Origin of the sequence: Spongiactinospora sp. TRM90649 (assembly GCF_029382225.1) — a bacterium.
GTDB lineage: Bacteria > Actinomycetota > Actinomycetes > Streptosporangiales > Streptosporangiaceae > Spongiactinospora.
This window is the reverse complement of sequence record NZ_JARLTC010000014.1, coordinates 1-56,037: the sequence shown is the minus strand read 5'-3', so window position 1 is coordinate 56,037 and position 56,037 is coordinate 1. Positions and strand designations below refer to the sequence as shown.

General features: G+C 71.4%; 55 protein-coding genes (1 of these 55 only partly in view). 27 read left to right on the top strand and 28 right to left on the bottom strand.

All coding sequences use genetic code 11. The features are described 5' to 3' along the window. The 5 genes from P3X83_RS19000 to P3X83_RS18980 all read left to right on the top strand — a co-directional run. Window positions 1-1,053 carry the final stretch of a type IV secretion system protein gene (locus tag P3X83_RS19000; RefSeq protein WP_277306459.1) on the top strand. 1,449 nt of this gene lie to the left of the window's left edge, so 1,053 of the gene's 2,502 nt are visible here — the last part of the coding sequence; its start codon lies off the left edge, out of view; the stop codon is at window positions 1,051-1,053. Window positions 1,054-1,055: 2 nt separating this feature from the next. Next, complete coding sequence (locus tag P3X83_RS18995) at window positions 1,056-1,715, top strand: hypothetical protein (RefSeq protein WP_277306458.1); 660 nt, start codon at window positions 1,056-1,058, stop codon at window positions 1,713-1,715. Continuing rightward, entirely contained in the window at window positions 1,712-2,800 is a 1,089-nt protein-coding gene (locus P3X83_RS18990) for a bifunctional lytic transglycosylase/C40 family peptidase (RefSeq protein WP_277306457.1), read from the top strand. The genes P3X83_RS18995 and P3X83_RS18990 overlap by 4 nt, the downstream gene beginning before the upstream one ends. A 14-nt stretch (window positions 2,801-2,814) precedes the next feature. Beyond that, entirely contained in the window at window positions 2,815-3,207 is a 393-nt protein-coding gene (locus tag P3X83_RS18985; RefSeq protein ID WP_277306456.1) for a (deoxy)nucleoside triphosphate pyrophosphohydrolase, read from the top strand. 1,842 nt (window positions 3,208-5,049) lie between these two features. Continuing rightward, window positions 5,050-6,318 (top strand): hypothetical protein, encoded by a 1,269-nt coding sequence (locus tag P3X83_RS18980; protein WP_277306455.1) that lies wholly within the window; start codon window positions 5,050-5,052, stop codon window positions 6,316-6,318. A gap of 116 nt (window positions 6,319-6,434) precedes the next feature. On the opposite strand, the gene P3X83_RS18975 is transcribed toward P3X83_RS18980, so the two are convergent. The 7 genes from P3X83_RS18975 to P3X83_RS18945 all read right to left on the bottom strand — a co-directional run bounded on the left by P3X83_RS18975 (window position 6,435) and on the right by P3X83_RS18945 (window position 14,297). Continuing rightward, complete coding sequence (locus P3X83_RS18975; protein ID WP_277306454.1) at window positions 6,435-7,196, bottom strand: succinate dehydrogenase/fumarate reductase iron-sulfur subunit; 762 nt, start codon at window positions 7,194-7,196, stop codon at window positions 6,435-6,437. Further along, window positions 7,193-9,103 carry a fumarate reductase/succinate dehydrogenase flavoprotein subunit gene (locus P3X83_RS18970; RefSeq protein WP_277306453.1) on the bottom strand — a complete coding sequence of 637 codons (1,911 nt, stop codon included), beginning with the start codon at window positions 9,101-9,103 and terminating at the stop codon, window positions 7,193-7,195. The genes P3X83_RS18975 and P3X83_RS18970 overlap by 4 nt, the downstream gene beginning before the upstream one ends. Before the next feature lie 14 nt (window positions 9,104-9,117). Beyond that, entirely contained in the window at window positions 9,118-9,921 is an 804-nt protein-coding gene (locus P3X83_RS18965; protein WP_277306452.1) for a hypothetical protein, read from the bottom strand. Between the two features lie 221 nt (window positions 9,922-10,142). Next, entirely contained in the window at window positions 10,143-10,592 is a 450-nt protein-coding gene (locus P3X83_RS18960) for a response regulator (RefSeq protein ID WP_277306451.1), read from the bottom strand. After that, window positions 10,589-12,151: an ATP-binding protein gene (locus P3X83_RS18955; protein ID WP_277306450.1), complete on the bottom strand. Its 1,563-nt coding sequence runs from the start codon at window positions 12,149-12,151 to the stop codon at window positions 10,589-10,591. Before P3X83_RS18955 ends, P3X83_RS18960 begins: the two co-directional genes overlap by 4 nt. Further along, window positions 12,148-13,332, bottom strand: a complete 1,185-nt coding sequence (locus P3X83_RS18950) for a SpoIIE family protein phosphatase (RefSeq protein WP_277306449.1) — start codon at window positions 13,330-13,332, stop codon at window positions 12,148-12,150. The genes P3X83_RS18955 and P3X83_RS18950 overlap by 4 nt, the downstream gene beginning before the upstream one ends. Window positions 13,333-13,358: 26 nt before the next feature. After that, window positions 13,359-14,297 carry a LysR substrate-binding domain-containing protein gene (locus P3X83_RS18945; protein ID WP_277306448.1) on the bottom strand — a complete coding sequence of 313 codons (939 nt, stop codon included), beginning with the start codon at window positions 14,295-14,297 and terminating at the stop codon, window positions 13,359-13,361. A 290-nt stretch (window positions 14,298-14,587) separates the two neighbouring features. Between P3X83_RS18945 and P3X83_RS18940 the strand changes: the two genes are divergently transcribed. Genes P3X83_RS18940 through P3X83_RS18930 form a run of 3 tightly spaced genes read left to right on the top strand, consistent with a single transcriptional unit; the run spans window position 14,588 to window position 17,906 of the window. Next, the gene (locus P3X83_RS18940) at window positions 14,588-15,253 is read left to right on the top strand and encodes a succinate dehydrogenase cytochrome b subunit (protein WP_346742722.1); all 666 of its coding nucleotides are present in this window, start codon (window positions 14,588-14,590) and stop codon (window positions 15,251-15,253) included. Next, window positions 15,250-17,175, top strand: a complete 1,926-nt coding sequence (locus tag P3X83_RS18935; RefSeq protein WP_277306447.1) for a fumarate reductase/succinate dehydrogenase flavoprotein subunit — start codon at window positions 15,250-15,252, stop codon at window positions 17,173-17,175. Before P3X83_RS18940 ends, P3X83_RS18935 begins: the two co-directional genes overlap by 4 nt. Next, window positions 17,172-17,906, top strand: a complete 735-nt coding sequence (locus tag P3X83_RS18930) for a succinate dehydrogenase/fumarate reductase iron-sulfur subunit (protein ID WP_277306446.1) — start codon at window positions 17,172-17,174, stop codon at window positions 17,904-17,906. The genes P3X83_RS18935 and P3X83_RS18930 overlap by 4 nt, the downstream gene beginning before the upstream one ends. Window positions 17,907-18,579: 673 nt before the next feature. Here P3X83_RS18930 and P3X83_RS18925 read toward each other — a convergent pair. Together P3X83_RS18925 and P3X83_RS18920 are read right to left on the bottom strand one after the other, a co-directional pair. Further along, the gene (locus tag P3X83_RS18925) at window positions 18,580-18,813 is read right to left on the bottom strand and encodes a hypothetical protein (RefSeq protein WP_277306445.1); all 234 of its coding nucleotides are present in this window, start codon (window positions 18,811-18,813) and stop codon (window positions 18,580-18,582) included. Window positions 18,814-19,059: 246 nt separating this feature from the next. Continuing rightward, complete coding sequence (locus tag P3X83_RS18920; protein ID WP_277306444.1) at window positions 19,060-19,377, bottom strand: hypothetical protein; 318 nt, start codon at window positions 19,375-19,377, stop codon at window positions 19,060-19,062. 168 nt (window positions 19,378-19,545) lie between these two features. On the opposite strand from P3X83_RS18920, the gene P3X83_RS18915 reads away from it, so the two are divergent. Continuing rightward, window positions 19,546-20,916, top strand: coding sequence for a helix-turn-helix transcriptional regulator (locus tag P3X83_RS18915; protein WP_277306443.1), 1,371 nt, complete (start codon window positions 19,546-19,548; stop codon window positions 20,914-20,916). 28 nt (window positions 20,917-20,944) lie between these two features. Next, complete coding sequence (locus tag P3X83_RS18910; protein ID WP_277306442.1) at window positions 20,945-21,424, top strand: hypothetical protein; 480 nt, start codon at window positions 20,945-20,947, stop codon at window positions 21,422-21,424. Window positions 21,425-21,451: 27 nt separating this feature from the next. Here P3X83_RS18910 and P3X83_RS18905 read toward each other — a convergent pair whose 3' ends face one another. The 3 genes from P3X83_RS18905 to P3X83_RS18895 all read right to left on the bottom strand — a co-directional run bounded on the left by P3X83_RS18905 (window position 21,452) and on the right by P3X83_RS18895 (window position 24,324). Beyond that, complete coding sequence (locus P3X83_RS18905) at window positions 21,452-22,189, bottom strand: class I SAM-dependent methyltransferase (protein WP_277306601.1); 738 nt, start codon at window positions 22,187-22,189, stop codon at window positions 21,452-21,454. Window positions 22,190-22,326: 137 nt separating this feature from the next. Then, window positions 22,327-23,499, bottom strand: a complete 1,173-nt coding sequence (locus P3X83_RS18900) for a Cmx/CmrA family chloramphenicol efflux MFS transporter (protein WP_277306441.1) — start codon at window positions 23,497-23,499, stop codon at window positions 22,327-22,329. Window positions 23,500-24,015: 516 nt separating this feature from the next. Next, window positions 24,016-24,324 carry a hypothetical protein gene (locus P3X83_RS18895; RefSeq protein ID WP_277306440.1) on the bottom strand — a complete coding sequence of 103 codons (309 nt, stop codon included), beginning with the start codon at window positions 24,322-24,324 and terminating at the stop codon, window positions 24,016-24,018. A gap of 296 nt (window positions 24,325-24,620) precedes the next feature. Between P3X83_RS18895 and P3X83_RS18890 the strand changes: the two genes are divergently transcribed. The 3 genes from P3X83_RS18890 (at window position 24,621) to P3X83_RS18880 (ending at window position 27,247) form a co-directional block, all read left to right on the top strand. Then, on the top strand, window positions 24,621-25,997 hold the full coding sequence (locus P3X83_RS18890; RefSeq protein WP_277306439.1) for an FAD-binding oxidoreductase: 1,377 nt from the start codon (window positions 24,621-24,623) through the stop codon (window positions 25,995-25,997). A 146-nt stretch (window positions 25,998-26,143) separates the two neighbouring features. Continuing rightward, window positions 26,144-26,695 carry a hypothetical protein gene (locus P3X83_RS18885; RefSeq protein ID WP_277306438.1) on the top strand — a complete coding sequence of 184 codons (552 nt, stop codon included), beginning with the start codon at window positions 26,144-26,146 and terminating at the stop codon, window positions 26,693-26,695. A 72-nt stretch (window positions 26,696-26,767) separates the two neighbouring features. Continuing rightward, window positions 26,768-27,247: a 4a-hydroxytetrahydrobiopterin dehydratase gene (locus P3X83_RS18880; RefSeq protein WP_277306437.1), complete on the top strand. Its 480-nt coding sequence runs from the start codon at window positions 26,768-26,770 to the stop codon at window positions 27,245-27,247. Between the two features lie 92 nt (window positions 27,248-27,339). Here P3X83_RS18880 and P3X83_RS18875 read toward each other — a convergent pair whose 3' ends face one another. Both P3X83_RS18875 and P3X83_RS18870 read right to left on the bottom strand, forming a co-directional pair. Next, complete coding sequence (locus tag P3X83_RS18875) at window positions 27,340-27,549, bottom strand: DUF397 domain-containing protein (protein WP_277306436.1); 210 nt, start codon at window positions 27,547-27,549, stop codon at window positions 27,340-27,342. After that, complete coding sequence (locus tag P3X83_RS18870) at window positions 27,546-28,331, bottom strand: helix-turn-helix transcriptional regulator (protein WP_277306435.1); 786 nt, start codon at window positions 28,329-28,331, stop codon at window positions 27,546-27,548. The genes P3X83_RS18875 and P3X83_RS18870 overlap by 4 nt, the downstream gene beginning before the upstream one ends. 254 nt (window positions 28,332-28,585) lie before the next feature. On the opposite strand from P3X83_RS18870, the gene P3X83_RS18865 reads away from it, so the two are divergent. Then, window positions 28,586-29,146 (top strand): ATP-binding protein, encoded by a 561-nt coding sequence (locus P3X83_RS18865; protein WP_277306434.1) that lies wholly within the window; start codon window positions 28,586-28,588, stop codon window positions 29,144-29,146. 1 nt (window position 29,147) lies between these two features. Here P3X83_RS18865 and P3X83_RS18860 read toward each other — a convergent pair whose 3' ends face one another. Continuing rightward, a complete protein-coding gene (locus P3X83_RS18860; protein WP_277306433.1) occupies window positions 29,148-31,487 on the bottom strand; it encodes an ABC transporter permease in 2,340 nt (779 codons plus the stop codon). Next, window positions 31,484-32,182 (bottom strand): ABC transporter ATP-binding protein, encoded by a 699-nt coding sequence (locus P3X83_RS18855; RefSeq protein WP_277306432.1) that lies wholly within the window; start codon window positions 32,180-32,182, stop codon window positions 31,484-31,486. The genes P3X83_RS18860 and P3X83_RS18855 overlap by 4 nt, the downstream gene beginning before the upstream one ends. 139 nt (window positions 32,183-32,321) lie before the next feature. On the opposite strand from P3X83_RS18855, the gene P3X83_RS18850 reads away from it, so the two are divergent. After that, complete coding sequence (locus P3X83_RS18850) at window positions 32,322-33,167, top strand: histidine kinase (protein WP_277306431.1); 846 nt, start codon at window positions 32,322-32,324, stop codon at window positions 33,165-33,167. Window positions 33,168-33,178: 11 nt separating this feature from the next. Further along, a complete protein-coding gene (locus P3X83_RS18845; RefSeq protein ID WP_277306430.1) occupies window positions 33,179-33,877 on the top strand; it encodes a response regulator transcription factor in 699 nt (232 codons plus the stop codon). A gap of 15 nt (window positions 33,878-33,892) precedes the next feature. Here the strand turns inward: P3X83_RS18845 and P3X83_RS18840 are convergent, their stop codons facing one another. Both P3X83_RS18840 and P3X83_RS18835 read right to left on the bottom strand, forming a co-directional pair. Next, window positions 33,893-35,275 (bottom strand): VanZ family protein, encoded by a 1,383-nt coding sequence (locus tag P3X83_RS18840; RefSeq protein WP_277306429.1) that lies wholly within the window; start codon window positions 35,273-35,275, stop codon window positions 33,893-33,895. 33 nt (window positions 35,276-35,308) lie between these two features. After that, entirely contained in the window at window positions 35,309-35,905 is a 597-nt protein-coding gene (locus P3X83_RS18835; RefSeq protein ID WP_277306428.1) for a TetR/AcrR family transcriptional regulator, read from the bottom strand. A 189-nt stretch (window positions 35,906-36,094) separates the two neighbouring features. On the opposite strand from P3X83_RS18835, the gene groL reads away from it, so the two are divergent. The 5 genes from groL (at window position 36,095) to P3X83_RS18810 (ending at window position 40,561) form a co-directional block, all read left to right on the top strand. After that, entirely contained in the window at window positions 36,095-37,714 is a 1,620-nt protein-coding gene (gene groL, locus P3X83_RS18830) for a chaperonin GroEL (protein WP_277306427.1), read from the top strand. A 120-nt stretch (window positions 37,715-37,834) separates the two neighbouring features. Continuing rightward, window positions 37,835-38,791: a helix-turn-helix domain-containing protein gene (locus P3X83_RS18825; protein WP_277306426.1), complete on the top strand. Its 957-nt coding sequence runs from the start codon at window positions 37,835-37,837 to the stop codon at window positions 38,789-38,791. Window positions 38,792-38,898: 107 nt separating this feature from the next. Continuing rightward, a complete protein-coding gene (locus P3X83_RS18820; protein WP_277306425.1) occupies window positions 38,899-39,279 on the top strand; it encodes a VOC family protein in 381 nt (126 codons plus the stop codon). Continuing rightward, the gene (locus tag P3X83_RS18815; RefSeq protein ID WP_277306424.1) at window positions 39,267-40,070 is read left to right on the top strand and encodes an alpha/beta hydrolase; all 804 of its coding nucleotides are present in this window, start codon (window positions 39,267-39,269) and stop codon (window positions 40,068-40,070) included. Before P3X83_RS18820 ends, P3X83_RS18815 begins: the two co-directional genes overlap by 13 nt. A 296-nt stretch (window positions 40,071-40,366) precedes the next feature. After that, window positions 40,367-40,561: a hypothetical protein gene (locus P3X83_RS18810; RefSeq protein WP_277306423.1), complete on the top strand. Its 195-nt coding sequence runs from the start codon at window positions 40,367-40,369 to the stop codon at window positions 40,559-40,561. A gap of 5 nt (window positions 40,562-40,566) precedes the next feature. Here P3X83_RS18810 and P3X83_RS18805 read toward each other — a convergent pair whose 3' ends face one another. Continuing rightward, window positions 40,567-41,223, bottom strand: coding sequence for a Uma2 family endonuclease (locus P3X83_RS18805; RefSeq protein WP_277306422.1), 657 nt, complete (start codon window positions 41,221-41,223; stop codon window positions 40,567-40,569). A 181-nt stretch (window positions 41,224-41,404) separates the two neighbouring features. On the opposite strand from P3X83_RS18805, the gene P3X83_RS18800 reads away from it, so the two are divergent. Then, window positions 41,405-41,875 (top strand): DUF4396 domain-containing protein, encoded by a 471-nt coding sequence (locus tag P3X83_RS18800; RefSeq protein ID WP_277306421.1) that lies wholly within the window; start codon window positions 41,405-41,407, stop codon window positions 41,873-41,875. 22 nt (window positions 41,876-41,897) lie between these two features. On the opposite strand, the gene P3X83_RS18795 is transcribed toward P3X83_RS18800, so the two are convergent. From P3X83_RS18795 to P3X83_RS18785, 3 genes are read right to left on the bottom strand one after another with little or no spacing between them, the layout of a single operon-like run. Beyond that, window positions 41,898-42,284, bottom strand: a complete 387-nt coding sequence (locus tag P3X83_RS18795; protein ID WP_277306420.1) for an MmcQ/YjbR family DNA-binding protein — start codon at window positions 42,282-42,284, stop codon at window positions 41,898-41,900. 30 nt (window positions 42,285-42,314) lie between these two features. Beyond that, a complete protein-coding gene (locus P3X83_RS18790; RefSeq protein ID WP_277306419.1) occupies window positions 42,315-42,854 on the bottom strand; it encodes a Clp protease N-terminal domain-containing protein in 540 nt (179 codons plus the stop codon). Window positions 42,855-42,856: 2 nt separating this feature from the next. Beyond that, on the bottom strand, window positions 42,857-43,090 hold the full coding sequence (locus P3X83_RS18785; protein ID WP_277306418.1) for an RNA polymerase subunit sigma-70: 234 nt from the start codon (window positions 43,088-43,090) through the stop codon (window positions 42,857-42,859). Between the two features lie 105 nt (window positions 43,091-43,195). Between P3X83_RS18785 and P3X83_RS18780 the strand changes: the two genes are divergently transcribed. Further along, window positions 43,196-44,890 (top strand): ABC transporter ATP-binding protein, encoded by a 1,695-nt coding sequence (locus tag P3X83_RS18780; protein ID WP_277306417.1) that lies wholly within the window; start codon window positions 43,196-43,198, stop codon window positions 44,888-44,890. 4 nt (window positions 44,891-44,894) lie between these two features. After that, window positions 44,895-46,664, top strand: a complete 1,770-nt coding sequence (locus P3X83_RS18775) for an ABC transporter ATP-binding protein (protein WP_277306416.1) — start codon at window positions 44,895-44,897, stop codon at window positions 46,662-46,664. Here P3X83_RS18775 and P3X83_RS18770 read toward each other — a convergent pair. Further along, entirely contained in the window at window positions 46,645-48,714 is a 2,070-nt protein-coding gene (locus P3X83_RS18770) for a prolyl oligopeptidase family serine peptidase (RefSeq protein ID WP_277306415.1), read from the bottom strand. The genes P3X83_RS18775 and P3X83_RS18770 overlap by 20 nt on opposite strands. Window positions 48,715-48,761: 47 nt before the next feature. Here P3X83_RS18770 and mshB point away from each other — a divergent pair, with 47 nt between their 5' ends. From mshB to P3X83_RS18755, 3 genes are read left to right on the top strand one after another with little or no spacing between them, the layout of a single operon-like run. Next, window positions 48,762-49,646 carry an N-acetyl-1-D-myo-inositol-2-amino-2-deoxy-alpha-D-glucopyranoside deacetylase gene (gene mshB, locus P3X83_RS18765; RefSeq protein WP_277306414.1) on the top strand — a complete coding sequence of 295 codons (885 nt, stop codon included), beginning with the start codon at window positions 48,762-48,764 and terminating at the stop codon, window positions 49,644-49,646. Between the two features lie 11 nt (window positions 49,647-49,657). Next, window positions 49,658-50,221 (top strand): DUF6113 family protein, encoded by a 564-nt coding sequence (locus P3X83_RS18760; RefSeq protein ID WP_277306413.1) that lies wholly within the window; start codon window positions 49,658-49,660, stop codon window positions 50,219-50,221. Next, window positions 50,218-50,640: a hypothetical protein gene (locus P3X83_RS18755; RefSeq protein ID WP_277306412.1), complete on the top strand. Its 423-nt coding sequence runs from the start codon at window positions 50,218-50,220 to the stop codon at window positions 50,638-50,640. Before P3X83_RS18760 ends, P3X83_RS18755 begins: the two co-directional genes overlap by 4 nt. 17 nt (window positions 50,641-50,657) lie before the next feature. Here the strand turns inward: P3X83_RS18755 and P3X83_RS18750 are convergent, their stop codons facing one another. Genes P3X83_RS18750 through P3X83_RS18730 form a run of 5 tightly spaced genes read right to left on the bottom strand, consistent with a single transcriptional unit; the run spans window position 50,658 to window position 55,877 of the window. Next, complete coding sequence (locus P3X83_RS18750) at window positions 50,658-51,305, bottom strand: response regulator transcription factor (RefSeq protein WP_277306411.1); 648 nt, start codon at window positions 51,303-51,305, stop codon at window positions 50,658-50,660. Then, window positions 51,293-52,534: a sensor histidine kinase gene (locus tag P3X83_RS18745; protein ID WP_277306410.1), complete on the bottom strand. Its 1,242-nt coding sequence runs from the start codon at window positions 52,532-52,534 to the stop codon at window positions 51,293-51,295. Before P3X83_RS18745 ends, P3X83_RS18750 begins: the two co-directional genes overlap by 13 nt. 35 nt (window positions 52,535-52,569) lie before the next feature. Continuing rightward, window positions 52,570-53,292: a hypothetical protein gene (locus P3X83_RS18740; RefSeq protein WP_277306409.1), complete on the bottom strand. Its 723-nt coding sequence runs from the start codon at window positions 53,290-53,292 to the stop codon at window positions 52,570-52,572. Between the two features lie 27 nt (window positions 53,293-53,319). After that, window positions 53,320-54,714, bottom strand: coding sequence for a cysteine--tRNA ligase (cysS, locus tag P3X83_RS18735; RefSeq protein WP_277306408.1), 1,395 nt, complete (start codon window positions 54,712-54,714; stop codon window positions 53,320-53,322). Between the two features lie 17 nt (window positions 54,715-54,731). After that, window positions 54,732-55,877, bottom strand: coding sequence for a hypothetical protein (locus P3X83_RS18730; protein ID WP_277306407.1), 1,146 nt, complete (start codon window positions 55,875-55,877; stop codon window positions 54,732-54,734). Window positions 55,878-56,037: the final 160 nt, after the last annotated feature.

Genomic DNA, 56,037 nt, shown 5'->3' with positions numbered 1-56,037 from the left:
ACCGCGATGCCGTGGGGCATGCAGATCCTGTTCATCGCGCTGCTCACCATCGCCGTGTTCTTCTACCGCAGGCCGTTCCAGCACCTGTTCGCCTCGATGGACGGGCATACGCTGGCCACCCGCATGCTGGGCGAGGCGGCGTCCGCGCCCACGCTGTCGCGGGCGGCCAACGCGCTGCCGCCGGTCGCCGGGTACCGGGTCGGGCGCTGGGGGATGCGCAAGGCCGAGCCGCTCATCCAGGCCGCCGCGCTGGCGGGCGGCGGCGCGGCCACCGCGGCGGCGGCGTCCGTCGCGCAGGGCAAGGTACGCGGCGAGGACGGCGGGGCGGCGGGCACGCCGTCCGGGGCGCGTGTGCCCGCGACCGGGCAGCCGGTGCCCCTCGACGCCGACGGCGCGGCGGCGCGGCGTAAGACGGGCGCCTCCCGCACCACGTTGCCCCGCACGGGCTCGGCGCCGCCGCTCAACCTGTCCGGCGCACGCCCGGCCGGTTCGCCGGTTCGCGGCGGTCGCGCCGGTGGCGCACCGAGTACGGCGGGCGCGGGCCGTGGTGTTCCCAGGGTCTCCGGGGGCGGCGGTGGCTCGGGCGGCTCCGGCGGCTCGGGCGGCGGTTCCGGTGGCGGCTCTGGACGTGGCGGCGGCTGGTTCGGCGGCAGGTCCGGCGGCGGATGGGCGCGCGGCGGGTCGGCCGGATCGAGCTCGGGAGGTTCCTCCGGGCGTTCCGGTGGGGGGCTGTTCGGCGGAGGCGGCGGATCCGGAGGGCGTTCCTCCGGCTCGGGCCGTTCCTCGGGCGCCTCGTCGGGCGGCCGGTCGTCCGGCGGCAGGCCGTCGTCCGGGTCCTCCGGTGGGGGGCTGTTCGGCGGAGGCGGCGGGTCCACCCGGCGTTCCGGTTCCTCGGCGGGCTCCGGTGGCCGCGGCTCCGCGCCCAGGGGCGGCGACGGCGGCGGACGCCGTTCCGGCCCTCCGCCGCTGTGGCTGTCGGGCGGCGGCGGACGCTCGGGTGAAGAACCGCCGGTGCCGTTCTGGCTGCGGCCGTCCGGGCCCGACAAGGACTGAGCATGCCGCAGATAGCCGGTGACCGGCGCAAGCTGGTGTTCGTCGCGCTGGTCGCCGTGCTGGCGGTGGTCGGGATCTACCTGACCATGGGCCCGAGCCCGGACGACTCACCGGACGACACGCGCGAGTCGGGCGTGAGCGGCGACGACCGGCCCGTGGCCGCGCCGACGCCGCGCCCTCCGCTCGCCACGGCCAGCAACGCCCCCTTCGACATCTACTCCTACCTGCCGATGTCGAAGGAGGAGCTGGCCGCGACGGCCGACGTGGCGCGGCGCTTCGTCGCCGCGTACGGCACGTTCCGCTTCGACGAGGAGCAGGACGCCTACGCAGACCGGCTGAAGAACTTCACCACCACCGAGCTGGGCTCCTACCTCGCCCGGGGCGTCGCCGCGCCGGGGATGATCGAGCAGAACGTGGCCGAGCAGCGGATCTCGGAGAGCACGGCCACCGTCAAGTCGATCCGGCAGGTCGACCAGAACTCTGTGATCTTCGTGGTGACCGCGAACCGGCGGGTCACCGTCCGGAACGTCCCATCGCAGAGCAGCGAGGACTTCGCCGTCACGCTGGTCCCGGTCGGCGGTGACTGGCGGGTGCACGACGTGCAGCCCGCCACCGACGGCCAGGAGGGCGACCCCGCCAGCGTGCCGGAGGGGGTGAGATGAGCGGATTCAGGGTACGGAGCGCCGTCTTAGTCGGCGTGGCGGGCCTGGTGCTGCTGACGCTCGTGATGGCGCCGATGCTGATGAGCACCTTCCCGTCGATCCTTGGCGGAAACGGCACGATGCCGGACTGCGAGGAGGTCGCCCCCGACGCCGGCGACCTCTCGCCGACCGCGACCTCCGACATCCCCGACGAGTACCTGGAGCTGTACGAGAAGCACGGCAAGAAGATCGGCGTGCAGTGGAACGTCCTGGCGGGGGTCGGTAAGCGGGAGACCAACCACGGCCGCTCGCGCCTGCCGGGCGTGCAGAGCGGTACCAACTCGGCGGGCGCGGCCGGTCCGATGCAGTTCCTGATCAGCACCTGGGGCGGTAAGGCGAAGATCAAGATCCCGTCGACGTTCAACGGCTACGCCTCAGACGGCGACGGCGACGGCTGGGCCGACGTCTACAACCCCGCCGACGCGATCCTGGGCGCGGCCCGGATGCTGAAGCGCAACGGGGCGCCGGAAGACCTGCGCCGGGCGCTGTTCACCTACAACCGGGCCTGGTGGTACGTCGACCAGGTGCTCGACATCGCCAAGCGTTACGCCAAGGACGGCGAGCTGAAGACCCCGCCAGAGGCCGACCCGATGTGCGACCAGCCGATGGTGGACGCCGCGCCGAACGAGGTGGTCAAGAAGATCCTCGACTACGCGCTGGCGCAGCGCGGAAAGCCGTACATCTGGGGCGGCACGGGGCCCGACGGGTTCGACTGCTCCGGCATCATCCACATGGCCTACCGCAACGCGGGGCTGACGATCCCGCGCACCACGTTCGTGCAGTGGCCTTTCGGCGTCCGGATCGACGAGGGCGACGAACAGCCCGGTGACCTGGTCTTCTTCAACGCGGGGCCGGGCACGGGGCCGAACCGCCCGGGGCACGTCGGCATGATCGTGTCGAAGGGGAAGATGATCGAGGCCAGATGCACGCTGTGCGGGCCGATCAAGGTGACGACTTACATGAATCGCCCGAATCGAATGGGGTTCACCCGGCCGCTTGACAACCCCGCCGTCCAGGAACAGCTAAAGCGGCTGGAGCAAGGGTGACATGATGACTTTTCATGGGTGATCAGATTGTGGTCGGCGCCGCGATCGTCTCCGGCGGAAAGCTGCTCAGCGCCCAGCGTGCCGAGCCTCCGGAACTTTACGGCGGGTGGGAGTTTCCCGGCGGAAAGGTCAATCCGGGCGAATCGGAAATCGATGCGCTGATCCGCGAGTGCGATGAGGAACTCGGCGTCCTCATCGAGGCCGGCCGTCGCGTGGGCGGCGACTGGCCCCTCGCGGACGGCTACGTCCTCCGCGTCTGGCTCGCCCGCGTGGTCGCGGGCGTACCCGAGCCGAAGGAGCACCTGGAACTCCGGTGGCTGGGGAAGGGGGAACTGTACGACGTTCCCTGGCTGCCCGCCGACCTGCCGATCGTCCACGCGGTGGAAGGGCTGCTCGGCGAGGATTGAGCATCGGCCCATAGTGACATAACGACTACTGTGGGTGTTTGTGGCGGGGTAAGAGTAGTAGGACCGGCACTGGCGGGTGTCGTAATCGGCGTCGCATTCGTAACCGTCCTGGGCGAATCGCGACCAACAGCGCCCGAGGGTGTTTCCCCATTGGCGCGCGACTCGGCATTGGGCGCGGGCTTGGGCTCGACGGCCGGCGGGCATGCCACGTCGTCGGGCGGCGGCGTCCTCGGAGGCCTGGCCTGGCCCGCCACCACGTCGGCCGACCCGTCACCCGCCCCAGCCGGCCGCTGGCTACGCCTTGGACTACGCGGCCCGGCCGCCGACGTCCGAGTATCTGTGGCCGCCGCCCCGACAGGCACGGTCTTCGTCGACTGCCGCACGCCCCTGCCCAGCCCGGATCCCGCCGGTGCGGAGGACAGGCCGGACCTGGCCGGCCCCGCGAACGGGACGTCCGGTCCGGTGGGCACGGCCGCGGAGGACAGGTTCAATCCGGCTGGTGCCTGGGATGCGGCCGGGGCGGCGGGTGCCGAGAACCGGGCGGGTTCGGTGGGGCGTCAGACACGGGCGTCTGGCGCCGGGCACCTGGTCGGTGCGGAGAGCAGGCCGCGGCCGGTCGGTGCGGGGAGTGGGATGGGCGCGCTGGGTGCGTCTCGCGTGGGGGGCGCGGACGGCCGGTCGCTGGGCTCAACCGGGGTGCGGAAGTCGGGCGACGCGGCCGGTAGGGGCGCGGCGCGAAGGGTTGTGCCGCATGAGTGCGCGCTCGGGGCGGTGGGGCGGGCTGGGCGGACGGTGAACGTATGGGTCGGGGCCGACGCGCCCCGTGAGGTCCGGCTCACGGCGCTCGCGAGCATGCGCCTCGGCGGGGACCACTGGACGGCCAGCGCCACCTCGGTGGACCTCGCCGGTGACCGTCTCGTCGAGGCGGCCCCTTCCGGCGACACCCTGGCACCGCACTGGCAGACGTACGGCACGGCGAACGGCGGCGCGGAAGTCCCGCCGTCGATGATCCAGCGCCTCTGGACCCTCGGGGCGGCCCCGGTGTCTCCGACGGGTCCCGCGCGCTCCGGCGGGCGGAAGGCGGCCCGCGACGGCTTCCCGCCGCGCGCCGCAGGCGGCGAGAGGGACGGCAGGCGGGTGCGGGCCGCCTCTGGCAAGGGAGAAACCGGACGCCAGGGACCGGCCTCCACCAGACGAGAACTCGCCCGTCCGGGAACGGCCCCCGGTGACGGCAGCGGCGCCGGTGTCGGCCGTCCCGGCGCGGGGCCGGGTGACGCGGGCTCCGGTGGCGGGGATACCGGTCGGCCTGGAGCGGTTTCGCCAGGCGGGGACCGTGGGCGTGCGGGGGCGGGGCGGCCTGGGGCTGTTTTGCCGGGGGGTGGCAGTGGGCATCCGGAGGTGGGGGGCGGGGCGGCAGGGGGTGGAACTGTGCCGGTGCCTCCTGGGGTGGTGGGGCCTCCGCCCCCAGTGCAACTGCCGCCGCCGGTGCAGGGGGGCGAAGTGCCGGTGTTGCCGCCGCCCGGGGGTGGGGCGCAGGCCGTGCCGCCGCCTGTGGTCGCGCCTCCGGGTGGGGAGGCGACGGCGCCGCCTCTGCCAAGACGGTTGACGACGACGGCGTTCGAGGAGGACGCGGAACCGGAGGGGGGCGGCGTCGATATGCGCGGCCTGCCCGTCGTATTGGGCGCTGTATTGGCGTTTCTCGGGGCCTTGTGGGGGCAGACGGCCCTTCGACGGCGGCGCCGGTCCCATTGATCCGAAAGCGGTGTTGCGGACACGGGTTTTGCTGTTACTTTTACCCATCTAGGGTTTTCCTTGACTTGGATGTGTTCGGGGAGGACACGGGTGTCGCGACAGGGGCGAGCCAAGGCGGTGGCCGTGCTGCTCGTGACGGTCGGCCTGTGCGGGGCCGGTGTTCTGGCCGCGGCGCCGATGATCGGCAACAGTGCGAACGCGGCGGCCGAAGAGCTGTCCGCCGCCGATCCGACGACGGTCCTCGACCCACCGGACGACAACGCAGGGCCGGAATCGCCAGACCAGTCGGATCTGGAGCCCGAGGTCACGATCACCGTCACCACGACCCCGGAAGAGCCGGTCGAGGTGACGACCACGATCACCGTGACGCCGCCGCCGAAGAAGCCGAAGAAGACCAAGCAGCCGCAACAGCAGCAGCCGCAGCCTCCGGTCCCGCCGGTCACGTCCGCGCCGCAGAGCCTGCCGAGCCAGGAGATCCAGGTTCCGCCCACGGCCACCAGCGATCCGCCCACGCCCACGGTCAGCGAGGCGGTCTCTCTTCCCGCGGTGACGGACTCGCCCGGCACCAGCGCGGCGCCGGTGCCGTCGGTGAGCCAGCCGCTCCCGACCGACCTGATCAGCAGCCCGGAGGTCGCCGCGATCGAACTGCGCGAGGCGTCGCCGGAGATGGACCGGGCGACGCTGAGCCGTCAGCTCGGCATCCCGGCGCTGGTGCTGATGCTGCTCGCGCTGTTCGCGGTGCTGGTCTATGAGAGCAAGCTGCGCCGTCTGGCCCACGCCGCCGCGATCAGGAGGGCCGGTCCCGGAGCGTGGGGACGTCAGGGCGCGGAGGTTCCGCCGTACGCGGGTTACCCGGCCGGGCCCGGATATGTCGCCGGATATCCGGCTCCTCCTGCGGCCTACTCCACGACGACCGTCGTCAACCTGATGCCGGTGCACAACTACCCGCCGCAGTACGCGCAGCCGACCTACGAGCAGGCCCCGTACGAGCCTCCGTCCGAAGCTCCCTTCGGGCCGCAGGTGCTCCAGCTTCCCCCGGGGTCCGTGGAGGAGTCCGGGCCGCCGGAACACTCCGCCTCGACGGCCCCGCCCGGGTCGCAGCCGGAGTTCTACGTGGAGCGCGTGCCCGCCCCGCCCACGAGCCCCCACGAGCAGCAGCCGCCGTTCGACGGCACCCTCGACGCCACGGCCGTCTACGTGATGCCCGAGCCGGGCGGCCCCGAGACCGGCCGTCCGCCCGGCCGTCCCGGACGGCCAGGAAAGCGCCGCAAGCCGGAGACCGACCCGGAGCTCCTTGACGGCCCCGGAGGCGGCGAGAAGGGGAAGGGCGGCCTGTTCCGCCGCCGCCGTTCCGACTGACGCTCAGGCCCGCGCAGAGCCCCGCCCAGGGGCGGCTGACAGAGAGCGCCCCAGGCCCCAGAAGCCGGAACGGGGCGGCGCCGGATCGGCGCCGCCCCGTTCGGTTCGTTACCTGCTCACTTCTTGGCGTCGGAACGCTTGAAGATCTTGTTGCCGAGCCAGACCAGCGGGTCGTAGCGGCGGTCGACGATGCGCTCCTTCATCGGGATGAGCGCGTTGTCGGTGATCTTGATGTGCTCCGGGCAGACCTCGGTGCAGCACTTGGTGATGTTGCAGTAGCCGAGGCCGTGCTCGTCCTGCGCGGCGTCCTTGCGGTCGGCCACGTCGTAGGGGTGCATGTCCAGCTCGGCGATCCGCATCAGGAAACGCGGGCCGGAGAACGCCGGCTTGTTCTCCTCGTGGTCACGGATCACGTGGCAGACGTTGTTGCACATGAAGCACTCGATGCACTTGCGGAACTCCTGCGACCGCTCGACATCGACCTGCTTCATCCGGTACTCGCCGGGCTTGACGTCGGCGGGCGGGGTGAACGACGGGATCTGCCTGGCCTTCTCGTAGTTGAAGGACACGTCGCAGACCAGGTCCTTGATCACGGGGAAGGTCCGCATCGGGGTGACCGTGACGACCTCGTTCTCCTCGAACGTGGACATCCGGGTCATGCAGCCCAGCCGCGGCTTGCCGTTGATCTCCATGGAACACGAGCCGCACTTGCCCGCCTTGCAGTTCCACCGCACGGCGAGGTCGGGCGCCTGGGTGGCCTGGAGCCGGTGGATGATGTCGAGGACGACCTCGCCCTCGTTCACCTCGACGGTGAAGTCCTCCAGCTTGCCGTCGCCGCCCTCACCGCGCCACACACGGAAGTTCGCCTTGTAACTCATGCTGATGCTGACTCCTTGACCGCGACGTCGAACTCGGTCATCTCGTCGTCCGTGAGGTACTTGCTCAGCTCCCCGCGGTCGAACAGGGTGAGCAGGTCGTCCCGCATGGACGGCTGGATCTTCTCCTCGATGGACACCGACGAGCCGTCGGCGTTCGCCGCGCAGACCAGCAGCCGCCGCCGCCAGTCCGCGGACATGTCGGGGTAGTCGTCACGGGTGTGGCCGCCCCGGCTCTCCTGGCGCAGCAGCGCGGCGCGTGCCACGCACTCGCTGACCAGCAGCATGTTGCGCAGGTCCAGGCACAGGTGCCAGCCGGGGTTGTAGATCCGGCTGCCCGCCGCGCCGACGCCCTTGGCGCGCTCGCGCAGCTTCTGCACGGCCTCCAGGGCCTCGGTGATCTCCTCGGCCTTGCGGATGATGCCGACCAGCTCGTTCATCGTCCGCTGGAGTTCCTGGTGGACCTCGTAGGGGTTCTCACCGGTCCGCTCCAGCGGGCTGAGCACCTCGGCCTTGGCGTCGGTCACCACCTGGTCGGAGACGGTGGGGCGCCGGGCCAGGCCGTCCACGTAGGCGGCGGCGCCGCCTCCGGCGCGGCGGCCGAAGACCAGCAGGTCCGACAGCGAGTTGCCGCCGAGCCGGTTGGAGCCGTGCATGCCGCCGGACACCTCGCCCGCCGCGAACAGGCCGGGCACCGAGGCCGCGCCGGTGTCGGCGTCGACCTCCACGCCGCCCATCACGTAGTGGCAGGTCGGGCCGACCTGCATGGGCTCGGCGGTGATGTCCACGTCGGCCAGTTCCTTGAACTGGTGGTGCATGGACGGCAGCCGCCTGCGGATCTCCTCGGCGGGCAGCCGGCTGGAGACGTCCAGGAACACCCCGCCCTGGGGTGATCCGCGCCCGGCCTTCACCTCGGCGTTGATCGCCCTGGCCACCTCGTCACGCGGCAGCAGCTCCGGAGGGCGGCGGTTGTTGGCCTGGTCGTTGTACCAGCGGTCGCCCTCCTCCTCGGTGGTGGCGTACTTGTCCTTGAACACCTCGGGGATGTAGTCGAACATGAACCGCTTGCCCTCGGAGTTGCGCAGCACCCCGCCGTCACCGCGGACCGACTCGGTGACCAGGATGCCGCGCACCGAAGGCGGCCACACCATGCCGGTCGGGTGGAACTGGATGAACTCCATGTTGATCAGCCGGGCCCCGGCCAGCAGCGCCAGCGCGTGGCCGTCGCCGGTGTACTCCCAGGAGTTGGAGGTCACCACGTAGGACTTGCCGATGCCGCCGGTGGCGAGCACCACGGCGGGGGCCTCGAACAGGATCAGCGAGCCGTTCTCCCGCCAGTAGCCGAAGGCCCCGGCGATCGCGCCCTGCTCCTCGTCCTTCAGCAGGCGGGTGATCGTGCACTCGGCGAAGACCTTGATGTACGCCTCGTGGTCGCCGTGGACGGCGAAGTCCTCCTGCTGGAGCGCGACCACGCGCTGCTGGAGGGTGCGGATCATCTCCAGGCCGGTGCGGTCGCCGACGTGCGCCAGCCGGGGGTACTCGTGCCCGCCGAAGTTGCGCTGGCTGATCTTGCCGTCCTTGGTGCGGTCGAACAGCGCGCCCCACGCCTCCAGCTCCCAGACGCGGTCCGGGGCCTCCTTGGCGTGCAGCTCGGCCATCCGCCAGTTGTTCAGGAACTTGCCGCCGCGCATGGTGTCGCGGAAGTGGACCTTCCAGCTGTCGTCCGGGTTGACGTTGCCCATGGCGGCGGCCGCGCCGCCCTCGGCCATCACGGTGTGGGCCTTGCCGAACAGCGACTTGCACACGATGGCGGTCTTCTTGCCCTGCTGACGCGCCTCGATCGCGGCTCGCAGCCCGGCCCCGCCCGCGCCGATGACGACGACGTCGTACTTGTGACGTTCGATATCCATGATCGGGGCTTTCCTTAGAAGAACGTGATGTCGGTGATGACGCCCTTGGCCACCAGCCGGACGTAGAGGTCGGCGAACATGACCGTGTACATCGAGATCCAGGCCAGCAGCATGTGCCTGGCGTTCAGCTTGGAGACGAGGCCCCAGAACCGATACCTGAGCGGGTGACGCGAGAAGTGGTTCAGCCGCCCGGCGACGATGTGCCTGCAGGAGTGGCAGGAGAGCGTGTAGGCGACGATGAAGATCGCGTTGATCACCAGGATCAGGGTGCCGAGCCCCATGTGCCCCCACTCGCCGTGGGAGTTACGGAACGCGAGGATCGCGTCGTAGGAGAGGATCGCACCGATCAGAATCGCGCCGTAGAAGAAGTAACGGTGCACGTTCTGGATGATCAGCGGGAACCGGGTCTCACCGGTGTACTTGCCGTGCGGCTCGTTGACCGCGCAGGCCGGCGGCGACAGCCAGAACGACCGGTAGTACGACTTCCGGTAGTAATAACAGGTGAGACGGAAGCCCGCGGGCAGGCCGAGGACCAGGAAGCCCGGCGGCAGCGGGAACCAGTCGCCGATGGGTGCGAACCCGAAGAGTCGTGCGCCCTCGGGGCATGCCGTGGTGAGGCATGGCGCGGAGAACGGGGCGAGATACGGCTCCACGAAGTAGCTGGAGTCGAAGATCGCCCAGAATCCGTACACGAGGAAGGACGCCAGGGCGGCGAACGTCAGCGCAGGGGCCAGCCACCATCGGTCGGTGCGCAGTGTGCGGGCCTTGAGCTGCGCGCGTTGTCTCCTGGCCGGGCTCTCGGCCGTTGTCTGGGTCATCGGGGACCTCTCCATGTCCCTGGACCTCGCCGTCCGGGGTCCGGGTGTCGTCTATCGTCGTGCGCGCACGGTGACGGTCGCGCCGAATCACACGCTGTGCCGCGCGTTGGTGGCAGATACGTTACGACTACCGCATCCACTTATGTGAACGGGGTCACTCACTTTTTCGCCGACCAGGTGTGATTCCTGTCACGTCTACCCGTCAGAGCGGCGTTCAAGTGTCACGAGTGCGGTGCGGGACGGGCGAGTTTGACCACGGTCACGAAGAAGTCGTCGATCTGCCGGACCACCTGGATGAACCGCTCGAAGTCCACCGGCTTGGAGACGTAGGCGTTGGCGTGCAGGTGGTAGCTGCGCAGGATGTCCTGTTCGGCCTCAGAAGTAGTCAGGACGACCACGGGGATGCTGCGGATCCGCTCGTCGTCTTTGATGACGGACAGCACCTCCAGGCCGTCCATCCCCGGCAGGTTGAGGTCGAGCAGGATCAGGTCGGGGCGCGGCACGTCGGCGTAGGCGCCCTCGCGGCGCAGGAAGGCGAGCGCCTGCTCGCCGTCGCCCACCACGTGCAGGCGGTTGCGCAGCTTGTTGTAGTCGAACGCCTCCCTGGTCAGGAGCACGTCGCCCGCGTCGTCCTCGACCAGCAGCACCTCGATCGGATACGGGGCGGTCATTCGCTCTCTCCAGGTCGCGGACGGCCGGGGCCGTCGGGAGCCGTCGCGGGCAGGGTCCACCGGAAGGTCGTGCCCGGCGTGCCGGAGGCGGGGTGCTCGACCCAGATCCGGCCGCCCAGATACTCGACGATCTTCTTCGCCATCGCCAGCCCGATTCCCGTGCCCGGATAGGCGTCCCGGGAGTGCAGTCGCTGGAAGATCAGGAAGATCCGGTCAGTGTAGCGGGGGTCGATGCCGATCCCGTTGTCGGAACAGGAGAACTCCCACATGTCGCCGTCGCGCACGGCCTCGATCCGGATCAGCGGCGGATCGGCCGAGCGGAACTTCACCGCGTTGCTCACCACGTTCTGCCAGAGCCGGGAGAGCAGCAGCGGATTGCCCCGGACCTGGGGCAGCTCGCCGTACTCGATCCGGGCGCCGGACTCCTCGATCGGGGCGGCCAGGTCGCGCAGCGCGGCCCGCAGGGCGTCGCCGGAGCCGGTCGGCACCCGCTCGCCGCCGACTCTGCCGACCCGGGAGAAGTCGAGCAGGTCGTTGATCAGCTTCTGCATCCGCTTGGCGCCGTCCACCGCGTATCCGATGTACTGCCGGGCGCGGTCGTCGAGCTGGTCCGCGTAGCGCTGTTCGAGCATCTGGGTGAAGCTGGCCACCTTGCGCAGCGGCTCCTGGAGGTCGTGGCTGGCGACGTAGGCGAACTGCTCCAGCTCGCCGTTGGACCTGCGCAGCTCCGTGGCCTGGTCTTCGAGGCGGCGCTGGGCCTCGGCGGTGGCCCGCCACTCCGACAGGATGCGCTCGCGCATGTCGTCGACATGGGCGGACAGCGCGGTCAGCTCGGCCGGGCCGCGCACCTGGACCCGGTGGTCGAAGTCGCCCGCCGCCACCAGGCCGACCTGCCGGTTCAGCTCGGTGACCGGCCGCAGCACCGCCCGGCGCAGCACCAGCACCAGGGCGGTCAGCGAGACGACCAGCAGCGTCACCCAGATCGCCAGGGACAGGTAGAACCGGCTGACCCGGCGCGTCATCTCCGCGCTGCCCTCCCGGTGCAGCACGGCCAGCCGTTCCCGCAGGACGGCCTGCCCGCCCTGCACCGCCGCCCGGCCGGCCTTGTCGGCCTCCTCGTTGGCGGGGGTGCCCGCCGCGACCACGTCGGCGTACTCGCGCCGCCAGCGCGCGGAGGCGTCGCTCAGGCGGGTGAGCGCGTCCGTCACCGGCCGGACCCGCTCGTGGCCGGTCATCAGCCGGGAGATCTGGGCCGTGGCGGCGCCCTCGGCGGCGACGGCCTCGCGGTAGGCGGCCAGCCGGTCGGGACGCTCGTCGGCGCGGTAGAGGGCGACCGCGGTCTGCTGGTCGCCCTGCGCGTCGCTGAGGTCCATCGTGTAGAGGATCGCCGGGTCGATCACGTCGAGCACCTGGCTCCTGGCCTGCCTGCTGTTGCCGAGCGCCGCCGTGATCAGCGCGGAGCCGGCCAGCAGCAGCACGGCCATCAGCGTGCCGGTGGCCAGGAACAACCGCCCGAGCGGGAGGCCGAACAGCCAGCGGAGGGGATGCCGCAGCTTCACGAGGCGCTCCCGGTCCTGCGCCGGACGAGTAGCAGCGCCAGGTCGTCGTTGAGCGCGATCTGCCGCCGCTCGGTGATCGTGTTGACGATGCCGTCGAAGTCGAAGCCGCCGTGTTCGCGAACCATCCGCATCAGTCCCTCCAGGCCGAGCAGGCCACTGCCCATCGACGCCTCGATCAGGCCGTCCGTGTAGAGGAGCAGCGCCCAGTCGCGGCCGAGCGGGACGTCGATCGCGGGCCACTCGGCGTCGGGGAAGATGCCGAGCGGCGGGCCGGAGGGGGTGCCGGGCACGAAGTCGATGGCGTCGCCGTCCATGACCAGCGGGGGCGGATGGCCGACCACCCACATGCGGGCCGAGTCGAGCGCGGGGGCGATCGTGACCGTGCAGATGGTGGTGAAGATCTCCGGGGCGTTGCGCTCCTGGCGCAGCAGGGCGTCCAGGATGCGTAGCATGTCGGTGCCGGTGTGACCGGCGAGCACCAGCGTGCGCCAGGCGATCCGCAGCGCGACGCCGAGCGCGGCCTCGTCCGGGCCGTGCCCGCTGACGTCGCCGATCACGATGTGCACCGCGCCGTCCGGGGTCTGCACGGTGTCGTAGAAGTCGCCGGCGAGCAGCGCCTCCTGGCGCCCGGGGATGTAGCGGGTGTGGTGTTCGAGGTCGTCGGTCCGCAGCAGCGCCACCGGCAGCAGGCCGTGCTCCAGCCGGGCGTTCTCCTCGGCCACCCGCTCGGCCTCCAGGAGCCGCTGCCTGGCCAGTACGGCGTGCTTGCGTTCGAGGGCGTAGCGGATCGCACGGTCGAGCTGCCGGGTGGTCACCTCGCCCTTGACCAGGTAGTCCTCCGCCCCGGCGGCGACGGCGGCGGCCCCCGCCTGCGCGTCGTCCAGCCCGGTCAGCACCAGCACGGCCGCGTGCGGGGCCCTGGCGAGCACCTGCTGGGGTGCCTGCAGGCCGGTGGCGTCCGGCATGGACAGATCGACGAGCACGCAGTGCACCTCGGGGGAGAGCCTGGCCAGGCCGTCCGCGAGGCTGCGCGCCCAGATGATCTTGGGCGGTGCGTCGGTGGCGCCGAGCAGCTCCTGCACCAGGTAGGCATCGCCCGGGTCGTCCTCGATCAGCAGCAGCGTGAGAGGGTACGGCCGGTCCGATGACTCGACGTGAGTGCCGGGGGGCAGCGAAATCACGGGCGCCTCATATGTCCAAGGCCGGCCTAGGTTGACCGGCCTGCTAATTCAACTCCCTGGGGCAGGCTGCCGTCATGCGCGGCCTCGATGAGAAACCTCAGCAGCGTCGCGCGGAACGCCTGCGCGGCGCGGATCGGTTCGACGTCCTTGCGGTGCGACAGCGCGATGGTGCGGTGCAGGCCCGGTGGGGCCAGCGGGGTGCCGATCAGGCCGGGCCGGCCGTCCAGCACCATGGAGGGGACCACGGCCACGCCCAGACCGGCTTCGACGAAACGCAGCACGGCGTCCATCTCACCGCCCTCGACCGCGAACCGCGGCTCGAAGCCCGCCTGGCGGCACGCGCTCAGCGTGGCCTCCCGCAGGTCGTATCCGCGTCTGAACATCACCAGCGGCCGTCCCCGGAGATCCTCGATGCGGAGGTGGGACCGGCGGGCCGGCGGCGCGTGCGACGGCGAGGCCACCACCAGATTTTCGCTGAGGATCTCCTCGGTGACCAGAGAGGGGTCGCTGCTGTGCAGCGGCAGGATGATCAGGGCGAGGTCGAGCTGTCCCCGGGCGAGGTCGCGCACGAGGTCACGGGAGCCGCCCTCCTCGACCAGCAGCTCCACCCCCGGGTAGTCCTTGTGGAAGAGGGCCAGCGCGTCGGCCAGCAGCCCCGCGCACAGCGAGGGAGTGGCCCCCAGCCGCACCCGGCCGCGCCGCAGGCCCGCCAGCTCGGCGACCTCCCTGCGGGCGGTGTCGGCGTCGGCCAGCATCCGGCGGGCCAGGGGCAGCAGCGCCTCGCCCGCGGGGGTGAGCGTGACGTTGCCCCTGGCGCGGTTGAGCAGGGCCGTGCCCAGTTCGTCCTCCAGCGCCCTGATCTGCTTGCTCAGCGACGGCTGGGCGACCCGCATCCGCTCGGCGGCATGGGTGAAGTGGCGGGTCTCGGCGACCGCCACGAAGTACGCCAGTTGCTGAAGCTGCACAGTTCAATAGCTTAGGGCTATCGAGCCCGACGGATCCATTCCGGTGTGAGATTGGTCGCAGTGGACACGGTCACGCGTGTCGCGCAGGGCGTGGACGCAGAGTGAATAGCCACAGGCTATGGAAACCAGACATGCAGCGACTTGGACGCCTCAGCGGTACGATTCATACCTTCGATGGCGTGACTGCCACGATCGAGCGCGGATCCGCGACCGCGCCAGTTGGCTCCCCGAGGCCCGCCGCAGAGCGGACCCCCAGGGTGAGCACGCCGCCCCCCGCCCGCCATTCCCGTTTGCGTTCCTCCAACGGCCGCAAGGCCGTGATGGCGGTCACCGGCGCCGTGCTGGTGCTGTACCTGATCGCGCACATGGCCGGAAACCTCAAGATCTTCTATGGCGCCGCCGCGTTCAACGAGTACGCGGCCTGGCTGCGCGAGGTCGGGCACCCGCTGGTGCCGAACCGCACCGTGCTCACGCTGGTCGAAGTGGTGCTCGCGGTGTGCGTGCTGGCGCACATGTGGTCGGCGATCTCGCTGGCCAGGCGGGCGCACCGGGCCAGGCCGGTCAAGTACGCGGCCAGGCCGAAGTCGCAGGCGTCCGGCTACGCCGTCCACACCATGCGGTTCGGCGGGATCATCATCCTGCTCTTCGTCATCTGGCACCTGCTGGACCTGACGTTCGCGACGGTCAACCCGGCGGGCCCGGCGGGCGCGCCGTACGACCGGATGGTGGAGGGCTTCGCGGCCGGCAGGTGGCCGGTCACCCTCTTCTACGTGCTGGCCCTGCTCATGGTGGGACTGCACCTGCGGCACGGCCTGTGGAGCGCGTTCCAGACGCTCGGCGTGGTCGGCGCGCGCCGCGAGAAGGCGCTGAAGCTGGCCGCGGCCGGGGTCTCCGGGCTGCTGGTCCTCGGGTTCATGGCCGTTCCCCTCGCGATCACGTTCGGAGTGGTGAAGTGAGCTACACCGTCGGAGAGCCGATCCGCGACCGCAAGGCCCCGGAGGGGCCGATCGAGGAGCGCTGGAGCAAGCGGCGCTTCTCCGCGAAGCTCGTCAACCCCGCCAACAAGCGCAAGCTGCACGTCATCGTGGTCGGCACCGGCCTCGCGGGCGGCTCGGCCGCCGCGACGCTGGGCGAGCTCGGCTACAACGTCACGTCGTTCTGCTACCAGGACTCGCCGCGCCGGGCGCACTCGATCGCCGCGCAGGGCGGGATCAACGCCGCCAAGAACTACCGGGGCGACGGCGACAGCGTGTACCGGCTGTTCTACGACACGGTCAAGGGCGGCGACTTCCGCGCCCGCGAGTCGAACGTGTACCGGCTCGCCGAGGTCAGCGTCAACATCATCGACCAGGCCGTGGCCCAGGGCGTGCCGTTCGCCCGCGAGTACGGCGGCCTGCTCGACACCCGGTCCTTCGGCGGCGCGCAGGTCTCGCGGACCTTCTACGCGCGCGGCCAGACCGGGCAGCAGCTCCTGCTCGGCGCCTACCAGGCGCTGGAGCGGCAGATCGCGGCCGGCACGGTGAAGATGAACACCAGGCACGAGATGCTCGACCTGGTCATCTCGGACGGCCGGGCGCGCGGCGTCATCGTCCGCGACCTGGTCACCGGCGAGATCGAGACCCACGTGGCCGACGCCGTCGTGCTGGCCACGGGCGGCTACGGCAACGTGTTCTTCCTGTCCACGAACGCCAAGGGGTGCAACACCACGGCGATCTGGCGGGCGCACCAGCGCGGGGCCTACTTCGGCAATCCGTGTTACACCCAGATCCACCCCACGTGCATCCCGGTGAGCGGGGAGTACCAGTCCAAGCTGACCCTCATGTCGGAGTCGCTGCGGAACGACGGGCGGGTGTGGGTGCCGGTCGAGGGCGGGGACACGCGCGCGCCGGGGGATATCCCCGAGGACGAGCGCGACTACTACCTTGAGCGGATTTATCCTGCCTTCGGGAACCTCGTCCCCCGGGACATCGCCTCCCGCGCCGCCAAGAACGTCTGCGACGAAGGACGCGGCGTCGGCCCCGGCGGGCTCGGCGTCTACCTGGACTTCGCCGACGCCATCCGCCGCCTCGGACGCGACGCCGTCGAGCAGAAGTACGGCAACCTGTTCGAGATGTACGAGCGGATCACCGGCGAGGACCCCTACACCCAGCCGATGCGGATCTACCCCGCCGTCCACTACACGATGGGCGGGCTGTGGGTGGACTACGACCTGCAGTCCACCATCCCCGGCCTGTTCGTCGTCGGCGAGGCCAACTTCTCCGACCACGGCGCCAACCGGCTCGGCGCCTCCGCCCTGATGCAGGGCCTCGCCGACGGCTACTTCGTGCTGCCCACCACGCTCGGCGACTACCTCGCCGAGGGCCCCTACGGCGAGGTGGACGAGATGGACGTGGCCGAGGCCGAGACCTCCGTGCGCAGCAGGATCCACCGCCTGCTCTCGGTGAACGGCACCCGCACCGCCGACTCCTACCACCGCGAGCTCGGCAAGATCATGTGGGACTACTGCGGCATGGAGCGCACCGAGGAGTCGCTGCGCAAGGCCCTTGAGCGCATCCCCGAGCTGCGCGAGGAGTTCTGGCGCAACGTCAAGGTCTCCGGCCAGGCCGAGGAACTCAACCAGGCACTGGAGCGGGCCGGGCGGGTCGCCGACTTCTTCGACCTCGCCGAACTGATGTGCATCGACGCGCTGCACCGCACCGAATCCTGCGGCGGGCACTTCCGCGCTGAGTCCCAGGACGCCGACGGCGAGGCGCTGCGCGATGACGAGGACTTCGCGTACGTCGCCGCCTGGGAACACCGCCCCGACGGCGGGCCCGTGCTGCACCGTGAAGACCTCAGGTACGAATACGTGAAGATGAGCCAGCGGAGCTACAAGTGAACCTCACCCTTAAGGTCTGGCGCCAGAACGGCCCCTCCGACCGGGGGCGGATGGTGAAATACCTCGTCGAGGATGTTTCGCCGGACATGTCGTTCCTGGAGATGCTGGACGTCCTCAACGAACGCCTCATCCTCGAAGGCGACGACCCGATCGCCTTCGACCACGACTGCCGCGAAGGCATCTGCGGCATGTGCGGGATGGTCATCAACGGCGTCGCCCACGGCGAGCAGCGCGCCACCACCACGTGCCAGCTCCACATGCGGCACTTCGAGGACGGCGCCACCATCACCATCGAACCGTGGCGGGCCGCGCCGTTCCCGGTCGTCAAGGACCTGGTCGTGGACCGCTCGTCGTTCGACCGCATCATCCAGGCGGGCGGGTTCATCTCGGTGCCGGCGGGGTCGGCGCCGGACGCGCATGCCGTACCGGTCAAGAAGGACGACGCCGACGCCGCCTTCGACGCCGCCACCTGCATCGGCTGCGGCGCCTGCGTCGCGGCCTGCCCCAACGGCTCCGCCTCCCTCTTCACCGCCGCCAAGATCACCCACCTCGGCCTCCTGCCCCAGGGCCAGCCGGAACGCGACAAGCGCGCCCAGGCCATGGTCGAGCAGATGGACACGGAGGGTTTCGGCGGCTGCACCAACACCGGCGAATGCACCGCCGTCTGCCCGAAGGGCATCCCGCTGTCCACCATCACCCAGATGAACCACGACTACCTGAAGTCCGGCTGACACCTTTCGACATCCGGGGCCGCCACCGATGGGGAGTCGGTGCGGCCCCGGCCGTGTTCTCGCGCGTGTGACAGCAGCCGCCTGATCACCCGATTCCGCCCTCCCCGCCTGTTCCCCCAAGGCCGCGCACCTGATCGCCCTCGCTCCGCTCGGCCAGCTTCCCAAGGTCCGCGCTTCGCGCGTCCAATGGGCCTCGCTGCGCTCGGACGCTCTTTCTTGGCGCGCTATCGCGCGATCGTCCTCGCTCCGCTCGGGTCACGCCCCTGCACTGCCCGCGTGATTCCGCCGCTCCGCTCGGGCGGGCCTTCCCGTCCCGATGCCATCGCCCGAGGGCGTCCCTGCCGCTAGAGCGGGAAGTACGCCGAACGCCTCGCCGTGGAGCAGACGCTCGACGACCCGGCCACGCGGCTCATCGCATCCCGACCCGCGATCCGGCTACGGCGCGCCGCCTATACGCCGACGCCCGTGCATGGCCACTGTCCTGTACCCGGCGCCTACCAGGCGTGGGTACGTCTCGCCGTTACGGCACCGGCCCAAAGCCTTTCGCCGGTTTGCCGTCCGTGTCGTCACCGGGCCACCGGGCCGCCGGGATGTCCGGGACTGGTCGGTCGTCCGGCGGGTGGGGGCCTCGGCGAGGCGCGGCCGGGAAGGTGGCGTGCGCCCCGCCGAGGGGTCAGGCGGCACCCATGCGGGCCAGGATGCCGAGTTGTCCGGCCAGTGCGGCGGACAGGTCGATCGGCGTCGGGGCGGTCACCTGCTCACGTACCCCGGCGTCGCGCTGGCGGCCGGTGATCGGGCCGCGCCGTTCGGCCCGCCATTCGCCGTGTTCGATGGTGATGTGCCAGCCGGGGAACGTGGCCTCCAGCGCGGCCAGGTGCGCGCGGTCGCGCACGGTCAAGTCATCCACGGACGCCACCTTCGGGGTGGGGGCGCGGACGGGCCGGCCGGGTGAGTGACCACGGCCCGTCCGCGCCGGGGCATGGGGACACTGGGCCCCGTGCCGCGCGGCGGTGTGGCCACCGCGCTTCCTGGAAGGTCTCAGACGATGCGGACGGGCGGGGCGTGCCAACAGGAAAGGACGCCCGCCCGCGCGCATGGGCGCTGATCGCCCGTGTCGTACGGCGCGGCAGCGGCCACGCCCCGCCGCGCCAGCTCACTGGTCGAGGTCCCACGCGTCACCCGAAACGGTCGGCGTCACCGCGTCGCGGCGGTGCGCGGTCAGCACCGTCGCGCCGTACCGGTACTCCGCGCCGGACATGGACGGCATGAGCCGCGCGGACCGGACCCGGCCGCGCCCGTCCGGGAAGGCGGCCAGGGCCGCCAGCATGTCCGTGGCCGCGACGGCGGCCGAACCGGTCACACCGGCCGAACCACGCTTTCCCGCGTCCACCTCCCAGGAGGCGATCACATCATCGTCTTGATCGGCGAAGTCGGTTATGTCGGATTCCTGCGCAGGGCTAGGATCGCTCACGGGTCGCAGCTCCTCTGCGATCAAGGCCCCGGCCGGTGGGTCAGATCACCGCGCCAGGGGCCGCTTCTGTCACGCGATTCATTACAGCGTGTGAGTTGGTAGCGACGGCAAGTGCGGCTGAGGGACACTACCGGCAGCATGATGTGTCCCCCACCTTGCCGAGGTGCCATGCCCAAGAGTGCGTTGGCGATACGTCTGGCCTATGAACGGCGCGAGCGTGGCTGGCAGCAGAAAGAGCTGGCCCGTCGGCTGGCGCACACTGGCAGGGAGCTTGGCCTTGCCCTCCCCCACCGTGATTCGATCATCCGTCGGGTCAAGGACTGGGAGGCGGGTCGTCATCGCCCGAGAGACCCGTACCCGATGCTGTATGCGCGCGTGCTGGGGATCGATGAGGCGGAGTTGTTCTGCGAGGAGACGCCCCCAGTCGCCCCCGAGAAAGAAGGAGCCGAGCTGTCGTGGGTGTGGGAGCCTTGCGCAACGTCTCAGGCCATTTACGAGATGACAATGCATGAAGACCGCCGCAAGGCGATCAAGGCGCTGAGCGTGACAGTCGGTCTTCCCCTCATCGACCCCGCGCAGCGCTGGCTAACCGCAGTTATTCAAGATCTCCCCGATTCGACCACACCAGGTCGCGTGGGAATGGACGAAGTCGCCCAGCTTGAGATGACCGCCGAGGTGTTCCGCACCTGGGGCCACACCAACGGCGGCGGTCTGGCGCGTAAGGCCGTCATCGGTCAGCTCAACGAAGTGGCCGATCTCATTAGAGAGAGCCATCCCCGTGCGATCGCGCTACGCCTGTATGGCGTCATGGCCCGCTTGGCGAAGACGGCTGCGAACATGTCTTGGGATTCCGGCATGCAACGAGCTGCTCAGCGCTACTACGTGCTTGGACTGCAAGCGGGACGGGTGAGCGGCGACCGAGGATTCGGCGCCGGAGTATTGGCCTCAATGGCTCGGCAACTCATGTACCTGAAAGAGCCGGGCGATGCGCTGGAACTGGTGCGACTCGCCCTGGACGGCACACGCGCATCGGGAGCCGGACGGCTGCAAGCCATGTTGCATACCCGGGAGGCATGGGCATACGCCGGGCTCGGCCGGATCGAAGCGTTCCGCCGTGCCACCGGCGCTGCAGAGGACGCCTACGCTGCCGGTGACGACGGCCCTGAGTGGCAGACCTCCTTCGATGCGGCAGAGCTCGCCGGTGTGACCGGCGGCCGGTATCTCGACCTGGCCCGCGAGGTGAATCCACGCTTCGCTATCGACGCGGTGACCTACATCCAGCGGGCAATCGAGCTACGTGCTCAGCCGCTCGGACGCAGTTTCGCCCTCGACCATGCTGGGCTGGCACATGCGCACATCATCAATGGCGACCTCGACGCTGCGGTGACCGCCGCAGACGCGGCCGTCCAAGCGGCCGGGCGGACCACCTCTGACAGGGTCCGTGATCAGCTCGGCGGACTCGTTCACGCGCTCGCAGACCAGAATGCGCCGGGCGTGGCCGATCTACGGGAACGGATACGGGTGGCCATGGGAGGCTAAGGCGATTCACCGAGCCAGGGGGCATGGCATGCGTATTGGCGTCACGGGTCACATGAACATCAGCGCAGGCACGAGTGGGCTAGTGCGTGAGGCGATCCTCGACCATCTGCGTGGCCGGGCCGGGACGCCTCTGGTGGGAGTGTCCTGCATCGCCAAGGGCGCCGATTCGGTGTTCGCCGAGGCGGTGCTGAGCGTCGGTGGGCTGCTGGAGGTGGTCCTGCCCTCGCGCGACTACCGGGAGGCGAAGGTCAAGCCGGATCACGTCGAACGGTTCGACGATCTCATCGCGCGGGCCGACAAGGTGCGGGTGATGGACTTCGACCAGGCCATCCGGGAGGCGTACGCCGCCGCCAACGAAGCGGTTATGGGCAGCGTGGACGAACTGGTCGCGGTGTGGGACGGCCGGGAGGACTACGGCAAGGGCGGCACCGCCGACGCGGTCGCCGAAGCGCGCCGCCGATGTCTGCCCGTGACGGTGATCTGGCCCCATGGGGCGATGAGAGGGTAGTCGCCTCTTGGGAGTGGACGGCGGGGGCTAGGGTTCGCGGTGGCGGCGGGCGAGGTGGGCGGTGATGTCGGCGGTGATCTCGACCGATTCCGGTAGTACGTGCATGAGCCGTCTGAACAGTTGCTCGCGCTCCGCGTCCGGCAGGACGAGATAGGCGGAGATGGTGGAGAGCTGGCCGATGTAGTCGGCGGCGGTCAGGGTGAATCGGCGTTCGATCACGGCTTGCCGTACATCGGTGAACCACTCCGACTGTTGAAGCTCTGTGCCCGGCCACTGCATCTCCGCGTCCTCGGGCGTTCCATCGGGGGATGCGATGTCATCCCTGTCGATGAAGCGTGATCGGACCGCGCGGACGGTTTCCGTCACCGCAGGGTCGGCCAGTGTGATCGGCCCGCCGAACGAGGTGAACACGCCGCCCGGCTCCACCAGCGAAGCCATCCGTGACCAGCGGTCCTCCGGGTTCGTCCAATGCAGTGCGGCAGCCGCATAGACCAGGTCGTAGCGCTTACCCAGCGACAGATCCTCGAAGGCGGCTCGGATGGTCCTGACGTCTGTCGGCACACGCTCGCGCAGTTCCGTGAGCATGGCCTCGTCGGGATCGGTGGCGGTCACGGCGATGCCGCGTGCGGCGAACAGGCGGGTGGCCTTGCCGGTTCCGGCGCCGATTTCGAGGGCGGTCCTGATCGGCCGGGCGGCGTAGGCGAGCACCATGTCGAGGAGCTCCGGGGGATACCCCGGCCGGAACCGCTCGTAGGCGTGTGCCATGACCCCGAAGCTCAGCGCGCGATCGGACATGCCGAGCATGCTAATGCCGAAAAGGTGCAGGCCGATTCGCCAAATGTCCGCCCACGTGGGGCCACTCGCGGCGCGCCGCGCCGTGGCCCCGGTAGGCGGCTAGTGACTCATTGGTTCGCCTCACCCACGCGTGAGGACATGGCGCGGCGGTACAGCAGGGTGATGAGCAGGGCGATCGTGACCAGGAGGACGCTGACCCATATGGGGCCGAGGGCGTCGGTGTCCAGGGAGAGGGTCGACGCCGCGGCGATGGGGCCGATGACGGCGCCGGCGTTGAGCGCCGCCGTCGCGTAGGAGCCGGCCATGGTGGGGGCGGCCGATGCCGCGTAGAGCACTCGGGCGATCAGGGTGCTGCCGACCGCGAACGAGAGGGCGCCCTGGGCGAACACGAGGAGCAGCAGTGCCACCGGCCGGTCGGCGAAGGCCGCCAGCGCGAGCCAGCCGAGGAGCAGCAGTGGGCCGCCGACCGCCAGCACCGTGCCGGGGCGGCGGTCGGAGAGTCGGCCCGCGACGGTGACGCCGGCGAAGGAGCCGATGCCGAAGAGCACCAGGGCGACCGAGATCCACAGCTCGCTCAGTCCGGCGGTGCCGGTCACGATCGGTGCCAGGAAGGTGAAGGTGGCGAAGGTGGCCGCGTTGACCAGGGCGCCGAGCAGCATGACCAGGACGAGCCGGGGGGTCGCGAGCTGGGCGATCTCGTTCCGGAGGGACGAGACGGCCGGGGTGTTCCGCCCGACACCCGCCGGGATGCCCTTGATGACACCGATGGCGGCGGGGAGGCAGAGCAGGGCGATCGCCCAGAAGGTCGCCCGCCAGCCGAGCAGGGTGCCGAGGACCGCGCCGCCGGGGACTCCGGCGACGGTGGCGACCGTCGTCCCGGAGAGCAGCACCGCCAGTGCGCGGCCCTTCTGATCGGCCGCGACGAGTGTGGCCGCCGTGGTCAGCGCCACGGCCAGGAAGCCCGCGTTGGCGAGGGCGGCGATCACCCGGGTGCCGAGCAGGACGGCGAAGCCGGTCGTGAGCGCGCCCACCACATGGGCCAGCGCGAAGGCGAGGACGAAGGCCAGGAGGGCGGCCCGCGCGGGCCAGCGGCGTGCGAGCGCCGCCATCAGTGGCGCGCCGACGACCATCCCGACGGCGAACGCCGAGGTCAGGAGCCCGGCGGAGCCGATGGAGACGCCGAGGTTGGTGGCGATGTCCGGTACCAGACCGGCGAGCATGAACTCCGAGGTGCCCATGGCGAAGACCGCCACGGCAAGCAGGTAGAGCGGCAGAGGCATCGAGAGCTCCGAGGTGAGAGAACGAGAAGGAGGCGTCTCGTCACCGCGGTCAGCGCCCCGAGGGCGCGCGCGAAACTCCCATGCGGCGGAAAGCGCTGGGAGGCGCGGACTGGGAACTCAGGGATTCAGGGGGCTGACGGCGTGACCGAAAGCCCCCACCTTGGATGCCTCGGGGCTCGACATGCCACCAAGGTTACTCAACGCCGCGACGGCCTGCCGCCATCGTGGTGCGGTCGCGTCTCGGCGGCGAGGTGCCAGGTGGGAGGTAGGAGGTGGGAGGCGCGGGATGCGGGAGGCACTCCGCTCTGCCGATGCCTTGGTCAGCCGGGCGGTGCCGCTGGGCGACCTGGGTGAGGCCGGAGGGGTGGGAACCCGGCGAGTGGCACCTGGCGGTGACGTCCGCATCGGATGCGACGGAGAGCAGAGTCAGCACGACCCGAGACCTGCGGTTCGCTCAGGTCGGTCGTATGCGGTGCCGCGCCCGGTGGGTGCGGGCCGGGCGCGGCGGTGTGCCGCTTACCGGCCGATGGCTCCGTAGCCGGTGACGTACACGGCGCCGGGTGGGGAGACGGTGGAGACGGCGCCGACCTCGGCCCACTCTCCGTACATCGTGCCGCCCGGGCCGTTGTGCGGACTGGCCCACTGGTAATGCAGGTACGCCTTGTGCTGGCCGGTGCCGCTCGCGCAGTAGCTGGTCACCACCTTCGACGCGCTGATGCTGGTCGTGCAGCCGGTCGGGAAGGCATGCGCTGCCGTCGCCGTGCCGACGACGAGCATGGCGGCGACGGACGCCGCGCTGGTCAGTAAGGCCGTGGCCTTTCTCATCCGCACAGGTGATTCCCTTCGTCACGGACGGCCGTCAGGCGTCCAATTAGGAAAGTTTCCTAATTGAATGCGGGTGGAGCGGGCCGGTCAAGACCCCAATCGTGGGCTGGCGGGACACCGACCTGCTCATATCCGCCTACGTCCTGTGATTGTCATAAATAGGACAGGCAATGGACTGCCGGATGGCGGGCGAGCCGGTGCACGCTACATCGCGCCGACGATCGCCATATAGGGCAACCCGGTGTATTTTCCGGCAAATACCCCAATAGCCCGTACCCCCGAGGAGTGGTATCGCCATGCAAGGTCCCCTCGGCAGGAAGACCATCGCGGACGCGGTCGCCGCGCTCAGAGCCCTCATCCCGGGCGAGCGGGTGGTGATCGACGGCCCCTCCTACGTGACCGCGACGTCGCTGTGGAACGGCGCGGTGGCACACCGGCCCGCCGTCGTGGTGCTGTGCACCGAGGCGTCCGACGTGCGGGCGGGCGTCCGGGTGGCGCGCGAGCACGGGCTGCCGCTGTCGGTGCGCGGGGGCGGTCACGACTGGGCCGGGCGGGCCCTGCGCGACGGCGGGCTGACGCTCGACCTGACCCGCCTGCGCCAGGTCCGGATCGACGCGGACCGGCGCCGTGCCCAGATCGGCGGCGGAGCCACGGCCAACGACCTGCTCGCCGCGGCCGAGCCGGCCGGGCTCATCGCCGCGACCGGGACCATCGGCTCGGTCGGCATGGTCGGGCTGACCCTCGGCGGCGGCTACGGCCCGCTGGCCGGTCGGGCGGGGCTCGCGGCCGACAACCTGCTCGGCGCGGAGATCGTGCTGGCCGACGGCTCGCTGGTGCGGGTGGACGCCGAGCACGAACCCGACCTGTTATGGGCGCTGCGCGGCGGCGGCGGCAACTTCGGCGTGGTGACCTCCGCCACGATCCGGCTGCACGCGGTGCCGTCCGTGGTGACGGGTCTGATCCTCTACCCGTGGGCACAGGCCGAGCACGTGTTCGGGCTGCTCCGCGAGATCCTGCCGGCCTGTCCGGACGAGCTGACCGTGCAGACCGGCGTGGTCGCCGGTCCGGACGGTGGTCCGGTGGTGCTGGTGATGCCCACCTGGAGCGGTGATCCGGGGGTCGCGGAGGACGACTACGGGCCGATGATCGCGTTGACCCGCCTGGGCACCCCGCTGATGACGCAGCTCGACGTGACGCCCATGGCCGCCGTCCTGGCCGGGCGGGACCAGATGTTCCCCGCCGGTCGGCACGTCGTCATCCGCACCCGCTCGGTGCCAGGACTGACCGCCCCGGTCACGGATGTGCTCACGGCGCACGGCGGCGCGCTGACCTCGCCGATGTCCGCGCTCGGGCTGCACCACTTCCACGGTGCGGCGGCCAGGGTGCCGGTGGCGGACACGGCCTTCGGGCTCCGGGAACCGCACCTGATGGCCGAGATCATCGCCATCTGGCCTGATGGAAATGATGAGCCCCACCGGTCGTGGGCCCGGGACGCGTCCGCCGCCCTCGCCCCGCACGCGCTGCCCGGCGGCTACGTCAACCTGCTCGGCCCGGACACCGCCGACCAGATCCCCCACGCCTATGGCGTGAACGCCGCCCGGCTGCTGGCCGTCAAGGCCGCCGTCGACCCTGACGCCGTCTTCGCGGCCATCCCGCTCCCCACCTCGTCGTGAGGGGAACCTCGTCCACCGTCGGTGGCAGGGAGCGGACATGAGGATGTCATCGGCTGGGCTGGGCGGGACGATGCCGTGGTGGGCGGATGGCGGGCGGTGGTGGCGGGTGTCGCGGTGCTCGGGCTGGGCGGGCTGGTGGGCCTGTCGTGCGGGCCCTGCGGCCGGAGGCCGAGGTCAATGTCGCCGACGTGGTCGCCGTGGCGCTGGCGGCGGTGAGCGCGGCGGCCGGGGTGGTGATCTGGGTGCGGCGGCCGAAGCCGTCCGCGGTGCCGACGCGCGCGGAGATCGGCGAGGCCGCCGGTGTGCTGGCCGATCTGGTGGCCCGGCAGTGGCGGCTGGAGGCCCGACGGCGGGTGCTGGACGACCCCGAGCCGATCCCGGTGCGCTGGCGGTTGAGAGCCGACCGGGCGGTGACGAGCGCGCGGCGGCTGGTCGCGCGGGAGGGGACGGTGTTCATAGCCCATGGGTGCGGCCCTCGTGAACGCCTCCTGGCAAGGCTGCTGGTCGCTCCGGCGGCGGGGCTGGTGGGCCTCGCCGTGGTCCAGGCGCTCAACGCGGCGGGGGGCGAGCCGCTGCCCTGGCGGCTCATGCGGTTCCTCGACGACGCCCACCGGGTGGGACTGCTGCGCGCGGTGGGCCCGGTCTACCAGTTCAGGCACGCGGAGCTGCGCGACCATCTCGGCGGGGGGACGCGGTGACGGGACGCGGGCGCTGGGGGCCGGGCCACTCCGGGCCAGGCCGTCGAACTGTGCCTCTGGGACGGCAGGCCGGTGCTGCTGACCATGGCCATCGGCGTGCCGATGCACATCGCGGCGTATGTCGGCAACGTGATGTTCGACTGGCCGGGCACGGCATACGGGCGGGCGAGCCGGGAGGGTGTGAACGGCCCGGCGCGTGGTAGCTCCTCAAAGGGAACATCGGAAGCGGACCGGGTGAGAGGACGGACGATGGCGGAGCTGCTGACCGACGAGGAGATCGACACCGCGCTCGCGGCGCTGGAGGGATGGCGTCGTGTGGGCGACGCATTGGTGAGAGACATTCCGATTACGGCGGACTCTTACGACTGGATGAGCCAGGCGGTGATGAACGAGGCCGACGCGCTGAACCACCATCCCGAGATCGAGCGCACGGGGGACGGCATCAGATTTCGCCTGTGGACTCACAGCGCGGGCGGGGTGACCGCGTTGGACGTGGAACTGGCCGCGCATATCGACCAGGTCGTGGCGGGAGGGGCGCGCGATCGGGGCTGAGTCAAGGGGGGAGCGGAACCCGCAGGGGGCCTCCTCGACATGGGTGCCATGCCGAGGAGGACGTGGAACGAGATAAGTGAACGGTTAGCGCACTATTGGATTTGTGTCCCGGCCTTGAGGGTGCTGAGGAATCTGTTCCATTCTGTCGGGCTGAAGAGCAGCGCGGGACCGGCAGGGTTCTTGCTGTCCCGCACCGCCACGATGCCGGGGAGGTTGGTGGCCACTTCGACGCATTGACCGCCCATGTCGGTGCTGGCGGTGGCCTTGCGCCAAATGGCGGCGTTCAGGTTGACTTCGTTCATAGCTTGATCACATCCCTGATCATTGCCATCGATTCGCGCTGTGAGTAGGCGTCCGCTCTTATAGTGTCATACCGCTGGTGCAATTTGGCGAGGAGTTCGGTATCGGCGCTGACAAGGCCTCCGGTGAGTGATTCCAGCGTAGCCATGTCAGGATCGAGCGGGAGCTTTGCCAGCCCGAAACCCGAGACCATGCCTGCGGTGCAGGCGACTGATTGGGGCACGACCTGTATCGTCACGTTAGGTCGTTCCGCCACCTTGAGGAGGTATTGGAGCTGGCCGGCCAGGACGTCCGGCCCGCCTACCGGGCGATGCAGGACGCTTTCTTCGATAAGCGACAGAACTGTCGGTGGCTTTTCACGTTCCAGGATGACTTTCCTGGACAACCGCACCGAGACGCGTTCTTCCACCCATGCCGGGGTCGCTCCCGGTGCGCCCCGGAAGATGGCATAGGCGTATTCGGGGGTCTGCAACAGCCCGGTGACCAGCAATGGATCCCAGAACCGCAGGGCGACCGCCTGCCGTTCGACGTGTTCGGCCCACTGCATGAACCACGCGGGGTTGTTGACCGCGCGCAGGATGCGATTGTAGTGCGCGGTGAAGATGCCGTCGTCGGCCAGTCCGAAGATCCGGTCGAGCCGCTCGGCGTAGCCGGGGCCCGGAGCCTTGATCGCGCGCTCCCACTGGCTGATGAGGGTCTGGTGGACGCCCAGTCGCGACGATACCGCGAACTGGGTCCACTTCTTTTCCCTCCTGCGCTGCGCCAGTTCGTCCCCGAAGCGCATGCGTGCCATTATCACCGGATCTGGGGGGATCGAGGACATGTCACTCCTTGCTGTAAGACTGAGCCGGACAGCTGTAAGACCGCACAAGACTTTAAGACGCTTTGGAGCGATTGAAAGTCTCAGACGGTCTATCCATAACGCTTACAGCACGAACCCGTGGGCGGCAATCTGGTTGGGCAGTTGGCCGCAGCGGCCCGGTGTGCGGCCCGCCGGAATTGGGTGATTTGATGGTTTTTCGAGGTACGAGGCTGGCGGTGGTCGCCCTGCCCTGTGCCGTTCGTGTCGGGCGCGCGTATACCAGGGCCACCCTACGCGCGTGGGGCTACGCGGACGAGGCGTTCGAGGGCGACGCGGAGCTGGTCGTCTCCGAGTTGGTTACCAATTCCGTACATGCCCTAGGATTTCCGGATAACTCTCAGAAAACGGTAGAAATGCTGTCTACCGCATCACTGATCCGGATCAGCCTCACGGAACTCGACGACACTCTCCGGGTCGAGGTGTGGGATTCCGATCCGCGCCTGCCGTACACGTCGGATCGGGTGTCATTCGACTCGGTTCAGGGAAGAGGGCTGGAAATCGTGGCGGCGCTGGCGACCAGCCACGGGTGGGCGCCCAGCGGCGAAGACGGGAAAGTCGTGTTCGCGCTATTGCCCCTGCCACGTTCGCCCAAGCCGCCGACGCATCGCCTACCCGGCCGCGAGCCGCCGCCCGCGCCGTCCCTTCCGGCCCGAAGACCGGCGGCCGTGCGTCCCGTCCAGGAGTCGTGGACGACGGCCTTCTCAGGGCCACCTATCCGCCCCACCAGGCTGCGCTGAGCTATTCGTTGTGCAGGACTGCGGCGATCTTGAGGCGGGCCGCCGAGCGGGCCGGCAGCAGGGCGCCCAGCACGGCGATGGCCACCCCCGCCAGCCCGAGTGCGGCCAGCGCGGGCAGGTGCCAGACATCCTTCATATAGGCGGGGAAAGTGACTATCCCCACGTTCTCCACGAGCAGCCGGTGCCCCACCACCCCGGCCGGGATGCCGAGCAGCCCACCCACCGCGCCCAGCACCGCCATCGAGGTCACCGTCATGACCACGACCTGCCGGGGCGTCATCCCGATCGACTTGAGCATGCCCAGGTCGCGGCGGCGGTCGTGGGTGTTGAGCAGCACCGTGTTGAACACGCCGAGCGCGGCGACCACGATGAGCAGCACCGTGCAGCCGGTGGCGAAGCCGACGATGATCGTCGTGGCGGTGGCGTCGGGAAGCGTTACCGCCGGGTAGAGGCCGGGGTCGGCCATCCTGACCGCCCGGGCGTAAGCCTGGGGGTCCGAGCCCCGGGTGAGCGCGACCTCGTACTGATCGGCCCGGGTCTTCGGCGACAGCGTGGTCAGCGTCGCCCAGGAGGAGTAGAGCCAGTGCATCTCGCCCGCCATCAGCCGTCCTACGACGACCGCCCGCGACCGTCTGCCGTTCAGCTCCAGCGTGAGCGCGTCGCCCACCGCCAGGCCGCTCTGCCGGAGGAAGCCGGGCGAGGCGACGAGCTCGCCGGGGCCGCGCGCCCAGCGTCCCTCGACGACCTGCGCGGCCAGGGCGGGCGCGTCGCCTCGCTGGAAGTTGACGTCGGCCTGCACGGGCAGCCCGGTGAAGCGCACCGCCACGAAGACCTTGGCGGTCACCGCCGCCGCGCCGGGCAGCGAGCGCAGCAGCGCCTCGGTCTCCCGGTCGCCGTGCCGGGGGGTGATCTCGTGGAACGCGGCCTCGCCCGCCCGCACGCCGATCCGGGCGTTCACCGGCCGGTCCGCCTCGGCGAAGGCGATCATCGTCCCGGCCAGGCCGGTGGTGAGGGTGACCGTCGCCACGCCCAGGACCACCGACGCCATGGTCAGTGCGCTGCGGCCCGGCCGGGCGAACGGCTGGCCGAGCCCCAGGCTCACCGCGCGCGGCAGCGGAGCCCCGCCGAGCGCGCGCTGCACGCGAAGCCCCCGGCCCGGGCGCGGCGCGCTGCCCGCGCTGATCGCCCGCGCGGCCGGCAGCCGGTGCGCGCGCAGCGCCGGGACCAGCGCGGCCACGATCACCATCAGCGGCATGCCGAGCAGGCAGGCGACCGGCACCCAGGGACTCACCGCGACCGACGCCGCGCCCATGTCGATCCCGGCGAAAGCGGCCTGCAGCACCGGCTCGGTCAGCGCCCACCCGGCCAGGGTGCCCACCGCGCAGCCCGCCACCGCCGGGACGGTCACCATGGTCAGATACACCGCGACCACCTGGTTCGGGGTGAACCCGACGGCCTTCAGCACTCCGATGTGCCGCACCCCTGAGACCACCGCGCCGCTGATCACATTGGCCACGATCAGCACGGCCACCACCAGGCCGATGCCGCCGAACGACGCGATGAACGGCAGGTAGGCGGCGGCCGTCCCGGAGAAGACCCGGCGCAGCGCCAGATACGACTGCGTGACGGTGATCGAGCCCGGCGGGAGCCCGGCGGTCGCCGTGGCCACCCCGGCACTGACCCGCTCCTCGCTCGACGCGTCGGCGAACCGGTAGAGCATCTGCGCCCCCGACGGGCGCAGCGCCGCCATCTGCGCGGGCGTGACCCAGGCGTCCGCAGACCGGCTCATGCTGGAGGCGACGCCGACCACCCGCAGCGGCGGCACGCCCGGCGCGCGGAGCACCGCGCCGAGCATGCCGTGCCGGCCGGAGTCCTCGGCCGAGCGCAGGTTGAGGACGATCTCGCCGGGCGCGGTGGCCCAGCGTCCGCGCAGCGGCACGACGCGGTCCACCGGCCCCCCGGGGCCGGGCCTGCCGACGACCCGCAACGAGCCCTCGGCCTCCGGGATGTCCGTGGTCCTCGGCAGGTCGATCACGACCTGGTCGAACGGCCCGGCCGCCGCGACCACCCCCGGCCGCCGCGCGGTCCGCGCCAGCGCCTCATCACCTGCCGTGCCCGTGTCGAAGGCGACCACGGCGTGCGCGCCGCGCTGCGCGGCGAAGGCCCGGTCGAACGGGGCCGTCGCGGCGTCCAGCAGGCCCAGTGCCAGGGTCGTGGTGATCGCGCAGAACAGCACGACCAGCCCGATCACGACGCTCTGCGCCGCCCGCCGCCGGATCGCCGCCCGCGCGACCCGCCACACCGCGCCCGCCTGGCCCGCCTGGCCCATCCCGCCCCTCACGACCGCTCCAGGGCGCTCTCGCGGGCGACCCGGCCGTCGGCCATCTCGATCAGGCGGTTCGCGCAGCGGGTGGCCAGGCCGGGATCGTGGGTCACGATCAGCAGCGTCTGGCCGATCTGGTTGAGGTCGATGAGCAGGTCCATCACCTGTTCGCCGGAACGGCTGTCCAGCGCGCCGGTCGGCTCGTCGGCGAGCAGCAGCGCGGGCCGGTTCATCAGCGCCCGGGCCACCGCCACCCGCTGCCGCTCGCCCCCGCTGAGCGTGGCCGGGTAGGCGTCCTTGCGGCCGGCGACGCCGAGCTCGTCCAGCAGTTCGAGGGCCCGCCTGCGGGCCTGACGGCCCGAGACCCCGGTGAGCTGGGCGGACAGGGCGACGTTGTCCAGCGCGGGCAGGTCGTCGATCAGGTTGAAGAACTGGAAGACCATCCCGATGTGCCGCCGCCGGAACAGCGTGAGGCCGGTCTCGCCGAGGCGGCCGAGGTCCTGGCCGTTCACGACGATCTCGCCCCCGGTGGGACGGTCCAGCCCGGCGATCATGTTGAGCAGGGTCGACTTGCCGCATCCGGAGGGGCCCATCACCGCGACGGCCTCGCCCGCGCGGATCTCCAGGGACACGCCGTCCAGCGCGGCCGTCTCGCCGTACTGCCTGCTGACGCCGTCCAGCCGGACGACGACCTGTTCCGCCCTTTCCCTCATGTCCGGAACGCTAGGCGCGGAGCGGGGGACCGTGCATCCAGCCCCGGGTGCGGCTCGGCGGGCGAGTCATACCCGGGTCGTACCGGGATGCGTCCCGGGCTTGATGCGCCCGCGCCCGAGCACTCTGGACAATGGGGATATGTGGGCGTCGGCGGCGGGTTGGGCGGTCGCCGTCCTGGCGTGCGGGGTCGCCGGGTGGCTGGCCGTGGCTTTGACGCGGGCCCGCCGCGAGCACCGCAGGACGCTGGAGGACCGGGGGTGGCTGCTCGAACGCGAGCGGGAGAGCGCCGCCCGCGCCGCCGTGGACGCCGAGCGGGCCCGCATCGCCAGGGAGTTGCACGACATCGTCAGCCACAACGTGAGCCTGATGGTCGTGCAGGCGAGCGCCGCCCGGGAGGTGCTGGCCACGATGCCGCACGAGGCCGAGGCGGCGCTGCGGGCCGTCGAGGGCGCGGGGCGCGACGCGATGACCGAGCTGCGGCACCTGCTCGGGGTGCTCGCGCCCTCGCAGAGCGGCGAGGACGAGCCGTCCGGCGGCGGCCCGGCGCCGCAGCCGAGCCTGAGCAGGCTGAGCCCGCTGATCGACCGGTTCGCCTTCGCCGGGCTGCCGGTGGAGGTGCGGATCTCGGGGGAGCCGCGCCCGCTGCCCGGCGGGATCGACGTCACCGCCTACCGGATCGTGCAGGAGGCGCTGACCAACGCGCTCAAGCATGGAGACGGGGCGAAGACGGAGGTGGTGGTCCGGTACGCCGACCACTACCTGCGGGTGGAGATCCTGACCACCGGCCCGAGCGTGCTGACCGGCGACACCCCGGCCGCGTCACCCCGGCAGCCCCCGGAGTCGCCGCAGCAGGCCGGCGGCGCCGGGCGCGGGCTGGTCGGGCTGCGTGAGCGGGTCGCCCTCTACGGCGGCGACCTCGACGCGCGCAGACGGCTCGGCGGCGGCTACCGGGTCCGCGCCCGCATCCCCCTCGACCGGCCGTAGCGGAGGCCCAGATGACGGAACACCAGACGGCGGATGACCGGACGGCGGGCCCCCGGGTGCTGATCGCGGACGATCAGGCGCTGGTCCGCAGCGGGTTCCGGCTGATCCTCACCACCCGTGGGATCGACGTCGTGGCGGAGGCCGCCGACGGGGCCGAGGCGGTGGCCGAGGCGCGGCGGTGGCGTCCCGACGTGGTGCTGATGGACATCCGGATGCCGAACCTGGACGGCCTGGAGGCCGCGCGCCGGATCCTGGCCGAGTCGCCGGACTGCCGGGTGATCATGCTGACCACCTTCGACCTGGACCGTTACGTCTACTCGGCGCTCAGCATCGGGGCCAGCGGGTTCCTGCTCAAGGACGTCACCGCCGAGCACCTGGCCGCCGCCGTGCGGCTGGTCGGCACGGGTGACGCGCTGCTCGCGCCGTCGATCACCCGGCGGCTGGTCGAGCGGTTCGCCACCGCCGACCGGCGGCGGGCGCCCGCCGTCCACCGGGACCTCACCGCGCTGACGCCCCGGGAGCTGGAGGTCCTGACGCTCGTCGGCCAGGGCCTGTCCAACGCCGAGCTGGCGGGCGCGCTGACGCTCAGCGAGGCCACGGTGAAGACCCACATCACCCGCATCTTCGCCAAGCTCGGCCTGCGTGACCGGGCGCAGGCCGTGGTGCTCGCGTACGAGACCGGGCTGGTCGCGCCCGGTGACCCGGGCTGAACGCGCTCCGGCGGGTCAGCCGCGCCGCGCGTCGATGTCGGGGTGCCACTCGATCGCGTCCCCGACCCGCTGCGGCATGGTCCCCTCGAACCTCCACACCGGGATCAGATAGCCGGACTCCTGGTCGAAGTGGTGTGAGGCGGTGATGGATGTGACCGTCGCCGTCAGTGGCATCTCGCCGACCCCGACGTCCTGGGCGATCGCGAGCGCGTCGCGGGCCGAGATCGTGGGGACGGTCTCGACCAGCCCGACCGGCACGCGCTCGTCGGTGATCCCCAGGGCCGCGCCGTTCGGGCCGAGACTGATCCGGACGGCCCCCCACAGCAGCCGGTCGCGGGTCTCGTCCTCCTCGCGGCTCGTGTAGCGGAGATGGAGATCGCCGTCCTTGAACCCGCTGTCCGCGCCGTTGAAGGTGAGCATCGAGACGTCGATCCCGGCTTCCTTCAGGCGCTCCTCGGCCAGGGGGACGCCGGTCTTCAGGTCGGGCACGTCGCCGGTGCCCGGAGTGCCGGCGTAGTCGAGGCTCCAGGTGTTGTGCGGGTAGACGAAGAGGGTCTTCGATCCCGGGTCCTCGCATCGGAGCACGTCGCCCTCCGGGACGCAGGCGCCCCGGACGCCGAGCCGTCCGCGCAGCCGCTCCGCCGCGGCCTGCTGGGTCTCGCCCGAGTCGTAGCGGTAGAGGCGGCCCTCGCCCTCCTGCACGGGCAGCACGTCCTGCACGAGCACCCGCGCGGGCTGCAGGTGCCCGTAGTAGACGACGCCGAGACGGTTTCCGCCGTTGATCGCCGTGACGACGGCGAACGGCGCGATCACGCCGACGACCACCGTGACCGACGCGGCGGCCCGCCATCCGCTCACCCCCGGCTGCAGCCGCAGGTACTGGGTGCCGACGGCGAGCGCGAGCGTGGTCAGGGCCGCGCCCAGCGCGGCCCCCGCCGTGTTGGCGATCACGTCGTCGATGTCGGCGTTACGGCCGGTCGCGAGCTGCAGCCCCTCGGTCGCCAGGGCGAGCACCAGCCCGGCCAGGAACACCCGCCGGACCCGGCCGAACCGCTGCGGGAACACGATCGGCAGCAGGGCCCCGATCGGGACGGTGATCAGCACGTTCAGCGCGAGCTGGACGAAGCCGTCGGAGTTGGCCAGGCCGTACTTGGCCGCGCGCTGCAACGACCGCAGCGGGGCCAGGTTGAGCAGCTCGCCCATGCCATTGCCGAACGCCATGATCTGGGTGACGTAGACGAACGTCACCACGGCCCCGGTCAGGCAGAACTCGGCCAGCAGGCGCGGCCACGGCGGACGCCGCCGCCGGTGCCGGACGAAGAAGACGACCAGGTAGACGACCACCGTCGCGGCGACCGCGATCGGTAATATCCCTATGGCTTCACGTGAATAGTCCACCGACTGCCCCCGCTGAGATTGATCATCCGCTGGTCAGCGATCATATGGTGCAGTCGCGGGCAGAATATGACGAACCGCCCGTTCTGCCACGGTCGCGAATGACTCGCTCCCATCGCCGTTGATCCAGTGCCGGCCGGCCACCCGGACGGCCCCCGCGATGGCCGCGGCCAGGACATGGGAGAACATGTCCGTCTCCGGATCCGCGCCGATCCGTTCGGCGACGGCGGCGGCCAGCGGCCCCTCCGCCATGGTGAACGCCTTCAGCGCCTCGCCCTCCAGTGCCGGGGTGGACATGATCATCCGCAGGCCCGCCCGGTCGGGCTCCGGGGAGGAGTGCTCGACCACCGCGGCCAGGATCGCCTCGCCGAGCGGTTCGCCCGCGGGGCGGGCCAGCAGCGCCTGCCCGATTCGCCGCGCCCGGTCGGCCTGGAAGGCGCAGATCGCCTCTTCCCTGCTGGAGAAGTAGTTGTTGTAGGTGCGAGGCGAGACGCCCGCCTCCGTCGCGATGTCATAGACCCGCACCAGGGGCGAACCCTGCTCGACGGCCAGCCGCAGAGCGGCGGCGCCGATCGCCTCCCGCGTGGCCTGCTTGTTGCGCGCCCGCAGGTCGGGGGCCTCTTCGTGGTTCACATCGCGATTCTACCGCCAACTGCGCATGGCGCATTAAGTGCGTGACGCGCAATTTATGCGTAGAGTGCACCTTGTTGCCCGGCGTCCAGGCCGGGCGCGAGCCGAAAGGGGCGGCCGGGACGGCGAGGCCGCAGGCCGTCCGTCGCGGGCGCTGTCGTGGCCGCCCCATGACATGGAGCAGGAGTGCCGATGGCCGCCAAGATGATCGCGTTCGACGAGCAGGCCCGACGCGGCCTGGAACGCGGTATGAACCAGCTCGCCGACGCCGTGAAGGTGACCCTTGGTCCCAAGGGTCGCAACGTCGTGCTGGAGAAGAAGTGGGGCGCCCCCACGATCACCAACGACGGCGTCTCGATCGCCAAGGAGATCGAGCTCGAAGACCCGTGGGAGAAGATCGGCGCCGAGCTGGTCAAGGAGGTCGCCAAGAAGACCGACGACGTCGCGGGCGACGGCACCACCACCGCCACCGTGCTCGCCCAGGCGCTGGTACGCGAGGGGCTGCGCAACGTCGCGGCCGGCGCGAACCCGATGGCGCTGAAGAAGGGCATCGAGGCCGCCGTCGAGCGGGTCAGCGAGGAGCTCTCCAAGCTGGCCAGGGAGGTCGAGACGCGCGAGCAGATCGCCTCCACCGCCTCCATCTCCGCCGCCGACTCCGAGATCGGCTCGCTCATCGCCGAGGCGATGGACAAGGTCGGCAAGGAAGGCGTCATCACCGTGGAGGAGAGCAACACCTTCGGCCTGGAGCTTGAGCTCACCGAGGGCATGCGCTTCGACAAGGGCTACATCGCCCCGCAGTTCGTCACCGACGCCGACCGTCTGGAGGCGGTGCTCGACGAACCGTACATCCTGCTCGTGGCCGGGAAGGTGAGCGCGAACCAGGACCTGCTCCCGGTGCTCGAAACCGTGCTGCGGGCCGGTGGATCGCTGCTGGTGGTGGCCGAGGACGTCGAGACCGAGGCGCTCGCCACGCTGATCGTCAACCGGTTGCAGGGGGTGTTCAGGTCGGTCGCGGTCAAGGCTCCCGGGTTCGGCGACCGCCGCAAGGCCATGCTCGGCGACCTGGCCGTCCTCACCGGTGGCCAGGTCGTCTCCGACGAACTGGGACTGCGCCTGCCGAACACCACGCTGGAGATGCTCGGCCGGGCCAAGCGGGTGGTGGTGACCAAGGACGAGACCACGATCGTGGACGGTTCCGGTGACGCCGAGCAGATCGCCGGCCGGGTGAACCAGATCCGCGCCGAGATCGAGAACACCGACTCGGACTACGACCGTGAGAAGCTCCAGGAGCGGCTGGCCAAGCTGGCCGGTGGCGTCGCCGTCATCAAGGCGGGCGCGGCCACCGAGGTCGAGCTGAAGGAGCGCAAGCACCGCATCGAGGACGCCGTTCGCAACGCGAAGGCGGCCGTCGAGGAGGGCATCGTCCCCGGCGGTGGCGTGGCGCTGCTGCAGGCGGGCGTCCGGGCGTTCGAGGGGCTGGAACTGCCGGGTGACGAGGCCACGGGGGCGGCCATCGTCCGGCGTGCCCTGGAGGAGCCGCTCAAGCAGATCGCGGTCAACGCGGGGCTGGAGGGCGGCGTGGTGGCCGAGCGGGTGCGGGCGCTGCCGTCCGGGCACGGGTTCGACGCCGCCGCCGGGCGCTACGTCGACCTGTTCGACGCGGGCATCATCGACCCGGCCAAGGTGACCCGCTCGGCGCTGCGCAACGCCGCGTCGATCGCGGCGCTGTTCCTCACCACCGAGGCCGTCGTCGCCGAGAAGCCGGAGCGCGAGAAGACCCCGGCCGCGCCCGGAGGCGACCTGGAGTACTGATCGCCGGAGTACCGGAGGGCCGGTTAGCATAGGCGGATTCGGGGGTGATGGGCGGATCTGTACCTCGCCCGGGTCAGGGCGCCGCCGAGCATCGACATGAGGTCGTAGAGGGTTCACCGCATGGCCGTTCTCATCCGCACGAGCGACGTCCCGGCCGCCTCGCGGCACGACGCGTGGCGGGCCGTCGTGTGCGACACGCTCGGGCCGCTCGACCTGCGGATCGCCCAGGGGCGCCCGCTGTCCGGGCAGATCGACGGCGGGCGGCTCGGGCCGCTCGCCGTCGGCCGGGTGCGCACCACCACCCCGCACAGCGTGCACCGCACGCGCGGCCTGATCCGCGGAGACGCCCCGGAGCTGTACCGGGTGGTGCTGGCGGTCTCCGGCAGCCCGATCGTGGCCCAGGACGACCGGGACGCCCGGCTCAGGCCAGGCGAGTTCGCCTTCTACGACTTCACCCGGCCCTACGACCTGGCCTACGAGTCGGCCGTACGGCTCGCGGTGTTCAGCGTCCCGCACGACGCGCTGGCCCTGCCCCCGGGCAGCCTCGCCCGGCTCACCGCGACGCCGTTCGCGCCCGAGTCCGGGGCCGCCGCGCTGGCCGGGCCGCTGCTCCGCCGGGTCGCCGCCGACTTCGAGACCTACCGGCCGGAAGGGGCGGCGCGGCTGGCCATGGTGGTCACCGACCTGATCACCGCCGCCGTGGCCGAGCGCGCCGAACCGGCGGATCCACCGCCCGGCGAGTCGCGGCGGGTGCTGCTGCTGGAGGTGCGCGCCTTCATCGAAAGGCATCTCGGCGACCCTGACCTGAACCCGGAGGTCGTGGCGGCCGGGAACCACATCTCGGTGCGCCGGTTGCACCGGTTGTTCCAGGAGGAGGAGACCACGGTCGCGGCCTGGATCCGGCACCGCAGGCTGGAGCGCTGCCGTCAGGACCTCGCCGACCCGGCGATGCGGGCGATGCCGGTGAGCGGCGTCGGCGCCCGCTGGGGGCTGCCCGACCCGGCGGGCTTCAGCCGCGCCTTCCGCCAGGCGTACGGCGTACCGCCCACGGAGTTCCGCCGCGCGGGAGTGCGCTGACGCCCCCTGGCGCGCAATGCCAAGCGGGGCGGCGCGAGATGACAAGCTCCGCCGATGGGTGATCAAGATACTTGAGGCATCCGATCAGCGATCAAAGGATGCGAACGATGTCGTACACGATGTTCCTCAACCTTCCGGTCAAGGACCTCGGCCGCGCCAAGACGTTCTTCACCGAGGTGGGCTTCCAGTTCCACGGCATGACCGATGACATGGCCTCCGTCGTCATCAACGACCGGTGCCAGGTCTTCCTGGTCGCCGAGCCGACGTTCGCCGGTTTCTCCCGCAACGCGGTGGCCGACCCGCGCGCCGCCACCCAGGCCATCGTGGTCATCGCCGTGGAGAGCCGTGCGGAAGTCGACGCCCTGGCCAAGAAGGCCGCCGTGGCGGGCGCCGAGCCGATCGGCGAGGCCCGGGAGGCCCACGGCCGCTACCAGCGCGGGTTCGCCGACATCGACGGTCACCACTGGGAGGTGCTGTGCCTGGTGTAGTGCGGACCGCTGCCGTCACCTCGGCCGACGGCACCCGCATCGCCTACGACCGGTACGGCTCCGGCCCCGCGCTCATCCTGGTGAACGGCGCGTTCACCGGCCGCGAGCACCCCGTCCTGGCCGGGGTGGCCGCCGCCCTGGCCCCGTGGTTCACCGTGGTGAACTACGACCGGCGCGGGCGCGGCGACAGCGGGGACACCCTGCCCTACGCGGTGCAGCGCGAGGTGGAGGACCTGGCCGCGCTGATCGCCGAGGTGGGCGGCACGGCGATGGTGTTCGGCGGCTCGTCGGGCGGCGCGCTGGCCCTCACGGCGGCGCTGTGCGACCCGGCGATCACCAGGGTGGCCGTGTGGGAGCCGCCGTACCACGTGGACGCGAGCGCGCCGTACCTGCCGGACGACTTCGCGGCGCGGCTCACCGCGCTCGTGGACGAGGGACGGCCCGCGGACGCGGTGGAAGTGTTCATGGTGCGGGCGGCCGAGGTGCCAGCGGAGGCGGTGGCCGCGATGCGCGGCGAGCCGTTCTGGGCGGCGGCCGAGGCGATCGCCCGCACCCTCGCCTACGAGGCCGCGGTGCTCGGGCCCGGCAACGCGCTGCCCGGCGGGCTCGCCGCCGTGCGCCAGCCCACGCTGGTCCTCAACGGCGCCGAGAGCGCCGCCTGGATGACCTCGGCGGGCCGGGCCGTGGCCGCGCTGATCCCCGGCGCGTCCCACCGGGTCCTTCCCGGCCAGGCCCACAATGTGAGCGCCGAGGCCCTCGCGCCCGAACTGCTGGAGTTCTTCGCCGGGTGAGCCCCGGCGGGAACGCGGTGGCCCTAGGGTGGGTCGATGGTCGACAGAGGCACACGCGTGCTGGTCGTGCGGAACGACCCGTCGAGCGGGATCGGGCGATTCGAGGAGTGGCTCACCGGGGCAGGAGCCACCGTGGACATCGTGCCCGCCTTCGACGGCACCCCGCCGCCCGCGCGGCTCGCCCACGACGCACGGGTGGTGCTGGGCGGCGGCTTCCTGCCCGACGACGACGATCGGGCGCCCTGGCTCCCCGCGACTCGTCCGCCATCACCTGCGCCTACCACATCCAGGTCAAAGTGGGCGGCGACCCGACCGGCGAGCCCTGGGTCGTCGAGGGCTCCGCAAAAGAGGTGGCCACCCGCCTGGCCGCCCTCACCGACCTCGGCTTCACCGCCTTCAGCCTGTCCCCCCTCGGCCCCGACCTTGAGACCCAGGCCGAAGCCCTGGCGAAAGAAGTCATCCCCGCCGTCCACGACGCCGTACGAGCCTGATTCGGCTACGCCCCGGCGAAGACCGATGTGTCGAGCACCGCGCCCACCGGTTCCGGAATGGGGAGTTCCTCGCCCATCTTCACTCGCGTGACCGTGCGGTAGCCATCGTCGGTGGGGTCGCTCCACACGCTCATGGTCTGCGGCTCGGCCTCAGGATCGACCACGAGGTAGAGCGGCACGCCGCCCCTGGCGTAGATGAGCGGCTTGTCTTCACGGTCTTCGCGGGTGCTGGACCGGGAGACCACTTCGGCGACCATGATCAGGCCATTTGAGATGATCTCACTGTCTCCCCAGGTGGGCGCGTCCTTGGGCCCCATCGCGAAGTCGGGGACCAGCGGTTCGCGAGTCCAGGCCATGCACACGTCGAGCTCAGGCCAGACCAGCCAGTCACGCTCGTCGGCGAGCGGCCCGAGCGTTCGCACAAGTTGACCGATGATCCAGGACTGCCGGGGATTGCCACGGGGACTCACGATGACCCTTCCGTTGACGACCTCGACGCGCAGGGCCGGCAGTTCGGGCAGCCACTCGACGAACTCCCGGACGGTCGTCGGCATCCGGTCGATCTTCGGCCGCTCCTCGGGCGCCTGCTGGGGGGCGGACTCGCTTTCGACTTCGACGGAATCGGCCGTCCTGGTATCCCGGTGAACTTGCCTGGAGGTCATGACCATGGCATACCCCGTTCGACTCGTGCGATCGCCGTCGCACAAAGTATCGCATCGATCGCTGAGCGTCGTCGCTCGATTGTCGTGCTTGCGGGAACTTGCGATCACGGGGGTAAGGCGTAGTAATGTCTGCGCTATACCCCCCTACCGTATATGATCGAAATCCCCCTGGAGTTCTGAGATGGCCGAACACGCGCACGCGCATCAGCACGGGCACACGGTGACGTGGAAGATGGCGGCGTCGGCGACGTTGCACTGCCTTACCGGGTGTGCGATCGGTGAGGTGCTGGGGATGGTGATCGGTACCGCGCTGGGCTGGCACAACGCGCCGACGATCGTACTGGCCGTCGTGCTGGCGTTCTTCTTCGGGTACCTGATGACGATCGTGGGGCTGCGCAGGGCGGGAGTGGATCTGCGCAGGGCGGTGAAGCTGGCCTTCGCCGCCGACACCGTGTCGATCATCGTCATGGAGATCGTGGACAACGGGGTCATGCTGCTGGTGCCCGGGGCGATGGACGCCGGGCTCACCACTGGACTGTTCTGGGGGGCGCTGGCCTTCGCGTTGCTGGTCGCCTTCGTGGTGACCACCCCGGTGAACAAGTGGATCATCGGCCGGGGCAAGGGGCACGCGGTGGTCCACGGCCTGCACTGACGGTCAATACGCGGTCAATACGTCAGGGGGGTATGGGGGCGGCGGTGGCCGATGTGACCTCGGCCACCAGGCGGCTCTCGTGGGCGTCGAGCAGGCGCTGCGGGGCGGTCAGGCACCATGCCTCGGTGACCAGCTCGGACAGCTCGGTGAGCGTGATCTTGGGCAGGTGGACCACGACCCAGCCGAACTGACCCGCCGTGAACTGCACCTCGAAGACGTCGGGCCGTTCGGCGACCAGCGCGAGCTGCTCGGTGATGGTGGCCTTCACGCCGACGGTCTCGGTCTTCTCCCAGAGGAAGCAGAAGCCCCGGTCTGTCACCTTGACGGAGGTCCACTCGCCGCCGTCGGCGAGGGTGACCTCCGGCAGGCGTTCCACCATCGCCAGGAACTCATCGACGCTCACACCCATGTCCTACTTCTATCAACCCCGACCGACATTTCACATCAGCAGTGGAGTCATCCGGTCCCGCAGGGTCTCGCCGGAGATGCCGGCCTCAGTGATGATCCGCATGGCCATGCCGTCGTCCTCGCGGATCAGGCCGAGCATGATGTGGCCGTCGGCGATGTGATTGTGCTTGAGCCGGATGGCCTCGCGCAGGGACAGTTCGAGGGCCTTCTTGGCCGCGGGGGTGAAGGGGATGTGCCGGGCGAACCCCTTGCGGCGGCCTCCGGGGCGGTCGAGCGCGCCGGGGCCGAAGGTGGCCTCGACCTTCTCCCGGACCGCCGCGAGGTCGATGCCGATGGTGCCGAGCGCGGCGGCGTCCAGGTCGTCGGAGCCGGCCAGGCGCCTGACCGCCGCGACCGCCCCCGCGTGGTCGAGGCCCAGCTCGTTCAGCACCCGCGCGGGCGGCCGGTCCCGTGCCGCCAGCAGTGAGAGCAGCAGGTGCTCGGTGCCGATGTAGGCGTGGTGCAGCTCTCTGGCCTGCGCCTGGGCCCCGGTGACGCTCTCCCGCGCGGCGGCCGTGAAACGTTCGAACATGCTCAGTCCTTCCTCCGTAGCAGCCCCCGGCCGCCCGCGTACTTCTTGTGTACCGCCTGCCTGCTCACCCCGAGGTGTCCGGCGATGTCCTGCCAGGACCAGCCCAGTGCCCTGGCGCTTTCCACCTGCAGCGTCTCCAGCCGATCCACCAGCACACGCAGGGCCCGCACCGCGCGCAGGCCCACCGCGGGATCGCGGCTGCCGGCGTCGGTCGCCAGTCGCGTCGTGTCGCTCATGGTGTCAATGTAGGTTGACGCCAGGCCGAATGTCAACCCTGGTTGACGCCGCCTGAGGAAAATCGATTGCCGCTCCATCCCGGCGTTTGTCAGGCTTGAGCGGCTATGCGCTCCTTACCGGCCGACCATCCCGGCACTCCAGACGCCCGCGGGCCCATGCGTTACCTGCTCTGGGTCGCCCGCATGCAGATGGCGCCCCTCCTCGCCGGAATCGGCTTCGCCGTACTCTGGTGGCTCGGCCAGGCCATGGTCCCCATGGTCGTCGGCCGGGGCGTGGACGCCCTCACCCACGAGGACCTCGACGGCCTGCTCATCTGGTCGGGGGTGCTGCTCGGCCTCGGCGGGGTGCAGGCGTGGGCGGGCATCATGCGGCACCGCAGGGCGGTGTACGTCTGGCTCTCCGCCGCCTACCGCACGGTCCAGGTCACCGTCCGCCAGGCCACCAGGCTCGGCGCCACGCTCCCCAAACGGCTGTCCACCGGCGAGGCCGTCAGCATCGGCACCTCCGACATCGCCCACATCGGCAACGCCATGGACATCCTGCTGCGCGGCACCGGGGCGATCGTGGCCATCGTCACGGTCACTGTGATCCTCATCACCACCTCGCCCACGCTCGGCCTGGTCGTCCTGGTCGGCGTGCCGCTGATGGCCGTCGCGGTCGGCCCGCTGCTGCGCCCCTTGCACCACCGCCAGCAGGCCCACCGCGACCTGCAGGGCGACCTCGCCACCAGGGCCACCGACATCGTCTCCGGCCTGCGCGTGCTGCGCGGCGTCGGCGGCGAGGAGGTCTTCTCCGACCGCTACCGCGACGAGTCCCAGCGGGTGCGCCACGCGGGGGTCCGCGTCGCCTCCGTCGAATCCGTGCTCGAAGGCGCGCAGCTCCTGCTGCCAGGACTGCTGATCGCCGGGGTCACCTGGCTCGGCGCGACCTACGCCACCCAGGGCGAGATCTCAGCCGGCGAGCTGGTCTCCTTCTACGGCTACGCGGTCTTCCTGATCTCCCCGCTGCGCACGCTCACCGAGGCGGCCGACAAGCTCACCAAGGGCCACGTCGCCGCCCGGCGGGTCGTCCGCGTGCTGCGGCTCGAACCGGAGATCACCGGGGGCGCGCGGGCCGCCGTGCCGTCCGGGCCCCGGTCGGGGGCGCTGGCCGACCCCGGCTCCGGCGTGACCCTGCGCCAGGGCGAGTTCACCGCCATCGCCGCAGGCACCCCGGAGGAGGCCGTCGAGATCGCCGACCGGCTCGGCCGCTACACCGAGAGCGACGCCACCCTCGGCGGCGTCCCCCTGCGCGAGCTGGCGGTTGCCGACGTGCGCGGACGCGTCCTGATCGCCGACAACAACGCCCGGCTCTTCACCGGACGGCTGCGCGACGAACTCGGCGGCCATGACGACGAGACCATCCGCCGTGCGCTGCACACCGCCTGCGCCACCGACATCGTGGACGCCCTGCCCGGCGGCCTGGACGCCCACGTGGCCGAGGCCGGGCGCGAGTTCTCCGGCGGGCAGCAGCAGCGGCTGCGGCTGGCCAGGGCGCTGCTCGCGGACAGCGAGGTGCTGATCCTGATCGAGCCGACCAGCGCGGTGGACGCGCACAGCGAGGCGCGGATCGCCGGACGGCTGGCGCTCGCGCGGGCCGGCCGCACCACCCTGGTGGCCACCACCAGCCCCCTGGTGCTCGACCGCGCCGAACGCGTGATCTACGTCGAGGGCGGCCGGGTGCGGGACGAGGGCACCCACCGCGACCTGCTCACCGCCAACCCCGCCTACCGGGCCACGGTCATCAGAGGAGAGGACTGACCCGATGGCACAGCAGATCCTGCCGGTCGCCGACCGGCGTCAGGTCCGGGCCTACGCCCGGCGGCTGACACTCAAATATCCCCGCCAGCTCACCCTGGCGCTCGGGCTGCACGCGCTCGCCGCGATCTGCGGGCTCGCCGCGCCGCGGCTGCTCGGGGAACTGGTGCAGGGCATCGAGCAGGGCACCGGCGTGGACGTGACCACGGCGGCGCTGGCCATCGCGGGCTTCGTGGCCGGCCAGGCGGTGCTGATCCGCTTCGCCGTCTACGCCTCGGCCCGGCTCGGTGAGAAGGTGCTCGCCGAGCTGCGCGAGGACTTCGTCCGGCAGGTGCTCGCGCTGCCGCTGTCCACGGTGGAGCGCGCCGGGTCGGGCGACCTGATCAGCCGTACCTCGCGCGACGTCGACGCGCTGTCGCGGACCGTGCGGCACGCCGTCCCCGAGACGCTGATCGCCATCGTGACCGGCGCCTTCGCGATCGGCGCGCTGGTGCTCGTCGGCCCGCTGCTCGCGCTGCCCTGCCTGGTCGCCGTGCCGCTGCTGTGGGTCTCCACCCGGTGGTACCTGAAGCGCGCCCGCGACGGCTACCTGCGGGAGAACGCCGCCTACGCGGACATGACCGAGGGCTTGGCCGAGACCGTGGAGGGCGCCCGCACGGCCGAGGCGCTGGGACTGCAGGAGCGCAGGCACGCCCGCACCGACCGCGACATCTCAAGGTCGTGGGCGGCCGAGCGCTACACCCTCGGGCTGCGGACCGTGTGGTTCCCGTCGATCGAGATGGGCTACGTGCTGCCCGTGGTGGCCACGCTGCTCATCGGCGGGATCTTCTACCTGCGCGGCTGGGTCGAACTGTGGCAGGTCACCACCGCCACCCTGTACGTGCAGCAGCTCATCGACCCCCTCGACCGCCTGCTGACCTGGATCGACGAACTCCAGGTGGGCGGGGCGTCGATGGCCAGGCTGCTCGGTGTCGCCAACGTCCCCGACGACCGCACGCCCGGCCGGGAGCGGCCCAGCGGCGAGAAGCTCGTCGCGGACGGCGTGCGCTACGCCTACCGCGACGGCCACGACGTGCTGCACGGAGTGGACCTCACCGTGGCCCCCGGCGAACGGCTCGCCATGGTCGGCCCGTCCGGCGCGGGCAAGTCCACGCTGGGCAGGCTCCTGGCCGGCATCCACGGCCCCCGCACGGGATCGGTCACCGTCGGCGACGTGCCCCTGGTCGAGCTGCCGCTCGGCGACCTGCGCGGCCACGTGGCCCTGGTCACCCAGGAGCACCACGTGTTCCGGGGCACGCTGCGCGACAACCTGCTGATCGCCCGCCCGGACGCCACCGACGAGCAGATCGGGCAGGCCCTTTCCGCCGTGGACGCGGGGGAGTGGGTCGCCGCGCTGCCCGACGGCCTGGACACCGTGGTCGGCTCCGGCGGCGAGGCCGTCTCGCCCGCTCACGCCCAGCAGCTCGCGCTGGCCAGGCTCGTCCTGGCCGACCCGCACACGCTTGTGCTGGACGAGGCGACCTCGCTGATCGACCCCAGGGCCGCCCGTCACCTGGAGCGCTCGCTGGCCGCCGTCCTCGACGGCCGCACCGTGATCGCCATCGCCCACCGCCTGTACACCGCGCACGACGCCGACCGGGTGGCCGTCGTGGAGGACGGCCGGATCTCCGAGCTGGGCTCCCACGACGAACTGGTCGCGGAGGGCGGCTCTTACGCCGCCCTCTGGGACTCCTGGAACGGCCGGGAGGCCCGCCCGGCTACCCGAGCGCCTTCTTGAGGAACTCCACCTGGAGCAGCAGCAGGTTCTCCGCCACCACCTCCTGCGGCGTCATGTGGGTGACCCCCGACAGCGGGAGCACGGTGTGCGGACGGCCCGCCGCAAGCAGCGCCGAGGAGAACCGCAGCGTGTGCGCGGCCACCACGTTGTCGTCGGCCAGTCCGTGGATGAGCAGCAGCGGCCGGTCGAGCTTGCCCGCGTCGGCGAGCAGGCCGGACCGCTCGTAGGGCTCCGGGTCGTCACCGGGGTGCCCCAGGTAGCGCTCGGTGTAGCAGGTGTCGTAGAGCCGCCAGTCGGTGACCGGCGCCCCCGCCACGGCGGCGTGGAAGACGTCGGGCCTGCGCAGCACGGCCAGCGCCGCCAGGTAGCCGCCGAACGACCAGCCCCGGATGCCGACCCTGGACAGGTCGAGGTCGTCGGGGTAGGCCGCCGCCGCGCCCTGGAGGGCGTCGACCTGGTCCTCCAGGACGGGCGTGGCCAGGTCGTGCAGCACCGCGCGCTCGAAGCCGGGGCCCCGGCCGGGGGTGCCCCGGCCGTCGGCGACGACGACGGCGAAGCCCTGGTCGGCCAGCCACTGGCCGGCGCTGTAGGCACTGGCGGCGGACAGCACGCGCTGGAAGTGCGGCCCGCCGTACGGGTCCATCAGCACGGGCAGCCGGGCCGAGCCGGGCACGTGCCAGGACGGCAGCAGCACGGCGGTGGCCAGGTCGCGCTCGCCCGCACGGATCAGCGACACCCGCAGATCGACGCCGGGACGCTCGGCGAGCGAGGTGATGTGGGCGTGCGCGCCGCCCCTGGACACCCGGACGACGGGGCCGCGCTCGGATTCGAGGGTCTGGCCGGTGATCACCAGGGTGCCGCCGGTGGACTGCCCGTTGTAGACGCCGCCCTCATCCGGGCTGACCAGGCGGAGCGAGCCGCCGGCGTACGTCCACACCGCGATCTCGGTCGGGTCGCCACCGCTCGCCCGGAACAGGACGGCGTCGCCGTCCACGCCGAGCACGTCGCGGACCTGGAGCGTCGGCGGGGTGACCGGCCGGTCGCCGATGATCAGCCGTCGGCCGCCCTCGGAGATCGCCGTCCAGACCAGCGTGCCGTCGGACAGGCGGGCGGGGACGCCGGAGATGACGTCGACCCAGGCGTCGTCGGTGTCCTCGCGGACCAGGCTGGACTCGCCGGTGGCGGGATCGACCGAGAGCAGCCGCAGGGACCGCTGGTCGCGGGACATCGTGACGATCGACAGGCCGTGCGCGTCCCACGAGACGGTGGCCAGGTACTCCTGCTCGAACGGCACCGCCACGCGCCCGCCGTCCAGGCCGAGCACGAACAGCTCCACGACCGCGTTGTCCGTGCCCGCCGCCGGGTAGCGCTGCTCGGCCGCCGGGCGGTCCGGGTTGGCCGGGTCGGCGATGTGCCAGGTGTTGACGGGGGCGTCGTCCACGCGGGCGGCCAGCAGGGCGTCGCCGGAGGGCGACCACCAGTAGCCGCGCATCCGGTCGATCTCCTCGGCGGCGATGAACTCGGCCAGGCCGTAGCGGACGGTGTCCGCCTCCGGCTCGGCCAGCGCGCGGTCCTCGTCGCTCGCCAGGTCTCGCACCCGCAGGATGCCGCCGGTGACGTAGGCCACCCGGCCGCCGTCGGGGGAGAGCCGGGGGTCGAACACCGGGCCGGGCGTCTCCAGAGCGCGCACCTCGCCCGAGGCCAGGTCGGCGACGTACAGCCCGCCCGACAGGGCGAACGCGGCGGACGTCACGGCCGCGTCGGTGGCGTAGCCGACGACGCCGCCCGCGCCCTCGCGGGCCCGCTCACGGCGGGCGCGCTCCTCGGGCGGCAGGTTCTCGCCGTCGTCGCCGATCCGGCGCGGATCGACGATCAGCCGCTCCTGTCCCGACTCGACGTCGAGTTCCCACAGACACGTGACCGGATCCGTGCCCCCGCGCGAGCGGAGGAACACGACACGGTCTCCATCCGGGGAGATTGTGCAGCTCCGCGGGACGCCGAGCGTGAAACGGTGAGTCCGGGCGTACATGCGGGGAAAACTCTCGCTCATAGCCCCTCATCCTGCCAGCCGGAGCGCTCCGGGATAATGTCTGCGACATGGAAGATCGGCGGCTGTTGCTGGTGCACGCCCACCCCGACGACGAGACCATCGGAACCGGCGCGACGATGGCCAGGTACGCCGCGGAGGGGGCGCGCGTCACGCTGGTGACCTGCACGCTCGGCGAGGAAGGCGAGATCATCCCCGATGAGCTGGGCCACCTCGGCCCCGACGCCCTCGGGGAGCACCGGGTCGGCGAGCTCGGCGCGGCGTGCGCGGCCCTCGGGGTCGGCGACCACCGTTTCCTCGGCGGCCCCGGCCGCTACCGCGACTCCGGGATGATGGGCGCGGCCTCCAACCACCGCCCCGACGCCTTCTGGCAGGCGCCGCTCGACGAGCCCGCCGGGCTGCTGGCCGAGATCATCCGCGAGGTGCGCCCGCAGGTGCTCGTCACCTACGACGAGAACGGCTACTACGGTCATCCCGACCACATCCAGGCGCACCGCGTCGCGCGCCGGGCCACCGAGCTGGCGGCGGAGGGCGACGCCCCGTGGCGGGTCGCGAAGTTCTACCACACCGCGACGCCCCGCTCGGCGATCCGGCGGGCGGCGGAGGCCATGCGCGAGGGCCGGTCGGGGTTCATCGCGGAGGACGTGGACGACGCGCCGTACGGCTCCGACGACCGCGACATCACCACCGAGATCGACGCGCGGCCGTACCTGCCGAACAAGATCGAGGCGATGCGCGCGCACGCCACCCAGATCAGCGTGTCCCCGCCGTGGTTCGCGCTGTCCAACGGGATCGGGCAGGAGATCGCCGGGGTGGAGCACTTCATCCTGCGGGGCGGCGTGCCCGGTGCGCCCGGGGCGGGCGCGCCGATCGAGGCGGGCGGCCTCGGCGAGCCGCACACGCGGGAGACCGACCTGTTCGCGGGCATCCACTAGCCTTGCGCGGTATGGGGGAAACATCGGGCAAGCCGATCAGGGCAACGTCGTCGCAGGTAGAACCGCCTGACGACGCCGCGTTCCGCCCCGAGAGCGAGCCCGCCGAGGCCGCGGGGACGGCAGAGGCCGGCGCCGAAGCGGCTGCCGGGGAAGAGCGGGAGCCGCCCCGCGAGCTGCCCGCGTGGGTGACCGGCGTGGTGTTCGCGATCTTCGGCGTGCTACTCGGCGTGGTCGGCGGCTTCCTGCACAACGCCTATGCGCTGGCCGACGTGCCGTTCGTGTCCGTCGCCTGGGTCCTGGTGCTGGCCGGTCTGGTCCATCTCACCGGACGCCTGACCGGCGGCAGGCTCGTGCCGCTCGTGATCACGGCCGTGTGGATCGCGGTCTCGCTGGTGCTCTCAGGCCGCCGGGTGGAGGGCGACCTGGTGATCGCCGCCAACGCGGCCGGATACGTCTACCTCTACGGCGGATTCGTGGCCATGCTGATCGCGGCGCTGCTGGTGCCGTCGCGCGGGCCGTCCTGGCTGCTCAGGTATGGCGCGGGCGGCCCCTCGGGCCCACAATCGGGAGCATGAGCGGCTGGCAGCGGGTACGACAGGTCATCAACTGGATCAACCTGTCCACACTTTTCGGCCTTTTCATCGCCAAACTCGGCCGCGCCCGGCTCTCCCATGGTCCCCGCGGCCTGATCTTCGCCTACGGCTACCGCATTCCGTTCCCCATCGCCAACGCCTTCACCCTGGGCAACGTGGTGCTGACCAAGAACCCCGAGGGCTTCCTGCACGGCTGCCTGCTCGACCACGAGAACCGCCACGCCACGCAATACGCCTTCTGCCTCGGCATCGTGATGCTCCCCCTCTACGTGGTCGCGCTCGCCGTCTCCTACGCCCTCTGCGGCCACCAGGGCTCCTGGAACATCTTCGAACGCCTCGCCGGTCTCGACGACGGCGGCTACCCCCACACCCCCGTCCGCTGGCGCCGCCGCGTCATCTGATCGCCCGGCCCGCGGGGTCACTCCTGGCTGTTCAGGTAGGCCAGGACGGCCAGCACCCTGCGGTGGCCGGTCTCGGAGACCGGGAGGCCGAGCTTGGCGAAGATGTTGCCGATGTGCTTGTGCACGGCGTTGTCGGTGACGAACAGGCGGCGGCCGATCTCGGTGTTGCCCAGGCCCTCGGCCATCAGGGTCAGCACCTCGCGTTCGCGGTCGGTGAGCGCGTCGATCGCGGCGCGGTCGCCTCTGGCCATGAGCTGGGCGATGACCTCGGGGTCCATGGCGGTGCCGCCGGAGGCGACGCGGCGCAGGCCGTCCACGAACTCCGAGACCCGGCTCACGCGGTCCTTCAGCAGGTAGCCGACGCCGCCGGAGCCGTCGGAGAGCAGTTCGCGGGCGTAGACCTTCTCCACGTACTGCGACAGCACCAGGACCGGCAGGCCCGGGTGGGCCTGCCGGAGGGTCAGCGCCGCCCGGATGCCCTCGTCGCGGAACGTCGGCGGGAGCCGCACGTCGGCGATCACGGCGTCCGGGGCGTGCTCTTCCACGGCCCGCATCAGGCCGGGGGCGTCGGTGACGACCTCGGCGACCTTGATGCCCTTGGCGTCGAGGAGGAGTTCGAGGCCGGCCGACAGCAGCACGTTGTCCTCGGCGATCACGACGCGCATGGCAGCTCCACGGTGATGGCGGTCGGGCCGCCGGTCGGGCTCTCGACGAGAGTGGTGCCGTCGAGGGCGGCGGCTCTGCGGCGGATGCCGACCACGCCGGTGCCCCGGCTCTCGTCCACCCCGCCGACGCCGTTGTCGGTGACCTCGATGAGCAGTTTTCCGGTGTAGCGGCTGAGCTGGACGGTGAGCAGGGTCGCGCCGCTGTGCTTGGCGGCGTTGGTGACGGCCTCGGCCACGATGAAGTAGGCCGCGGCCTCGATGGCGGCGGGCAGGCGCCCCAGCTCGCCGAGCCGCAGCTCGACCGGTACGGCCGACTGCGCGGCCACCGCGGCGAGCGCCCCCTCAAGCCCCCGGTCGGCGAGGATCGGCGGGTACATCGTGCGGATCACGGTGCGCAACTCCGTCATCGCCTCCTCGGTTCCGGCGTGCGCCTCCTGGATGAGCCTGGCGACCGCCCCCGCGTCGTCGCCCAGCGCCTCCTTGGCCACCCCGAGCCGCATCGCGATGGCGACGAGCCTGGCCTGGGTGCCGTCGTGCAGGTCGCGCTCGATGCGGCGCAGTTCCGCGCCGTGGGCGTCGAGCACGTCGGCCCGGCTCTCGGTCAGCTCCTCCACCCGCTCGCTCAGCAGCTCCTCCGCCGACGGCTCCAGGACGTGGATCACGGAGGTGGCGTGGGCGTGGGCCAGCTTCGGGAACACCCAGTAGGTCAGCGCCCCGGCGGCGAGCGTCTGGCCGACGCCGAGCGCGAGCGCCGTGCCCCAGTTGGTGATCGGGATGGACACCAGCATCCGGAAGGGCTCGTCGGCGGGGAAGATCCACCAGAGCAGGGCCATCGGGAGCGACAGCACGGTCGCGACGGTACCGGTCACCGCGGCCAGCCCGGCCGGGATGCCGACGAGGATCTGCCGGAGGACCCAGCGCAGGTCGCGCCGGACGTCCCGGGACTCGCGCAGCCGCCGCCACTGCGCCCGCACGCCCTTGTCCAGCGTCATACGGCGCGGCGTCAGCTCGACGCCCAGGAGCGCGGCGGCCCGCTCGCGATGCCACTCGGTCCACTGCCGCAACCCGAGCAGCATCCGGGGAAAGAGCACCACCCCGACCCCGCCCACCGCCGTGGACAGCACCCCGATGCCCAGCACCGGCGGAATCAGCAGAGTCACGAACGCGCTGCCCAGCCCGGTGAGCAGGTAGACGCACGCGCGCCAGGATCGGTGGAAGTGTTCGCCCATGTCAGCCAGTGTGCGGGAATATCAGACGCTGCACACTACAGCAGACTCCACCCCTGAAGGACCCGTAGCCGCTCCCGCGCCTTCGCCAGCGCGACCCGATGCTCCGGAACGTCGGGGGAGCGCTCCGCGAGATCCTCGTGCAGCTCGATCTCCCGCCGGCACAGCCCGATCTCCAGCTCCCGGTGTTCCGCGCCCCCCGAGCCCGCCCGGTCGAGCGCCGCCCGCGCCTCGGCGATCATCGCCACCCGCTCGGCCACCGGCATCGCGGGCAGCGTGCCGCTCACCGGCGCCTCGCCGGGCGATCCGCCGGCGGAGGCCCAGGCGTCCAGGTCGGCGACCGCACCGGCCAGCCGGTCGGGCGTGGTGTAGATCTCCTCCGCCCGCTCGGGCAGCAGCCAGGCTTGCAGCATGCGCCCCCGCAGTTCGCGCTCGGCCCTGGCGTACCGGTCTCGCGCGTCACGCTCGGTGGTGTCGTCGCCGAGCGCGTCGGCGATCCGCTCCCAGCCGGTTCCCCTGCACCGTTCGTGGACGACGGCGAGCTCCAGCAGGCCGCGCGCCTCCTCGACCAGGTTCGCCGCCGCCCGCACGAACTCGCCTTCGGCCGCGTACGGATCGGCCGTCGTCGGGACCAGCTCTCGGGCCGAGTCGGCGAGTTCCCTGGCGAGCTGGGCGAGCGACACGCGGGTGAGGCCCGCCTGGGAGTATGCCGCCGAGCGGTACCGGCTCGGCCGTTCGTCAAACGTGCCAGGGTGTCCCATGGGGCAAGGGGATCGCGGGCGGTGGGGTCATGTCAATGTGGTGGTCTGGCCCTGGGGGGTGTCGGTGACCTTGACGCCGAGGGCGGCGAGTTCATCGCGGAGGCGGTCGGCGGTGGGCCAGTCGGCGGTCTCGCGGGCGCGGGCGCGTTGCTGGAGCAGGTCGGCGGCGCCGCCGGGCAGCGGGACGGTGGCCGGGGCCCGGCCGATGTCGGAGGAGAGGTCGAGCGCCAGGATGTGGTCGAGGTGCAGGAACGCCTCGAACTTGGCGCCGGGCGGCTCGGCGTCGTCGCGTTCCAGCTCGCGCAGGACGCGCAGGGCGAGCGGGGTGTCGAGGTCGTCGTCGAGGGCGGCCTGGGCGCGTTCGACGTGCCCCGCGCTCATCGGACGGCTGGGCGACTCGGCCCACTCCGCGACGCGGGCCCGCCAGCGCCGCAGGGTGCGGTCGGCGGCGCGCAGGGTGTCCCAGGTGAGGTTGAGCTGGTGCCGGTAGCGGTGTTCGAGCAGCGCCAGGCGTACGGCCAGCGGGTCGAGCCCCGCCGCCGTGACGTCGGACATCAGCACCACGTTGCCCGACGACTTGGCCATCTTGCGCCCCTCGAAAAGCAGGTGCTCGCCGTGCACCCAGTGCGCGACCACGTCGTGGCCGACCGCCGCGTTGGACTGGGCGCGTTCGTCCTCGTGGTGCGGGAAGCGCAGGTCGATGCCGCCGGTGTGGACGTCGATGTGCTCGCCCAGGAAGCGAAGGGACATGGCCGAGCACTCGACGTGCCAGCCGGGGAATCCGCGCGTCCAGGGGGTCTCCCAGGTGAGGTCGCGGTGGGAGTGCTTCCACAGGGCCCAGTCGGCGTGGAAGCGCTTGCGGGTGTCGACGCCCTCGACCCGGTGGCCGGGCTTGAGCTGGTCCAGCCGATTTCCCGAAATTTCCCCATAAGAAGGAAAAGACGTGGCATCGAAGAACACCGAACCGTCCGGCCCGACGTACGCGTGCCCCTTCTCGATCAGCTTGGCGATCAGCTCGATCATCAGGTCGATCGTCTCGGTCGCCCGGGGCGTGTGCTCGGGCGGGCGCACGTTCAGCGCCGCCGTGTCGGCGCGGAAGGCGTCCTCGTAGAACCGCGCGAGATCCTGGGCCGAACGGCCCTCGGCGCGGGCCTGTGCCAGGACCTTGTCCTCGCCGGTCGGGTCGATCTCGGCGTCGTCCACCAGGTGGCCGACGTCGGTGATGTTCTGGCAGACCACCACCCGCACGCCCTGCCGTTCGCAGACCCGGCGGATGAGGTCGGACAGCAGGTAGGAACGCAGGTTGCCGACGTGCGCGTATCGGTAGACGGTAGGGCCACAGGTGTACATGCGCAGCGACCGCGAGCCGGTCTGGACGATCGGCTCGACCTGCCTGTTCCGCGTGTCGTACAACCGCAGCATGTCTCCGAGCCTAGGCGCTACTGCACCACCGGGTCGAGGAAAGCCAGGATGTCGCGGTCGCCGCGCTCGCGCAGCCGGGAGAGCACTTCGTCACGCGTGGTGCCCTCGGCCAGGCCGATCCGCGCGCCGATCAGCCGGGCCCCCTCGGCCTCGGACGCCACCGGGGCCGTGTAGCCGATCAGGTGCAGCGCCCGGTTCAGTGGCGGCAGGCTCGGCGCCGCCGACTGCAGGAACCTGGTCAGCAGTTCCCCGCCGTCGGACACCGTCAGGAAGATGTGGTCGCCCTCCTGCGCCCCGAACTCCACGAGCACCGGCCGGATCGACCCCATGGTGGGCTGGTTGTGCCAGCTGATCACCACGTCGCCGGACGGGGCCGAGGCGGTGAGCTGCCCGCCGGGAGCCATCCCCAGATAGGCCGCGAACCCCGTCGGCAGCGGCGAACCGGACCCGCGCAGGTGCTCGGCGTTGACGTCGACCCGGTGCCACCACCGGCCGTCGCGGCTGCGGAAGCAGCGGCGGGTCTCCGAGACGTCTCTGCGCGGCTGGTACGGCTCGGCCACCTCCTGCCCGGCCACCCGGATCCAGCCCCGCTGGGTCCGCTCGAACCCCGGGCCCCCGGCGTACGCGCGCACCGAGCTTTCGCTCACGTCGTAACGGGTGGTCAGGTTGGTGACGATGGTGTTGACCGACGCCTCGCCCCCGGCCCGCTCGATCTCCCTGGCGATCATCTCGCGGATGCCGAGGTACTGCTCGCCGCCCCAGCGGGTCAGGCCGTACTTGTTCCGGTCCACCCGCAGGAACCGGTCGTCGGCGGTGAGCTGGTTGCGGATGCCGACCAGGCTGTAGTCCTCGCCGATGCGCTCCTGGATCTCCTCGGGCGTCAGCGGGATGCCGGAGATGGCGAGCACCGCCTCGGCCTTCTCGTTGACGCTGCGCGGCCAGGCCACCACGTGCCCGTCGAGCACCCGCAGGTGCGGGACCGCCATGATCCACCGCTCGGCGACGTCGTCGCGCAGGCCGAGCTGGGAGACCAGGGAGACGGCCTCGGGCAGCGGGCGCGGGCCGTCGGTGAAGAGCTGCCGGGTCTTCTCGCGCAGCTCGTCCGCGCCGCCCGCGACCAGCCAGCCGTCCACCTGCTCGAAGCCGGTCAGCAGGGTGCGCACGAACCGCCACACCGGGATGCCCAGCGACGCCAGGTCGGGGGGGGGGCCCCGCCCCCCCCCCCCCCCGGGGGGGCCGGGCCCCCCCGCCGCCCTCGGCTATGAGCCCAACCCGGTGGCCAGGGGCCTGATCACGGCCGTACCGCGGTGGTCGCGCACAACG

Bases quoted from the DNA above. Each gene is read 5' to 3' on its own strand.
- P3X83_RS18775 (WP_277306416.1), top strand. From the start codon at position 44,895: ATGGCACAGCAGATCCTGCCGGTCGCCGACCGGCGTCAGGTCCGGGCC.
- P3X83_RS18780 (WP_277306417.1), top strand. From the start codon at position 43,196: ATGCGCTCCTTACCGGCCGACCATCCCGGCACTCCAGACGCCCGCGGG.
- P3X83_RS18965 (WP_277306452.1), bottom strand. From the start codon at position 9,921: ATGACCCAGACAACGGCCGAGAGCCCGGCCAGGAGACAACGCGCGCAG.
- P3X83_RS18755 (WP_277306412.1), top strand. From the start codon at position 50,218: ATGAGCGGCTGGCAGCGGGTACGACAGGTCATCAACTGGATCAACCTG.
- P3X83_RS18875 (WP_277306436.1), bottom strand. From the start codon at position 27,549: ATGAACGAAGTCAACCTGAACGCCGCCATTTGGCGCAAGGCCACCGCC.
- P3X83_RS18975 (WP_277306454.1), bottom strand. From the start codon at position 7,196: ATGAGTTACAAGGCGAACTTCCGTGTGTGGCGCGGTGAGGGCGGCGAC.
- P3X83_RS18795 (WP_277306420.1), bottom strand. From the start codon at position 42,284: ATGGGTGTGAGCGTCGATGAGTTCCTGGCGATGGTGGAACGCCTGCCG.
- P3X83_RS18915 (WP_277306443.1), top strand. From the start codon at position 19,546: ATGCCCAAGAGTGCGTTGGCGATACGTCTGGCCTATGAACGGCGCGAG.
- P3X83_RS18900 (WP_277306441.1), bottom strand. From the start codon at position 23,499: ATGCCTCTGCCGCTCTACCTGCTTGCCGTGGCGGTCTTCGCCATGGGC.
- P3X83_RS18870 (WP_277306435.1), bottom strand. From the start codon at position 28,331: ATGCGCTTCGGGGACGAACTGGCGCAGCGCAGGAGGGAAAAGAAGTGG.
- groL (WP_277306427.1), top strand. From the start codon at position 36,095: ATGGCCGCCAAGATGATCGCGTTCGACGAGCAGGCCCGACGCGGCCTG.
- P3X83_RS18825 (WP_277306426.1), top strand. From the start codon at position 37,835: ATGGCCGTTCTCATCCGCACGAGCGACGTCCCGGCCGCCTCGCGGCAC.
- P3X83_RS18850 (WP_277306431.1), top strand. From the start codon at position 32,322: ATGTGGGCGTCGGCGGCGGGTTGGGCGGTCGCCGTCCTGGCGTGCGGG.
- P3X83_RS18760 (WP_277306413.1), top strand. From the start codon at position 49,658: ATGGGGGAAACATCGGGCAAGCCGATCAGGGCAACGTCGTCGCAGGTA.
- P3X83_RS18785 (WP_277306418.1), bottom strand. From the start codon at position 43,090: ATGAGCGACACGACGCGACTGGCGACCGACGCCGGCAGCCGCGATCCC.
- P3X83_RS18740 (WP_277306409.1), bottom strand. From the start codon at position 53,292: ATGGGACACCCTGGCACGTTTGACGAACGGCCGAGCCGGTACCGCTCG.
- cysS (WP_277306408.1), bottom strand. From the start codon at position 54,714: ATGCTGCGGTTGTACGACACGCGGAACAGGCAGGTCGAGCCGATCGTC.
- P3X83_RS18820 (WP_277306425.1), top strand. From the start codon at position 38,899: ATGTCGTACACGATGTTCCTCAACCTTCCGGTCAAGGACCTCGGCCGC.
- P3X83_RS18845 (WP_277306430.1), top strand. From the start codon at position 33,179: ATGACGGAACACCAGACGGCGGATGACCGGACGGCGGGCCCCCGGGTG.
- P3X83_RS18805 (WP_277306422.1), bottom strand. From the start codon at position 41,223: ATGACCTCCAGGCAAGTTCACCGGGATACCAGGACGGCCGATTCCGTC.
- P3X83_RS18745 (WP_277306410.1), bottom strand. From the start codon at position 52,534: ATGGGCGAACACTTCCACCGATCCTGGCGCGCGTGCGTCTACCTGCTC.
- P3X83_RS18970 (WP_277306453.1), bottom strand. From the start codon at position 9,103: ATGGATATCGAACGTCACAAGTACGACGTCGTCGTCATCGGCGCGGGC.
- P3X83_RS18905 (WP_277306601.1), bottom strand. From the start codon at position 22,189: ATGGCACACGCCTACGAGCGGTTCCGGCCGGGGTATCCCCCGGAGCTC.
- P3X83_RS18990 (WP_277306457.1), top strand. From the start codon at position 1,712: ATGAGCGGATTCAGGGTACGGAGCGCCGTCTTAGTCGGCGTGGCGGGC.
- P3X83_RS18910 (WP_277306442.1), top strand. From the start codon at position 20,945: ATGCGTATTGGCGTCACGGGTCACATGAACATCAGCGCAGGCACGAGT.
- P3X83_RS18985 (WP_277306456.1), top strand. From the start codon at position 2,815: ATGGGTGATCAGATTGTGGTCGGCGCCGCGATCGTCTCCGGCGGAAAG.
- P3X83_RS18750 (WP_277306411.1), bottom strand. From the start codon at position 51,305: ATGCGCGTCGTGATCGCCGAGGACAACGTGCTGCTGTCGGCCGGCCTC.
- mshB (WP_277306414.1), top strand. From the start codon at position 48,762: ATGGAAGATCGGCGGCTGTTGCTGGTGCACGCCCACCCCGACGACGAG.
- P3X83_RS18960 (WP_277306451.1), bottom strand. From the start codon at position 10,592: ATGACCGCCCCGTATCCGATCGAGGTGCTGCTGGTCGAGGACGACGCG.
- P3X83_RS18790 (WP_277306419.1), bottom strand. From the start codon at position 42,854: ATGTTCGAACGTTTCACGGCCGCCGCGCGGGAGAGCGTCACCGGGGCC.
- P3X83_RS18800 (WP_277306421.1), top strand. From the start codon at position 41,405: ATGGCCGAACACGCGCACGCGCATCAGCACGGGCACACGGTGACGTGG.
- P3X83_RS18890 (WP_277306439.1), top strand. From the start codon at position 24,621: ATGCAAGGTCCCCTCGGCAGGAAGACCATCGCGGACGCGGTCGCCGCG.
- P3X83_RS18895 (WP_277306440.1), bottom strand. From the start codon at position 24,324: ATGAGAAAGGCCACGGCCTTACTGACCAGCGCGGCGTCCGTCGCCGCC.
- P3X83_RS18770 (WP_277306415.1), bottom strand. From the start codon at position 48,714: ATGAGCGAGAGTTTTCCCCGCATGTACGCCCGGACTCACCGTTTCACG.
- P3X83_RS18995 (WP_277306458.1), top strand. From the start codon at position 1,056: ATGCCGCAGATAGCCGGTGACCGGCGCAAGCTGGTGTTCGTCGCGCTG.
- P3X83_RS18855 (WP_277306432.1), bottom strand. From the start codon at position 32,182: ATGAGGGAAAGGGCGGAACAGGTCGTCGTCCGGCTGGACGGCGTCAGC.